At 64.9% G+C, this 57,234-nt stretch carries 49 protein-coding genes and 2 pseudogenes (2 of these 51 cut by a window edge); 33 read left to right on the top strand and 18 right to left on the bottom strand.

The genetic code is table 11. The features are described 5' to 3' along the window. The 7 genes from CCX87_RS20975 to CCX87_RS18005 form a co-directional block, all read left to right on the top strand. Positions 1–183, top strand: the 3' end of a protein-coding gene (locus CCX87_RS20975; protein ID WP_157667145.1) for a putative Ig domain-containing protein. It extends 6,453 nt beyond the left edge of the window; the window shows 183 of its 6,636 coding nt (coding positions 6,454–6,636); its start codon lies beyond the left edge, outside the window; it ends in the stop codon at positions 181–183. A gap of 73 nt (positions 184–256) precedes the next feature. After that, positions 257–952, top strand: a complete 696-nt coding sequence (locus tag CCX87_RS20970) for a hypothetical protein (protein WP_143218396.1) — start codon at positions 257–259, stop codon at positions 950–952. Between the two features lie 149 nt (positions 953–1,101). Next, entirely contained in the window at positions 1,102–2,832 is a 1,731-nt protein-coding gene (locus CCX87_RS18020; protein WP_087747939.1) for a type I secretion system permease/ATPase, read from the top strand. Between the two features lie 30 nt (positions 2,833–2,862). Continuing rightward, positions 2,863–4,437 carry a type I secretion system permease/ATPase gene (locus CCX87_RS18015; RefSeq protein ID WP_335622370.1) on the top strand — a complete coding sequence of 525 codons (1,575 nt, stop codon included), beginning with the start codon at positions 2,863–2,865 and terminating at the stop codon, positions 4,435–4,437. Beyond that, positions 4,431–4,610 (top strand): hypothetical protein, encoded by a 180-nt coding sequence (locus tag CCX87_RS21580; protein ID WP_335622369.1) that lies wholly within the window; start codon positions 4,431–4,433, stop codon positions 4,608–4,610. Before CCX87_RS18015 ends, CCX87_RS21580 begins: the two co-directional genes overlap by 7 nt. Positions 4,611–4,728: 118 nt before the next feature. Further along, entirely contained in the window at positions 4,729–6,018 is a 1,290-nt protein-coding gene (locus CCX87_RS18010; RefSeq protein WP_232476444.1) for an HlyD family type I secretion periplasmic adaptor subunit, read from the top strand. A 2-nt stretch (positions 6,019–6,020) separates the two neighbouring features. After that, entirely contained in the window at positions 6,021–7,376 is a 1,356-nt protein-coding gene (locus CCX87_RS18005) for a TolC family outer membrane protein (protein WP_087747938.1), read from the top strand. 104 nt (positions 7,377–7,480) lie between these two features. On the opposite strand, the pseudogene CCX87_RS20965 reads toward CCX87_RS18005, so the two are convergent. Continuing rightward, positions 7,481–7,654 (bottom strand): annotated as a pseudogene (locus CCX87_RS20965) (methylmalonate-semialdehyde dehydrogenase (CoA acylating)); the annotation flags it as partial. A 13-nt stretch (positions 7,655–7,667) separates the two neighbouring features. On the opposite strand from CCX87_RS20965, the gene CCX87_RS18000 reads away from it, so the two are divergent. Then, a protein-coding gene (locus CCX87_RS18000; RefSeq protein WP_232476443.1) for an IS5 family transposase occupies positions 7,668–8,644 on the top strand; the annotation gives its coding sequence in 2 pieces (ribosomal slippage) (positions 7,668–8,120 and positions 8,123–8,644; 975 coding nt in all). Positions 8,645–8,804: 160 nt separating this feature from the next. On the opposite strand, the gene CCX87_RS17995 is transcribed toward CCX87_RS18000, so the two are convergent. The 3 genes from CCX87_RS17995 to CCX87_RS17985 are packed head-to-tail and all read right to left on the bottom strand — an operon-like array spanning position 8,805 to position 12,400. After that, entirely contained in the window at positions 8,805–10,460 is a 1,656-nt protein-coding gene (locus tag CCX87_RS17995; protein WP_157667144.1) for a M48 family metalloprotease, read from the bottom strand. Positions 10,461–10,474: 14 nt separating this feature from the next. Continuing rightward, a complete protein-coding gene (locus tag CCX87_RS17990) occupies positions 10,475–10,882 on the bottom strand; it encodes a hypothetical protein (protein WP_087747936.1) in 408 nt (135 codons plus the stop codon). Further along, complete coding sequence (locus tag CCX87_RS17985) at positions 10,883–12,400, bottom strand: CHASE2 domain-containing protein (RefSeq protein WP_143218395.1); 1,518 nt, start codon at positions 12,398–12,400, stop codon at positions 10,883–10,885. Between the two features lie 210 nt (positions 12,401–12,610). Here CCX87_RS17985 and CCX87_RS17980 point away from each other — a divergent pair. After that, positions 12,611–13,378 (top strand): annotated as a pseudogene (locus CCX87_RS17980) (Fic family protein); the annotation flags it as partial. A gap of 498 nt (positions 13,379–13,876) precedes the next feature. On the opposite strand, the gene CCX87_RS17975 reads toward CCX87_RS17980, so the two are convergent. Both CCX87_RS17975 and CCX87_RS17970 read right to left on the bottom strand, forming a co-directional pair. Beyond that, positions 13,877–14,653: a tyrosine-protein phosphatase gene (locus CCX87_RS17975; RefSeq protein WP_087748467.1), complete on the bottom strand. Its 777-nt coding sequence runs from the start codon at positions 14,651–14,653 to the stop codon at positions 13,877–13,879. A 90-nt stretch (positions 14,654–14,743) separates the two neighbouring features. Next, the gene (locus CCX87_RS17970; protein ID WP_087747934.1) at positions 14,744–17,656 is read right to left on the bottom strand and encodes a DNA topoisomerase III; all 2,913 of its coding nucleotides are present in this window, start codon (positions 17,654–17,656) and stop codon (positions 14,744–14,746) included. Between the two features lie 119 nt (positions 17,657–17,775). On the opposite strand from CCX87_RS17970, the gene CCX87_RS17965 reads away from it, so the two are divergent. Genes CCX87_RS17965 through CCX87_RS17955 form a run of 3 tightly spaced genes read left to right on the top strand, consistent with a single transcriptional unit; the run spans position 17,776 to position 20,021 of the window. Beyond that, a complete protein-coding gene (locus tag CCX87_RS17965) occupies positions 17,776–18,366 on the top strand; it encodes an SET domain-containing protein (RefSeq protein WP_087747933.1) in 591 nt (196 codons plus the stop codon). Beyond that, positions 18,363–19,301, top strand: coding sequence for a biotin--[acetyl-CoA-carboxylase] ligase (locus tag CCX87_RS17960; protein WP_087747932.1), 939 nt, complete (start codon positions 18,363–18,365; stop codon positions 19,299–19,301). Before CCX87_RS17965 ends, CCX87_RS17960 begins: the two co-directional genes overlap by 4 nt. Before the next feature lie 12 nt (positions 19,302–19,313). After that, the gene (locus CCX87_RS17955) at positions 19,314–20,021 is read left to right on the top strand and encodes a sporulation protein (protein ID WP_087747931.1); all 708 of its coding nucleotides are present in this window, start codon (positions 19,314–19,316) and stop codon (positions 20,019–20,021) included. 63 nt (positions 20,022–20,084) lie between these two features. On the opposite strand, the gene CCX87_RS17950 is transcribed toward CCX87_RS17955, so the two are convergent. From CCX87_RS17950 to CCX87_RS17930, 5 genes are all read right to left on the bottom strand, one after another. Beyond that, positions 20,085–21,092, bottom strand: a complete 1,008-nt coding sequence (locus tag CCX87_RS17950) for an MBL fold metallo-hydrolase (RefSeq protein ID WP_087747930.1) — start codon at positions 21,090–21,092, stop codon at positions 20,085–20,087. Positions 21,093–21,201: 109 nt separating this feature from the next. After that, positions 21,202–22,653 (bottom strand): sensor histidine kinase, encoded by a 1,452-nt coding sequence (locus CCX87_RS17945; RefSeq protein WP_087747929.1) that lies wholly within the window; start codon positions 22,651–22,653, stop codon positions 21,202–21,204. Positions 22,654–22,858: 205 nt separating this feature from the next. Continuing rightward, complete coding sequence (locus CCX87_RS17940) at positions 22,859–23,533, bottom strand: response regulator (RefSeq protein ID WP_087747928.1); 675 nt, start codon at positions 23,531–23,533, stop codon at positions 22,859–22,861. A gap of 125 nt (positions 23,534–23,658) precedes the next feature. Next, positions 23,659–24,588, bottom strand: a complete 930-nt coding sequence (locus CCX87_RS17935) for an N-formylglutamate amidohydrolase (protein ID WP_087747927.1) — start codon at positions 24,586–24,588, stop codon at positions 23,659–23,661. A gap of 116 nt (positions 24,589–24,704) precedes the next feature. After that, entirely contained in the window at positions 24,705–25,670 is a 966-nt protein-coding gene (locus tag CCX87_RS17930) for a tripartite tricarboxylate transporter substrate binding protein BugE (RefSeq protein WP_087747926.1), read from the bottom strand. A gap of 111 nt (positions 25,671–25,781) precedes the next feature. On the opposite strand from CCX87_RS17930, the gene CCX87_RS17925 reads away from it, so the two are divergent. Further along, on the top strand, positions 25,782–26,744 hold the full coding sequence (locus tag CCX87_RS17925) for a LysR substrate-binding domain-containing protein (protein ID WP_087747925.1): 963 nt from the start codon (positions 25,782–25,784) through the stop codon (positions 26,742–26,744). Here the strand turns inward: CCX87_RS17925 and CCX87_RS17920 are convergent. Then, positions 26,720–27,238 carry a MarR family winged helix-turn-helix transcriptional regulator gene (locus CCX87_RS17920; RefSeq protein WP_087747924.1) on the bottom strand — a complete coding sequence of 173 codons (519 nt, stop codon included), beginning with the start codon at positions 27,236–27,238 and terminating at the stop codon, positions 26,720–26,722. The genes CCX87_RS17925 and CCX87_RS17920 overlap by 25 nt on opposite strands. Before the next feature lie 140 nt (positions 27,239–27,378). Between CCX87_RS17920 and recA the strand changes: the two genes are divergently transcribed. The 3 genes from recA (at position 27,379) to CCX87_RS17905 (ending at position 30,316) form a co-directional block, all read left to right on the top strand. Then, complete coding sequence (recA, locus tag CCX87_RS17915; RefSeq protein WP_087748465.1) at positions 27,379–28,476, top strand: recombinase RecA; 1,098 nt, start codon at positions 27,379–27,381, stop codon at positions 28,474–28,476. Positions 28,477–28,582: 106 nt separating this feature from the next. Then, positions 28,583–29,044: a recombination regulator RecX gene (gene recX / locus CCX87_RS17910; RefSeq protein ID WP_087747923.1), complete on the top strand. Its 462-nt coding sequence runs from the start codon at positions 28,583–28,585 to the stop codon at positions 29,042–29,044. Positions 29,045–29,230: 186 nt separating this feature from the next. Continuing rightward, a complete protein-coding gene (locus CCX87_RS17905) occupies positions 29,231–30,316 on the top strand; it encodes an IS630 family transposase (RefSeq protein WP_087748270.1) in 1,086 nt (361 codons plus the stop codon). Positions 30,317–30,438: 122 nt separating this feature from the next. On the opposite strand, the gene CCX87_RS17900 is transcribed toward CCX87_RS17905, so the two are convergent. The 3 genes from CCX87_RS17900 to CCX87_RS17890 all read right to left on the bottom strand — a co-directional run bounded on the left by CCX87_RS17900 (position 30,439) and on the right by CCX87_RS17890 (position 33,792). After that, positions 30,439–31,596, bottom strand: coding sequence for a diguanylate cyclase (locus CCX87_RS17900; RefSeq protein ID WP_087747922.1), 1,158 nt, complete (start codon positions 31,594–31,596; stop codon positions 30,439–30,441). Positions 31,597–31,789: 193 nt separating this feature from the next. Continuing rightward, positions 31,790–32,554: a 16S rRNA (uracil(1498)-N(3))-methyltransferase gene (locus CCX87_RS17895; RefSeq protein WP_087747921.1), complete on the bottom strand. Its 765-nt coding sequence runs from the start codon at positions 32,552–32,554 to the stop codon at positions 31,790–31,792. Between the two features lie 98 nt (positions 32,555–32,652). Then, positions 32,653–33,792: an aminoglycoside phosphotransferase family protein gene (locus CCX87_RS17890; protein WP_087747920.1), complete on the bottom strand. Its 1,140-nt coding sequence runs from the start codon at positions 33,790–33,792 to the stop codon at positions 32,653–32,655. Between the two features lie 125 nt (positions 33,793–33,917). Between CCX87_RS17890 and CCX87_RS17885 the strand changes: the two genes are divergently transcribed. Genes CCX87_RS17885 through rsmA form a run of 3 tightly spaced genes read left to right on the top strand, consistent with a single transcriptional unit; the run spans position 33,918 to position 38,493 of the window. Beyond that, positions 33,918–36,311, top strand: coding sequence for an LPS-assembly protein LptD (locus CCX87_RS17885; protein WP_087748463.1), 2,394 nt, complete (start codon positions 33,918–33,920; stop codon positions 36,309–36,311). 9 nt (positions 36,312–36,320) lie between these two features. After that, on the top strand, positions 36,321–37,718 hold the full coding sequence (locus tag CCX87_RS17880) for a peptidylprolyl isomerase (RefSeq protein ID WP_087747919.1): 1,398 nt from the start codon (positions 36,321–36,323) through the stop codon (positions 37,716–37,718). 13 nt (positions 37,719–37,731) lie between these two features. After that, positions 37,732–38,493: a 16S rRNA (adenine(1518)-N(6)/adenine(1519)-N(6))-dimethyltransferase RsmA gene (gene rsmA / locus CCX87_RS17875; RefSeq protein WP_087747918.1), complete on the top strand. Its 762-nt coding sequence runs from the start codon at positions 37,732–37,734 to the stop codon at positions 38,491–38,493. A gap of 40 nt (positions 38,494–38,533) precedes the next feature. Here rsmA and fur read toward each other — a convergent pair whose 3' ends face one another. Next, entirely contained in the window at positions 38,534–38,956 is a 423-nt protein-coding gene (gene fur / locus CCX87_RS17870; protein WP_087747917.1) for a ferric iron uptake transcriptional regulator, read from the bottom strand. A gap of 89 nt (positions 38,957–39,045) precedes the next feature. On the opposite strand from fur, the gene CCX87_RS17865 reads away from it, so the two are divergent. The 6 genes from CCX87_RS17865 (at position 39,046) to CCX87_RS17840 (ending at position 44,979) form a co-directional block, all read left to right on the top strand. Further along, on the top strand, positions 39,046–39,606 hold the full coding sequence (locus tag CCX87_RS17865; RefSeq protein WP_087747916.1) for an outer membrane protein assembly factor BamE: 561 nt from the start codon (positions 39,046–39,048) through the stop codon (positions 39,604–39,606). 63 nt (positions 39,607–39,669) lie between these two features. After that, entirely contained in the window at positions 39,670–40,509 is an 840-nt protein-coding gene (gene dapB, locus CCX87_RS17860; protein ID WP_087747915.1) for a 4-hydroxy-tetrahydrodipicolinate reductase, read from the top strand. Positions 40,510–40,526: 17 nt separating this feature from the next. After that, a complete protein-coding gene (locus tag CCX87_RS17855) occupies positions 40,527–41,195 on the top strand; it encodes a MotA/TolQ/ExbB proton channel family protein (protein ID WP_087747914.1) in 669 nt (222 codons plus the stop codon). A gap of 1 nt (position 41,196) precedes the next feature. Continuing rightward, positions 41,197–41,622: an ExbD/TolR family protein gene (locus CCX87_RS17850; protein WP_087747913.1), complete on the top strand. Its 426-nt coding sequence runs from the start codon at positions 41,197–41,199 to the stop codon at positions 41,620–41,622. 127 nt (positions 41,623–41,749) lie between these two features. Further along, positions 41,750–44,476: a leucine--tRNA ligase gene (gene leuS / locus CCX87_RS17845; protein ID WP_087747912.1), complete on the top strand. Its 2,727-nt coding sequence runs from the start codon at positions 41,750–41,752 to the stop codon at positions 44,474–44,476. Between the two features lie 5 nt (positions 44,477–44,481). Continuing rightward, positions 44,482–44,979: an LPS-assembly lipoprotein LptE gene (locus CCX87_RS17840; protein WP_087748461.1), complete on the top strand. Its 498-nt coding sequence runs from the start codon at positions 44,482–44,484 to the stop codon at positions 44,977–44,979. 71 nt (positions 44,980–45,050) lie between these two features. On the opposite strand, the gene rocF is transcribed toward CCX87_RS17840, so the two are convergent. After that, positions 45,051–45,983 carry an arginase gene (rocF, locus tag CCX87_RS17835; protein WP_087747911.1) on the bottom strand — a complete coding sequence of 311 codons (933 nt, stop codon included), beginning with the start codon at positions 45,981–45,983 and terminating at the stop codon, positions 45,051–45,053. A gap of 181 nt (positions 45,984–46,164) precedes the next feature. On the opposite strand from rocF, the gene holA reads away from it, so the two are divergent. Further along, positions 46,165–47,220: a DNA polymerase III subunit delta gene (holA, locus tag CCX87_RS17830; RefSeq protein WP_087747910.1), complete on the top strand. Its 1,056-nt coding sequence runs from the start codon at positions 46,165–46,167 to the stop codon at positions 47,218–47,220. 100 nt (positions 47,221–47,320) lie between these two features. Here holA and CCX87_RS17825 read toward each other — a convergent pair whose 3' ends face one another. Next, entirely contained in the window at positions 47,321–47,599 is a 279-nt protein-coding gene (locus CCX87_RS17825; RefSeq protein WP_087747909.1) for a hypothetical protein, read from the bottom strand. Between the two features lie 82 nt (positions 47,600–47,681). On the opposite strand from CCX87_RS17825, the gene CCX87_RS17820 reads away from it, so the two are divergent. The 7 genes from CCX87_RS17820 to gshB form a co-directional block, all read left to right on the top strand. Further along, positions 47,682–48,962: a glutamate-5-semialdehyde dehydrogenase gene (locus CCX87_RS17820; protein WP_087747908.1), complete on the top strand. Its 1,281-nt coding sequence runs from the start codon at positions 47,682–47,684 to the stop codon at positions 48,960–48,962. A gap of 60 nt (positions 48,963–49,022) precedes the next feature. After that, positions 49,023–50,507: a Trk system potassium transporter TrkA gene (gene trkA, locus CCX87_RS17815; RefSeq protein ID WP_087747907.1), complete on the top strand. Its 1,485-nt coding sequence runs from the start codon at positions 49,023–49,025 to the stop codon at positions 50,505–50,507. A gap of 23 nt (positions 50,508–50,530) precedes the next feature. Beyond that, on the top strand, positions 50,531–51,997 hold the full coding sequence (locus CCX87_RS17810) for a TrkH family potassium uptake protein (RefSeq protein ID WP_087747906.1): 1,467 nt from the start codon (positions 50,531–50,533) through the stop codon (positions 51,995–51,997). Positions 51,998–52,093: 96 nt separating this feature from the next. Next, on the top strand, positions 52,094–53,389 hold the full coding sequence (gene gshA / locus CCX87_RS17805; protein ID WP_087747905.1) for a glutamate--cysteine ligase: 1,296 nt from the start codon (positions 52,094–52,096) through the stop codon (positions 53,387–53,389). Between the two features lie 162 nt (positions 53,390–53,551). Further along, on the top strand, positions 53,552–55,420 hold the full coding sequence (locus CCX87_RS17800; RefSeq protein ID WP_087747904.1) for a potassium transporter Kup: 1,869 nt from the start codon (positions 53,552–53,554) through the stop codon (positions 55,418–55,420). A gap of 134 nt (positions 55,421–55,554) precedes the next feature. Further along, positions 55,555–56,742, top strand: coding sequence for a benzoate/H(+) symporter BenE family transporter (locus CCX87_RS17795; protein WP_087747903.1), 1,188 nt, complete (start codon positions 55,555–55,557; stop codon positions 56,740–56,742). A 95-nt stretch (positions 56,743–56,837) separates the two neighbouring features. Continuing rightward, positions 56,838–57,234, top strand: partial view of a glutathione synthase gene (gene gshB, locus CCX87_RS17790; RefSeq protein ID WP_087747902.1) — the beginning only. 560 nt of this gene lie beyond the right edge of the window; 397 of the gene's 957 nt are visible here — the first part of the coding sequence; its start codon is at positions 56,838–56,840; its stop codon lies off the right edge, out of view.

The following is a 57,234-nucleotide window of genomic DNA, read 5'->3' as shown; positions in this document are numbered from 1 at the left end:
GGAGGCAAGATGGTGATGGAAGGCGGGAGGCTGCGGCTGGACTTCCACATTGAGGACGGAGGGCAGTTTGATGGGGACGGCAAGGTGGACGGGATCATCACGGACCCGGGGGCGCCGGGGCATATGCCGCTGTCGATCGTGGGAATGGCTCCTGACATCGGACCCAACCCCTTCTGGTTCTGAGTGGCGCATATCGGACCTTGTTGCTACGGTATGTCCACGTAATTTGAAAACTTACTTAAATAGAGAAATATCCATGCAAATGCACCATCATTCCCTTAAGAAGCTGTCTTCGACAATGCTGTTTATTGCGCTGTCGTCTGTACTGGCCGCATGCGGCGGCGGCGGAGGAGGTGGCAGTGATAACAGCGCCACAGCCATTGATACCACCCAGCTCAAGGGGCGCTGGGTTACGGCATCGGGCATCACTCCAGCCGTGACGGCTGTGGTGGTGCCTGAGGCTTCCGGCACGGCCAACGCCTGGCTACTGGCCCAGGATGCCAGTCGGCTTGTCAAGCTGGTGGTGCGCAGCGACGGCAGCACCACTGGCAAGTCCTATGCGTTGAGCCAGGGCAACGCTACGGGCCAGGCAGTCACTGGGCAAGTCACGGCAGCGCTCACGTCAACGCCCAAGAGCATCTCGTTCACAGGCGTCAATGCAGGGGTCATTGCGTTGAGCCTGAGCGATGCACTCGCTGCACCGGCTGTCCAGGCGGATGCGGAAGGAACCTGGCGCGCCACCCTGGGTGGCAACGCCCAGACCATTCAATGGAGTGTTGCCGCTACGGGGGCGCTGTCGGGGAGCGCCACTTCCGGTTGCTCCTATACGGGGGCATTTCTGCCATCGCGAGCACAGCGGCCTACAGCGTGCAGCTCAATGAAAGCTGCCCCGATGGGACCAAGACCGCGTTTGGCGGAATTGCTACGCTCAATGCGTCCAAGAGCGGGTTGACGGTGGTGTTGGCCAGCGCGGATGAGGCCCGTGGCGCTGCGGTCTTCTTCTCAAAGTAACAACGTTTAGCATCCTGCCAAGAGCCTGGCTTTGCAAATGCAAAACCAGGCTCTTGTCTGTCTATAGTCGGCACCCTCAGATCACTCCGCATGTCCGTATCCGCCGCGCCCTCTGAACTTGAACAGGCTTTGGCAAAACTCACGCCATTTCTCTGGCGGGCCTTGTGGCTGAGCGTATTTGCAGGTCTGCTGGTTCTGGTGCCTACGGTTTACATGTTCGAGGTGTATGACCGCGTGGTCAACAGCCGTAACGCGATGACGTTGGCGATGCTGACGCTGGTGGTCTTGATGGCCATTGGTGTGATGGAGATGCTGGAGTGGGCGCGTTCAGAAACCTTGCGTGAAGCGGGCGGGTTGCTGGACCGAGCCCTGGCGCTTCGACTGTTCGACGCCATTCACGCGGACCATTTGAAGCAAGGGGCCACGATGGGCGCGCAACCCTTGGCGGATCTGCGTGTGGTGCGTGATTTTTTTCATGGACCAGCGTTGGGGGCTGCCCTGGAGACTCCCATTGCGTTCATTTTTTTGGTCCTGCTGTTTGTGATCAATCCGGTGCTCGGCTGGGTGTCGTTAGCGGCCGCGCTAATGCAGTTTGCGCTGTCGTGGTTGAACGAGCGGAGCACCAGTCCAGCGCTCTTGAACGCCAACAAGGCGGACATGGGGGCAAGGGCGAATATCGATGGAACGCTGCGCCACAGCGATGTCGTCGCATCGATGGGCATGGAGCAAGACATGCGTCGCCGCTGGCTTGCCTTGCACGAAGAGAGTCTGGGGCTGCAATCTGAGGCATCAGACCATGCGGGCGTGTTCCAGGCGCTGGGCAAGATGCTGCAAACCACGCTGTCTTCCGCGCTCCTTGGCCTGGGCGCCTGGTTGTTGATGCGCGACCAGTTGTTTGGCGGCCCCGGCATGTTGATCGTTGGGTCGGTTCTTGGTGGACGCGTTGTTGCGCCGCTGGTGCAACTGGTGTCTCAATGGCGCGCGGTGGTTCAAGTACGGGGTGCTTGGGCGCGGCTTGGGCACCTGCTCGTCAAGGTACCCCCGCAAGGGGCGGCCATGTCGCTGCCAAGGCCGCGAGGGCGCCTCGCGGTAGAAGGCCTTGTCGCGGGCCCCGCTGCGGGCGCAGCGCCTTTTGTCAAGGGCGTCTCCTTCTCCTTGCAGCCCGGCGAAGTGCTCGTCGTTCTGGGCGCTTCCGCATCCGGCAAAACCACGCTGGCGCGCATGCTTGTCGGCCTTTGGGCTCCTTTGGCAGGCTCTGTTCGCCTGGACGGGGTGGACGTCAGTGTGTGGAACAAGGCAGAGTTGGGCCCCCACGTGGGATACGTCCCCCAAGACGTCGAGTTGATGGAGGGAACTCTGGCAGAGAACATCGTCCGTTTCGGTGATGTGGACGAGCGGGCCATGCATGAGGCGGCCCAATCGGTGGGCCTGCATTCGTGGATTACATCGCTGGCCCTGGGATACAACACGCCGGTAGGCGATGCCGGTGTGATGCTGTCCGGGGGACAGCGCCAGCGTGTTGCACTGGCTCGTGCCCTTTACGCGGCGCCCGTTTTTGTGGTGTTGGATGAGCCGAATGCCAGCCTCGATGAGGTGGGAAATGCGGCTTTGGTCGAAACCCTGCGTGACTTCAAGTCCCGGGGAACGACGTTTGTTGTGATGACCCATCTGCCCAGCGTGCTGGGTGTTGCAGACAAGCTGCTCATCTTGCAAGGCGGCGTGCAGCAGGCCTTTGGACCACGTGATGAAGTGCTGGCGACGCTGCGCAGCGCGACAGCCGCAGCACAGTCCTTGGCGGCGGCTCCAGCGCGGGCTTCCTGATCGCGTTCACCATTTACACAAGGCGCTCCGATGGCCATCAGTGGTTTTTTCTCCCGCAGTGAAGTCACCCTTGCATTGCGCAGCTTGCGGCGCGAATGGATCGTGATAGCGATTTTCAGCATGGTCGCCAATGTGCTCATGTTGACGCCGACGCTTTACATGTTGCAGGTCTATGACCGCGTGCTCGTCAGTCGAAGTGAGCTGACCCTGGTTGCGGTGTCGCTCATGGTGCTCTTCCTGCTGACTGTCATGGCGTTCGCGGAATGGGCGCGTTCGCGGTTGCTTGTGCGCACGGGTGTGCGCCTGGACCGTTTGTTGGCCGAACGGGTTTTCTCCGCAGGGTTTGCACGTGGTGTGCGCCATGGCGGGGGAACCCCGGTGCAGTCGTTCAGCGATTTGACGGAGGTTCGCCAGTTTTTGACCGGGCCCAGCATCTTCGCGTTTTTCGACTTGCCATGGACGCCTGTCTACATTGGTGTGCTGTTCATGCTGCACCCCTTGTTAGGCGGCGTGGCCATTGTGTTTGCCCTGATTCAAGCCGCATTGGCCTGGCTCGGGCATCGGCGTACGCTGGCACCCTCTGAGGCGCTGGCAAAGGCCCAAACGAAGGCGAACGGATATTTGCTTGGCAAGCTGCGTAACGCGGAAGCCATCGAAGCCATGGGCATGTTGCCGAACCTGTTCCACCGCTGGCACCAGTTGTATGCAAGTTATACCGAGCTGCATGCAAAAGCCCAGGGCCTGACGCACCGAGTGACAGCGTGGAGCAAATCAGTGCGCTACGCGCAGCAGTCGCTGTCGCTGGCAGTGGGCGCGTTGCTGGTTATTGATGGTCAGTTATCAGCGGGCGCGATGATTGCTGCGAACGTGTTGATGAGCCGTGCCCTGGCGCCCATTGATCAATTGGTGAGCGCGTGGCGCAGTTTCCTGAGCGCACGTGAAGCATTTGTGCGGCTGGAACAACTCTTGACGGCGCAACCGTCCGTGCCAAAGACAGGCGATGCACTGCCCCGCCTGCAAGGCGAGGTTCAATTGCTGGACTTGCACGCCACCGCGCCCGCGCGGGATGTGCCGATTCTTCAGCACATTGATCTGCGTGCGGTCCCGGGCACACTCACGGTGGTGCTGGGACCATCGGGCTCGGGCAAGTCCACGCTGGCGCGGGTGCTGGTGGGTATATGGCCCGCGTCCCATGGCGCGCTGCTGCTTGATGGATGGCCCATCGCGGCATGGGGCCCCGACGCGCTGGGCCCTCAAATCGGTTACTTGCCCCAGGACACGGCCCTTTTCAGTGGAACCATCGCTGAAAATATTGCCCGGTTTTCCGACATGGACTCCAAGAAGGTGATCGCTGCAGCCCAATGTGCCGGATTGCATGAGATGGTCCTCAGGTTTCCCAAGGGCTATGACACACCCATCGGCGATGCGGGACGTCTGCTGTCTGGCGGACAGCGCCAGCGCATCGGCTTGGCTCGGGCGCTCTATGGAGATCCGGCCCTTCTGGTGCTTGATGAACCCAATGCGCATCTGGACGACGCGGGGACGCAGCGCTGCTTGAAACCGTGCGCCAACTCAAGGCGCGTGGAAAAACGGTCGTCATGGTGACCCATCGCCCAGGCATATTGACCCTGGCTGACCAAGTGATGGTGTTGCGCGCGGGGCAAGTGCAGTTTCTGGGGCCGCGTGACCAGGTGCTTGCACAAATGCAGGCCGCGCGCAATCTCACGCCGTCACAGGCGGCAGGCGTATCGCCACGCTCTCAGCCCATGCTGGCATGACACCACGGACTCCCCCTCTTTTTGCTGACCCCTTTCGCATTTGATCTTCATGGCAAACCCCGAACCTTCGCACACGTCCGCTTCGCTTTCTGCGCACTCGCGAGCGCAATCAATACCGATGGCTTCGTCCGATACGGGCCGCGCCGCACGCATCGGTTTGTGGGTGCTTGGATTGGGGCTGGGCGGATTTCTGCTGTGGGCTGCCATTGCTCCATTGGACGAAGGCGTACCAAGCCAGGGGGTTGTCGCGATCGACACCAAGCGCAAAGCGGTGCAGCATCTCAGCGGGGGCATCGTCAAACAGGTGTTTGTGCGTGAGGGAGACGTTGTGAAAATGGGCCAGCCGCTCATATCCCTGGATAAGGCGGTGGCAAACGCCAACTACGAGGCAGTTCGCCAGCGGTATCTGAGTCTGCGCGCGGTACAAGGCCGGTTGCTGGCAGAGCAATCAGGCGCTGCTTCGATTACTTTTCACCCGGACCTGCAGGCGGCTGCGCAAGATCCGCTGATCAGCCAGCAGATGAAGAACCAGGAGCAATTGCTGCTGTCGCGCCGTGCAGCATTGCGCGCCGATCTTCAGGGCATTGAAGAAGGCATTGAAGGCCAGAATGCTTTGATGCGGGCCTACGCCGGCATGCTGACAAGTCGGCGTGGACAGGTTGCCTTGTTGGAAGACGAGCTGCGCCACACACGCGAGCTCGTCAAGGAAGGCTACTCGCCGCGCAATCGACAGCTTGAACTAGAGCGACTGGTGGCCGAATCCAATGTGTCCATTGCCGAACTGCTGGGCAATACGTCGCGTGCACAGCGCGGCATTGGCGAGATGCGCCAAAAAGCGCTGGCACGCCAACAGGAATACCGCAAAGAGGTTGAAACCACGCTTGCAGACGTCACTCGCGACGTGCTGTCCGACGCGGAGAAATACCCGGCACTGAAAGCGGACCTGGACCGCATGGACATTCGGGCCCCCGCAGCGGGGCAGGTGGTGGGTCTGGCTGTGCAAAGTGTGGGTGCCGTGGTTCAGGCTGGACAGCACCTCATGAGCATTGTTCCCCCCGACGAACCTTTGGTGCTGGAAGCCCGTATTGCCCCCCACCTCATCGACAAGGTTCGCCCAGGCCTTGAAGCCGATGTGCGATTCACGGCGTTTTCGCACTCGCCGCAATTGGTGGTGCAGGGAGAGCTTGCATCTGTCTCTGCAGACTTGCTGACGGATGCGCAAAGTGGCGTTTCATACTACCTCGCGCGCGTCAGGGTGACGCCTGCCGGCATGAAGACGCTCGGAGTGCGCCATTTGCAGCCTGGTATGCCCGCCGAGGTAGTAATCAAGACCGGCGAGAGAACCATGCTGACCTATCTTCTGGCGCCTCTGCTCAAGCGGATGGCTGGCTCTTTGAAGGAGGAGTAGGCATGGCACGATCCCGCTATTCGGCCCGCTGCACCGGTGGGGTGATTGCGTCATTGATGACCTTGTTGGCCCAACCTGCCTGCGCCATGGATTTGATGCAGGCTTACCAAACGGCGCTCCAGCAAGACTCCACTGTGCGTGCCGCACGCGCTGCCACCGAAGTGGGTGACGAGCGTATCGAGCAGGCCAAGGCACAGAGATACCCCAATATTGCGTTCAGCGCTGCACGCAATCGCAATGATTTGAGCCGTACACAACGGAACACCTTGGGGCGTTCAACGACGGTTGACGAGAATTACGCCAGCCACAACGCCACGTTTACCTTGCGGCAGCCCATCTATCGAAAAGCGCTGTCTGTGGGAGTGGAGCAGGCTCATCAACAGCGCGTGGAAGTGGGGGCGCAACTGGACCGGGAACTACAGAACCTGGCAGTGCGCGTGACCGACGCTTATCTGCAGTTGCTGCTGGCACAAGACCAGTTGGCCTTGGCGCAGGCGCAGAAGAACACCACCATCACCCAGCTGGACGCCGCACGCAAGCTGCTGGTGGGCGGGAGCGGCACACGCACCGATATCGATGAGGCCCAGGCCCGCCTGGACATGGCCGTTGCTCAAGAACTGGAGATCCGGCAGCAACTGGACTATGCGCGGCACCAGCTGGAGGTACTGATTAATCAACCGGTGGATGAACTCGGCCCGCTGGACGAAGCCAAGTTCTCGGCCTGGACCCCCGAGCAGCACAGTGTGCAGGAATGGCTGGCCCTCGCTGAGGACAACAGCCCCGAGATCCGGCAACAGAAAGCACGCCTGGACGTGGCACGGCTGGAGATCGAAAAAGCACGCGCCGGACATCTCCCAACGCTGGATGCCGTCGCGCAATGGACGCGCAGTAGCAGCGAGAACGTGACCACCCCCAGCTCCAGCTACACCAACCGGGTGATTGGCCTGCAGCTGAATGTGCCCCTGTTTGCGGGCGGCTATGTCAACTCTACCGTGCGCCAGGCGGTGGCGGAGCAGGTGCAGGCCAGCGAGTTGCTGGAAGCCGCGCGCAGAGACCTAAGCCTGCGCATCCACACCGAGTTTCGCGGGGTCAGCGAAGGCCGCCTGCGTATCCATGCGCTGCAACAGGCCGCACGGTCGGCCACACAGCTCGTGGTGTCAAGCCGCCGCTCGTTTGAAGGCGGCTCCAGGACCCTCGTGGACATTCTGAATGCGGAGCAGCAAAAGGAATTGGCCCTGCGTGACCTGGCCCGTGCGCGCTACTTGTACTTGGTGTCCTGGGTGCGCCTGCAGGCCCTGGCTGGGGGCGACAAGGACGGGAGCATTGCCACGGTGAATGCATTGCTCAGGGCCCCCTGAGCGCACAGCCCCAGTGCAGTGCAGTGCGCTGGGGCCTCCATCAAAATGCCCCTGCCCCTTGGGGCGCAGAGGCATGGCGCCTCTGACCAGGAGGCAGCTCGAATTCAGCGGCTGCTCGGAAAGCTGAACACCGCCCCCTCGCGCACGCCAGCACTCGGCCAGCGCTGCGTGATGGTCTTGCGCTTGGTATAGAAGCGCACCGCATCCGGCCCATAGGCGTGCAGGTCGCCGAACAGGCTGCGCTTCCAGCCGCCGAACGAGTGATACGCCACGGGCAAACGTTATCCGCAGATGAAGCAGCAGACCTTGGCAATGGCCGCAGATCAAGACAGCGGATTCGAGCATTCGCGCAAACCCACCCGACGCGAAGAGTTCTTGCGGACCATGGAGACAATAGTGCCGTGGGCCGCTCTGTGCCAGGTGATAGAGCCGCACTACCCTAAGGCAGGCAACGGCCGCCCACCCATTGGCCTTGAGCGCATGCTGCGCATCCACTTCCTGCAGCACTGGTTCAACCTGGCCGATCTGGCGTGCGAAGAGGTCCTGTACGACAGTGCCAGCCTGCGCCGCTTTGTGGGCATTGACCTGGGCCGCGAGCGCGCGCCCGATGCCACCACGCTGCTGAAGTTTCGCAAGCTGCTCAATGAGCACAAACTGGGTGAAGCCCTGTTTGCCCAGGTAGGCCAGCAACTGCAGGAGCGCGGCTTCAAGGTCAACACCGGCACCATCGTGGATGCCACTATTCAATCGCAGCGCCCAGCTCCACCAAGAACGCCGACAAGGCGCGCGACCCCGATATGCACCAGACACGCAAAGGCCAGCAATGGTATTTCGGCATGAAGCTGCACATTGGCGTGGACAGCCAAAGCGGGCTGGCGCACAGCGCCGTGGTGACGGCGGCCAACGTGCACGACAAACACCCTCTGCCCAATCTGCTGCATGGCAACGAACAGCGCGTGTATGGCGACTCGGCCTATGCCAGCCAGAAGGCACTGATCCGGGGCAAGGCGCCCCAAGCCAAGGACTTCACCAACCAGCGCACCCGCAAGGGCGGGATGGTCGATGAGACACAGCGGGCCAAGAACCGCAACAAGTCACGCATCCGCGCTCGTGTAGAACATGTGTTCGGGGTGGTCAAACGGTTGTGGGGTTTTTGCAAGGTGCGCTATCGCGGCCTTCGCAAGAACGCCACACGCGCATTCACGGCCCTGGCGCTGGCCAACATCTACCTGGCCCGGGGGCGCTTGCTGGGACAGGTGCGCCCGTAGGGGCGCAAATCGGGCCTCAAGGCCCTGCGAACTGCCCAAATGGGCGGCGCGAGAGGCCTCAAAGTCCAAAAAACAGCGTCATCCAGGTTTGCGCGGCAAATTCCGACGGCTTGTTCAGCGTAGCCTTAAACACCTTGAAAGGGGTGGGTGTGAGGCCGCCTTATTTTTTGAACCACTTGTCAGTGATTGATTTTGCTTTTGCCTCTGATTGCCGGGCCGCCTCTGCCACCTCTTGCGGCGACGCAGCAGCTTTCCTGCAAAGGGTTGCCGAGCTTGGAAAGCGCTGCGCGCAGGTCTGTGCCAGCTGTTTGGCTTTGTCCCATCCCTGCGCCTGTCCCGCAAAGGCAATGGCGTCCGGCCAGGCAGCAGGGGCATTGTCGAAGTAAGCAAATCCTTCGCTCATCACGGACTTCGCCTGAGTGCTTTGGCCCGCGCCGAGCAACTTGTTGGCCCGCGTGACATAAATTCGCCAGGCACGGTCCGGTTCTGATCGGAGATTCCTGTCCAACGGATCCACATGGCGCTGAACCGCGGCGCTACGAGTCGGCGCGCGCCGTGCCGGAGCGGGTTGGGTTTCGGCGTAGATTTCGGTCAGGTCCAGCATCAGCACCGGCAGCGCATGTTGTGCCGTAGGGCCGCTGGCGGCCTCAAGCGCCAGTTTGCGTGCAGCACGAAAGTCTTGTTGTTGCAACGCAGCCTGGGCATCTGCTGCACGCTGGTAGTTGATCAGCACCGCCGCCGTGCGTGGCTGCGCCAGTGCGCGCCGCCAGGGCTGTGTGGTTGCTGCAGGTCGGGGCTTGCCAGCCATCAACGGCTGAACTTGCGCAACGAGTGACGCCAGGCGCGCTTCAACATCGGGGTGGGTTTGACCAACCTTTTTGAGCAAGTCAGCCCAACTGCCGGATATGTTGTGGCCCATTTCAATCACGCTGGCATTCAGGTTGATCTGTGCATCCTGCAAACTGATCTGAGCATCTTTGGTTGCGCTGTTTTGCTTGCGCACGTTGTCCGCCGAAGCATTTTTCAATTGCTGCAATATCGACGCGCGTTCCGCCTCGCGCCGTTTTTCATTCTCGGCGTCCCATGTCGCCATGCGTTCCAGGAAAGCCTTGTAGCCACTGGGAAACGAATAGCCCATCTGCATGCTGACGGTCGCACCGAACGCGTCAGCGTCTTCTTCATCGCTGCGCCCCCATGCAGGAGCCAGCGTATTCTTGCCCACTTCGTAGGCTGCCAGCACGCTGTCAACGGCCGTCCAGCCAGCGGCATTACCGGCCTTGCGCGCCAGAAATACCCCCACGCCGGTCCATTTTGCAAGCTCATCGCTGGTGGTGATGGTGGATTCCAGCTGGTGCGAGTCCATGTAGACATGCCCCCATTCATGGGCGAGCAGCGCAACCATTTCGTCTTCCGACTCCATGGAGCGCAACCACGGCAGCGACACGTAAATGTTGCCAGCCCCCGTGCAGTAGGCCTCAAGATCCGTGGCCGCCGTGATGTACACCGCGCCCGGCCAGGTTGGCACCCCGGCCGCTTGCTTGATCTTTTGCAGCAAGCCGTTGAGGTAGGTTTGCATTTCTGGCATTTCCACCAAACCGTAGCCACGAGCGCGTTGGTTGAGTACATCCAGCGCGGCATCTGGCCAGATACGGGCAGCCGGTGGCGGCGGCAGCTCTCCCACGCGAATGGCGGGTTTGATCCCCGTCAGTTCGCTCAACTTCTTGCCCGCCTCCGGCAGGGTTTCACAAGCAGACAGCAAAAAAACTGCGGTGCACATGGCCAGCACCGCGCCGCGACGAACGAGGGGGCGCTTCATGAAAGGCATCTCCCTCACCGAACTGCACAGGCATCTTTGCCCGCACCAGGCGTTGCGCCCACGGGCGTTGCGGCCTTGCCCGCCAACACGGTGCACTGGGCGCTCACGCTGCGTGTCGCACGCACCTGCATGCTGTCCACCCAGAAATCAGCGCCCCCCACCTTCACGCGGAAAAAATCCTGCTTTTCTTCCAGAATGGGCCATGGCATGCCATCGGGGGTCACCGTCTTGGCAGGGGTGGCATCGCCGGGCTGCGCAAAAAGCGGCAACTGCTTCACGCTGGCCGCCGTGATCTGTTTGCCTTCCGTGTTTTGGGCGGCCACTGTCGGGGACGCTGTCACAAAAACCACAGCGGCGGCCGATACGCCAGCAAAACGCAGAACGCGCGAGGCGCAAAGGGTGACAACGGACTTGAGGGACATTCATTTCTCCTGAAGTGAGGGGGTGTGGTTGCGCCACGGGAAAAAATCGAGAACGTGGGCTGTCCAACCCAGCCACTCCGCAACCAGCGCCATCAGTGCCAAATCAACGATGGGCAGCGTGCCGATGTCAAACCACTTTTGCATCCACACCACCAGCCCCATGATGACAACCGATGACACAAAAATGCGCGCCACCCGAAGCACTACCAGACCGACAAGACGGGCCAGCTTCGCCGCCATTTGGCGTAAAAACCCTGCCGAATAAGGTTTTTTAAATGGTGTTTTCGATTCAAGCTCGCTGAGCTCTGACGTGCTGAAAAAAATCTGGCGCGAATCTGGACAGCGTTCGGCAATCCTTTTCTGACATGCCAATGTGCGCTTTCTCAGAGGTTGCCAGACAGCCATGTGCAGGGCATGGGCCGTCAGCACCACCACCAGACCCATCCAGAACAGAGGCCAGGCGGGTGGCAGTTGCCATTCAAGCGCCCGCTTGTAATGGCCGTTGTAGGTCAGCAAGTTGTCCAGGGCCATGGCATGCATAAAGACACCGGGAATCGGCCCATGCACGGGCGAGGTGATCATGTCGTTGGTGCCGCTGATCGCAGCGCCCATGATCACGAACTTGCCGTTCAACAAGGCATGCAACCTGGCCTCGTCCTCTTCGGTTTGTGGCTTGAGCTCACTCACGGTCAGCGAACGGCTGTAGGGGCAGATGGGCTTGAGCACCTCCTCGCCCGCATGAAGCGCACGAAGCCCGGGAGGGATGAGTTCCTCGGCCACTGAGCCGGCAAACCGGCACCATTCGCCAAAGCGCCGAATGTCCTGGTTGTTGACACCCCATGTCAGGGCCATGGGCTCGTCAAAGCGCGGGACATCGAGCCCCGCAACGTCTTGCGCCATTGCCAGGGCGCCGCTGCGCGAATCCACCATCGCACTGCCCGCCCCCGGGTTGGCCGTCCACAGTGGGTAGCTCCAGACCAGACGGTCCACTTGGTGCGGTTGGTAATTGACACCCACCAAAGTAAAACAAGGGCGCTCACCGGCAGGGCTGTCCAGGCCCCTGCGCACCGCAAGCCGACCTGTTTGAGGGTCTGGCAACGCCGCCAGAAATACTGGGACACCCTGATCACGCAGGCGGCACAAGGCCTGAACAAGCTGGGGCAGCGTCTCGTCTTTGCGCGCCTGTGTGAACGTGATGTCAAGGAACACGGCGCGCGGCTGGTACAAGGTGCCCAAATTGGACAGCCAGCGCGCATGGGTGGCATAGGGAACCGGCCAACCCTGCTCCAGGTCAGCCAGCGCCTTGTCGTCAATCAACAAAACGGTGACGTTGTCACGTTGTTGGATGGGGTAATAGTTGCCGACGAGCGCTGCCTGGCTGCGCGCAGTCAGATGGGTCATGAGATCCGAGCTTGGCATCAGTTTGGGCATGATTGCCAGCATGAGAAACGCCACAACAATCGCCAAAAAGGCTTCTGCAGCAAGGCGCCAAAGCTTCAAAGACGAATACAGACTCAAAAGAACCTCTATGGTCGATCACGCAACAAAATGGGTTACATGATGACACAACTGGATTAATCATTGATGTCCCGATAATTGGGGTCAGATTCCAATTTGTCTGGCCATAAGCGATGGCAGCTATCAAAACCATAGCTCTTGCCCCACGCACCGGCGTTGGATCACCTCTTGCCAACCAACGCCTGATCTTGGCTGGCAACTGCGTTACCCATCGCCCCCGGTGCACTGCGCCAGCGCGACGTGCGTGTGGGCCAGCATGTGGCACCGGCGCATGCCGTTGTGCCCCTGTTTTTGCAGCGCTGGGCAGCGTTCTATGGCGGCGTGCGCCGTGGCGAGGCGGCTTTGGTAGCGTTGGCCTGCGCGCACCAGCGGCTGGGCTGGGTGCACCCCTTTGTCGATGGCAACGGCCGCGTCATGCGGCTGCACACCCACACCTGGCTCACCGCGATGGGCTACACCGGCGGGCTGTGGTCGCCCCTGCGGGGCTTTGCCCGTAGCACCGAGCGCTACTACGCGCTGCTGGCCGACGCCGACAGCCTGCGCCGGGGCGACCTGGACGGGCGCGGCAACCTGAGCGAGCAGGCCCTGATTGCATGGGCCACCTACGTGCTGGACACCTGCCTGGACCAAGTCCGCTTCATGGCCGGCCTGCTGGACTTTGAGGCCATCAAAACCCGTATCGAAGCCTGCCTGGTGTTTGAAGCCACCGTGCTCAAACAGGGCGTGCGCCAAGAGGCCCTGCGCGGCCTGCACTACCTGTTTTTGAGTGGCGAAGAAATGCCGCGCGGCGAATTCAAAGCCATGCTGGGCATGAGCGACCGGGGCGCCACCGACGCACTGGGCGCACTGGTCAAACGCGGCCTGCTCAAGTCCGACTCGCCCCAAGGCAAGGTGCGCTTTGGCTTGCCGCAGCACGCGCTGCGCTTCATGTTTCCGCAGCTGTGGCCGGAGGCAGAGGCGGATTCGGCCAATGTTTGAGGGGTAAATTGGCTGCTAGCGCTTATGGCATAAGCGCGAGCAGCTATCAAAATTGCAGAGTCAACCCCTCCCCAAACGCTTGGCTGCGCCGCAAATCCTTCGGCGAGCTGGAGCTGGAGAACGTGGGCGCATGGGCCAGGCAATGTGGCGCGGGGCACGCGCGCCCAGTCAGGCGGCAAAGGCTTTCTGGTCAGCAGCATCTGCAGGCCCTTTTGACTCTTGCCCAGGCACAGCAAGCCGAGGTAGCTCTTGAGGATGTCGCTGATGGAGATGCCACTGCGCGCCGGGAGCCGGTTGAGTCCGGTTTGTACCGATGCGCTGCCCAGGCCCGTCAGCTGACGCAGCTCGCTGAGGTGAAGCTGCGCGTGGATTGGCGGAACAGCCAGGTAAAGAGCTTGGCCTGGCGATCCGTCAAAAAGGTGGAGGCGATGGACATTGCCAAATATTGGCTTGAGTTTGCCGCATGTTGTACGCAACCGGCGACGGCCATCGACTGCATCACGCTGCCTGCAGATACCGCATCGCAAGCTCCCGTTGCGCAGCGGCATTCACCCCCAGCACGTCCACCAAATACGCCTGCAGGCCGCCGAACTCGGTGTCTACCTTGTGCAACGCGGCGTCCAGAAAGTCCTCTTGTACGCGCCACAGCACGCGCAGCACTTCCTCTGGCGCGTGGCTGCCCATGCCGGGCGGGCGCTGGTAAAGCGCGTTGGTGAGCAGGTAGTCGTGCATGACCACGTCGCGCGGCACGCCCAGGGTGAGCAGGATGAGGGCGGCGGCAAAGCCGGTGCGGTCTTTGCCGGCGGTGCAGTGGATGACGGTGGGCGCGTCGCTGGCCAGCAGCAGGCGAAACAGTTCGGCAAAGCGCGGGGCGTTGTCGTGCACAAAGCCGCGGTAGGTTTCCTGCATCAGCGCCACGGCGTCTTGCGCGGTGAGCTGGCGGCCGGTGCGTTGCAACTCGAGCGCGCGCTGCACCACGGTGGGTTCGATGGCGAGCGGGTGGTAGGCCACGCCGGGCAGGGTGTAGGCGTTGGCGGCGCTTTCGGCGCGGCCGCGAAAGTCCACCGCGCGGGCCACGCCCAGATTGGCCAGCAGGGCCTGGTCTTGCGCGGTGAGGCCCGCCAGGTGGTCGGAGCGAAAGAGCCGCCGCCATTGCACCTGCCGACCGCCATGGCCGGTGTAGCCGCCCAGGTCGCGGAAGTTGGTGACGCCGGCAAAGGGCAGGGTGCGGGACGAACCGCCGGAAGGCGTGTGATGGTGTTGCTGCAGTGGCATGGCGAGGGCGTTGGGCTGGGCAAAGCGTGTGGACACGCGATGCCCCAGCTTAGCCCATGCGGGTGACAGGCCGTGTCACGCGGGTGCCGCTCAGCCCAGGTGCTGGCCCAGGATGCCTGCCAGCTCGAACATACCCGCGCTGTCCTTGCCGAACACGGCGCGCAGCTTGTCGTCGGCGACGATGGTGCGCTTGTCCTTGGGGTCTTGCAGGTTGTGGGCCTTGATGTATTCCCACATCTTTTTCACGGCCTCGGGCCGGGCCACGGGCTCGCTGCCGATCACTGCGGCCAGGGCGGCGCTGGGGGCCTTGCCGGCGGCTGCCTTGCGCGGTGCCTTGGTGGCCGGGGCTTTCTTTGCGGCGGCGGGTTTTGTGGTCTTTTTGGCTGCAGCGTTTGTCCTGCCTGCGCTAGTAGCTATTGTTTTTGAAGCGGCGCCGGGGCGCGGCGGGAACTTGCTGGGCGCAAACTCAAAGTTGACCTTGCCCGCCTCCTTGTCCCACGCCAGGTGGGCCTTGAAGGCGCGGCGGGTGCGCATGCTGACAAACTTGTCGAGCAGATCGGTCTTGCCGGTGGCCAGCAGCTTTTGCATTTGCTCGCGTTCCACGGGCTGCTGCAGGATGATCTTGCCGCTCTTGAAGGTGCAGCTGGGCGTGGGCTGCGCGGCGGTGGGCACGGCCTTGCTGCACACGTAGTTGCTGCCGTGCTCGTGCACTTCCGAGCCGCAGATGGGGCAGGGGCCCAGCGCGGCGTCGGCAAACTCCACCAGCTCGCCGGATTCTTCGCCCTTCTTGTCGTCGCCAAAGTCGAATTCGAGCTTGTAGTTGTGCGCCTCGTCGTCGTATTTGATGACGATCTCGGACGTGAAGGGCCAGCCCGCCTTGGAGCGGAAGCCTTCCAGCGGGCCGATTTTCTTGTCGCGCAGCAGGGCGTTGGCCTCGGCGGTTTCAAAGGTGCGGCCGGCGGGCGATTTGCCAAAGCTGAAGCCGCATCCTTCGCTGCCTGCCTTGCCCACGCAGGCGAAGCGCCGGTAGTTCTCTTTCACCACACCGCCGCAGTTGGGGCAGGGCGATTCGAGCGTGGCGTAATCACCGGGGATGGTGTCGCGGTCGTATTCCTTGGCTTTTTTCACCATGCGCTCGGTCATGGCGGCGATGTCGGCCATGAAGGATTCGCGCGTGAGCAGGCCCTTTTCCATTTGCGAGAGCTTGAACTCCCACTCGCCGGTCAGGTCGGCGCGGCAGAGCTCTTCGACCTCCAGCCCGCGCAGCAGCGTCATGAGCTGGAAGGCCTTGGCCGTGGGGATGATCTCGCGGCCTTCGCGCAGCATGTATTTTTCGGTCAGCAGGCCTTCAATGATGGCCGCGCGCGTGGCCGGGGTGCCCAGGCCTTTTTCCTGCATGGCCGAGCGCAGTTCTTCGTCGTCGATCTGCTTGCCGGCGCTTTCCATGGCGCCCAGCAGCGTGGCTTCAGAGTAGCGTGCGGGCGGCTTGGTCTTGAGGCCCTTGGGGTCCACTTGCAGGGTGTTGACCATCTCGCCGGGTTGCACGGGCACCAGGTTCTGGCCCTTGTCGCCGTCCTTGCCGCCTTCTACTTCATCGGCCGCTTCCTTGCCGTAGATGGCCAGCCAGCCGGGTTTGACCAGCACCTTGCCTTCGGTCTTGAAGCTGTGCGGGGTCACTGTCGAAATGCGGGTGGTCACGGTGTATTCGGCACTCGGGAAGAACACCGCCATGAAGCGGCGCACGACCAGGTCGTACAGCTTTTGCTCGGCTTCCGATAAACCACTGGGCGCCTGCAGCGTGGGGATGATGGCGAAGTGGTCGCTCACCTTGCTGTTGTCGAAAATGCGCTTGGACGGGCGCACGTAGTTGTTGTTCAGCGCCGTGAGCGCGTGCGGCGCCAGGTGGCGCATGCCATGCGACTGGACATCGGCCAGCATCTCGAAGGTCTGCTTGGCCACTGGCAAATAGTCTTCGGGCAGCGCGCGCGAGTCGGTACGCGGGTAGGTCAGGGCCTTGTGGCGCTCGTACAGGCTTTGCGCCAGGGCCAGCGTGGTCTTGGCGCTAAAGCCGAACTTGCCGTTGGCCTCGCGCTGCAGGCTGGTCAGGTCGAACAGCAGGGGCGATGCCTGTGTGGTGGGCTTGCTCTCTTCGGTGACCGTGGCCTGCTTGCCGCGCACGGCGTTGGCAATGGCCGTGGCTTCGGCGGCGGACCACACGCGGTCGGCACGCATCTCCACATCCTCGCCTTTCTTCCACTTCGGGTCGAACCACTTGGCGGGGTATTCACCGGCCTGCGCGCCAAAGGTGGCGTGGATTTCCCAGTAGTCGCGGCTCACGAACTTGCGGATTTTTTCTTCGCGCTCCACCACCAGCGACAGCGTGGGCGTCTGCACCCGGCCCACGGTGGTCAAAAAGAAGCCGCCGTCGCGCGAGTTGAACGCCGTCATGGCGCGCGTGCCGTTGATGCCCACCAGCCAGTCGGCCTCGGAGCGGCTGCGCGCGGCGCTGGCCAGGCCGGCCATCTGCTGCTCGGTGCGCAGGGCGTCAAAGCCGTCGCGGATGGCCTGGGGCGTCATGGACTGCAGCCACAGGCGCTTGACGGGTTTGCCCAGCGGCTTGCTGCCGCCGGCGTACTGCTCGATCAGGCGAAAGATCAACTCGCCCTCGCGGCCCGCGTCACAGGCGTTGATGAGCTGCGTCACGTCCTTGCGCTTGGCCTGCTTGACCACCGCGTTCAGGCGGCTCTTGGTCTTGTCCACGGGCTTCAGGTCAAAGTACGGCGGGATCACGGGCAGGTGGGCAAAGCTCCACTTGCCGCGCTTCACGTCGAACGCTTCGGGCGCCTGGATTTCCACCAGGTGGCCGACGGCGCTGGTGACTACATAGCGCTCGTTCTCGAAGTGGTCTTCGTGCTTGTCAAACTTGCCGGCCACGGGGGTCAGTGCGCGCACGATGTCTTGCGCCACTGAAGGTTTTTCTGCAATTACCAGGGTCTTGGTCATTTTTTGGTTTCTCGCCAGTCTGGCTGTCCGGCATCCGGCCGGTCGCTTCTACAATTCGTTGCCTCACGCGTACACGCGCACGCGCATGTGTGCATATTCAAGTTAACAGAGTTTTTGCCATGCCCCGCACCGCACCGCCTGCAACCCCAACCCCCACGCAGGGCCGTCGCATTCAGACCCGGCGCTCGGGCGTGCACGGCAAGGGCGTTTTTGCCGTGCAGGATATTGCAGAGGGCGAAGTCCTTGTCGAATACACTGGCGAAGTGATTGGCTGGCAGGAGGCGCAGGACCGCCACCCGCACGACCCCCTGCAACCCAACCACACGTTCTACTTTCATGTCGATGAAGACCATGTGATTGATGCCAAGTTCGGCGGCAACTCCTCACGCTGGATCAACCACAGCTGCAACCCCAACTGCTACGCCGACGAGCGGGACGGCCGCATTTTCATCACCGCGCTGCGCAATATCAAGGCGGGCGAAGAGCTGAACTACGACTACGGCCTGATCATCGAAGAGCGCTACACCAAGAAGCTCAAGGCCGAATACCCCTGCTGGTGCGGCAGCACCAACTGCCGGGGCACGCTGCTGGCGCCCAAGCGCGGCTGGGCGCCGCCGGTGCCGTTGCCGCCGTCCAAGCCGTCTTCCTCTAAAGCTACCAAGGCCGCTGAGGCTCCTCGGAAGGCCAAGCCGCGAGGCCGCAGCCAGTGAGCGCCGCCCCCATCCGCTGGCCGGCCGAGGCCATTTGGGAGGCAGTGTCACCGCTGCTGCCGGGCTTTACCGTCGAGGTGCTGCCCACCATCGACTCCACCAACACCGAGCTGATGCGCCGTGCGCGCAACGGCCAGCACGAGCCCACCCTGTTGGTGGCCGAGCAGCAGACCGCCGGGCGCGGGCGGCTGGGGCGGGTGTGGCAAAGCGGTGTGGACGTGAGCAGCGCCGGGCCGCCCCAAGCTGCGAAGGCCCCCTTGGGGGGCCGCGCCGCAGGCGAAGCGGCAAGCGTGGGGGCCATGCCATCGCTCATGATGTCCTTGGGCCTGCCGCTGGAGCCCCAGGACTGGTCCGGTTTGTCGCTCGCCGTGGGCGTGAGCGTGGCCGAGAGCCTGCAACCCGTGTTGCCTGCCGTGGGTAGCGACCAGCCAGCCCGCATTGGCCTCAAGTGGCCCAACGACCTGTGGCTGGGCGGCGCGGGCGGCGAGCGCAAGCTGGGCGGCATCCTGGTGGAGACCGCCAGCTTTGTCACGCCCCACGCGGCTGCCACGGCCCGCACCTCCAGCGCCCGCTATGTGGTGGTGGGCATTGGCATCAATGTGCTGCCGCGCAGCGCCGAGGGCCTGAGCATGCCGCCCGGCAGCCTGCAGGACGTGGAACCCGGCCTGGACGCGCCCACGGCCCTTCTGCGCATCGCGGCGCCGCTGGTGGCCATGCTGCAGTCGTTTGAAACCTATGGCTTTGCCCCCATGCAGGCGCGCTTTGCCAGGCGCGACGTGCTGCAGGGCCGGGCCGTGGCGCTGAGCGATGGGCAAGCCGGCACGGCCCATGGCGTGGCCGAAGACGGCGCGCTGCTGGTGCACACCGCGCAGGGCATGCAGGCCATCACCAGTTCTGAAATCAGCGTGCGGCCCGCGGCCACGCGCCCCCATTGAGAGACTTGCCCGATGCTGCGCCTTGCCGTCATCGCCCTGCTGCTGGCCAATGCCGGCTATTACGCGTGGTCGCAAGGCTGGCTGCGCGCCTGGGGGCTGGCGCCGGTCGAGCAGTCCGAGCCGCACCGCCTGGCGCAGCAGATCCGCCCCGAGACGCTGCGCATCCTGCAGGCCCAGGATGCCACCCCGCCAGCGCCCGCCAGTGAGGCACCCGCAGGGCCCGCGTCCACACCTGCGTCCGCCGCATCATCGGCATCCGCGCCTGCATCCGCCACGGTGTGCTTGCAGGCCGGTCTGCTGGATGCGCCCCAGGCCAACGCCGTGCGCGCTGCCGCTGCCGCGCTGCCGCAGGGCAGCTGGAGCCTGGAATCGAGCACCATTCCCGGACGCTGGATGGTTTACATGGGGCGCTTTGCCGACGACGAGGCCCTCGCCAAAAAGCGCGCCGAGCTGCGCGCCCGCAAGCTGCCCTACGACCGCCCCAACAACCCGGCGCTGGAGCCGGGCCTGTCGCTGGGCCGTTTTGCCACCGAAGAAGCCGCCCAGCGGGCACTGGCCACGCTGGGCAACCAGGGCGTGCGCACCGCCAAGGTGGTGGTGGAGCGCGCCGAGGCCCAGGGTTTCACGCTGCACCTGCCGGCCGTGAACGACGCGCTGCGCGCCCAGCTCGATGCCCTGCGCCCCGCCTTGGCGGGCAAGCCGCTGCGCGCCTGCGACTGAGAGGCTGAGCCCGGGGCGGAAAGGCGGGCATGCCGAATTTCCGAAGGACGTGGGGGCCTGGGGTTACTCCAGCGCAATCGCCCGTGTCTCGCCATGCCGCATGAGCCAGACGCGGTCCTGTGGCAGGCTGCGCTGCGCCAGGGCAGCAGCCAGGTCGCGCGGAGGGTGGTCAAACGCCTCCTGCGTCAGCATGAATGTGCCCCAGTGCACGCCCATGGCCTGCCGGGCCTCCACATCCAGCATCAGCTGCACGGCGTCCCCGGGGTTCACATGCATGGGTTTCATGAAATCGCGTGGCAGGTAGGCTCCGATGGGCAGGGCCAGAAAATCCACCGCCCCCAGGCGCTGGCGGATGGCCTTGAAATCGTCGCTGTAGCCCGTGTCGCCCGGGAACAGAAAGCGCCAGGGGCTGCCCGCATCGGGGCGCGTCCATTCGAGCAGGTAGCCGCCCCAGAGCGAGGCGTTGGTGTCCCACGGTGTGCGGCGGCTCCAGTGCTGTGACGGTGTGAAATGCACGCGCACCCCGGGGGCGATGTCGGTGTGCTCCCACCAGTTCAGCTCGGTCACGGGGCCCATGCCCCGTTGGGTGAACCAGTCGCCCAGCCCCTGGGGCACCACAAAACGGGGCGACTGGCCCGCGTCGTGCAGGCGGCGCAAGGTGCCGTAGCACAGGTGGTCGTAGTGGTTGTGCGAGATCAGCACCACGTCAATGGGCGGCAGCTCTTCGGGCGCCAGGGGCGCGGGCACGCGGCGGGGTGCGCCAAAACGGCCCAGAGGGCCTGCAAAGCCGCACAGGGTGGGGTCCATCAGCACGTTCAGGCCCGCCACCTGCAGCAGGATGGACACATGGCCCAGCCAGGTGACCACCGGCGCCTGCGGGCGCTGCGCCAGGCGCGCGTGGTCCACGGGCATGCTCCATTGCCTGGCAAACGCCTCGTAGCCGCCAGCGGGCGCCGCGAGCGGCTTGAAGTCGCCGCGCAGCGAGCGCCAGACCATTTCATACCAGGGGAAGTTGCCAATCACCACGGCTGGGTGGGTGTTGGCAAAGCGGCGGGGCGGTGGAGTCGTCATCGTGGTGCAGCATCAGTCCAATGGGGCCGCATGATGCCGGATGCAAAGGCACTGTGGCGGGCGCGCAGGGCATTGTCCCTGTGGCGCACCCGCCTTGCAGCCACCCGCGTCAGCGGCCCGCCACCCCGTCGCGCGCCGCAAAACGCACGCTAAAGCGTGCGCCCGTCGGATGCTGGCCGGGGCGCGCATCTTCCAGCGTCACTTCGGCCCCATGCTGGCGCGCAATTTCCATCACGATGGGCAGCCCCAGGCCCGAGCCGTCGGCCTCGCTGCCCAGCGCCCGGTAAAAGGGCCGAAAGACCAGCTCGCGCTCGGCCTCGGGCACGCCGGGGCCCGAGTCTTCCACCTGCAGCATCAGCACATGGCCAAAGGTGTCGGCCAGCACGCGGGCGGTGACCACGCCGGGCTTGTCGGGCGTGGAGGGCGTGTAGTTGATGGCGTTGTCCACCAGGTTGCGCACCAGCTCCTTGAGCAAGGTGGGGTTGCCGTCCATCCACACACCGGGGGCGTCCGGCTGGGCGCCGTCGTAGCCCAGGTCGATTTGCTTGTCGAGCGCGCGCGGCACCGAGTCGCGCACCACCTCGATGGTGAGCTTGGCCAGGTCGCAGGGCTGGCGCGCAATGCCCACGCCGCTGCCTTCGGCGCGCGCCAGCGCCAGCAGCTGGTTGACGGTGTGCGTGGCGCGGATGCTGGAGCGGCCAATTTGCTGCAGCGAGCGCTTGAGCTCTTCGGTGCTGGTGCCTTCGCGCTGGGCCAGGTCGGCCTGCATGCGCAGGCCGGCCAGCGGCGTCTTGAGCTGGTGCGCCGCATCGGCCAGAAAGCGCTTTTGCGTGGCCAGCGAATCGCCCAGGCGCCTGAGCAGGTCATTCACCGACGACACCAGCGGCGCCACCTCCAGCGGCACGGTGCGGTCGTCCAGCGGCGAAAGGTCGTCGGGGCTGCGCTCGCGGATGCGCTGCTCCAGCTGGTTCAGCGGCTGGATGCCGCGCGCCAGCGCCATCCACACCAGGAGCACGGCCAGCGGCAGGATGACAAACTGCGGCAGCATCACGCCCTTGATGATTTCAGTGGCCAGCACGCTGCGCTTTTCACGCGTTTCGGCCACCTGCACCAGGGCCAGCGGCGCCTCGGGCAGCGGCAGGCGCACCCAGATGGAGGCCACGCGAATCTCCACGCCGCGCAGCTCGGCATCGCGCAGGCGCACCTCGCCCGGCGCGGGGCGCTCGTCGTCTTCGGGGGGCGGCAAATCGCGTTCGCCCGACAGGAACTTGCGCCCCGGACCCATCACCTGGTAGTACACGATGTCCGAGTCGTCGGCGCGCAGGATTTCGCTGGCGGGCTGAGGCAGGTTGAACTGCACCTTGCTGTGCTGCACCGTCACCAGCTGCGCCAGCGCATGGGCGTTGTATTCGAGCGCGCGGTCAAACGGCTTGTTGGCCAGGCCCTGCGCCACCAGCCAGGTCAGCGCCAGGCTCACGGGCCACAGCAGCAGCAGCGGGGTGAGCATCCAGTCCAGGATTTCGCCGAACAGGGAGCGCTGCTCGCGCTGGAAGATTTTCAAGTTTTCAAGCCTTTTTGGCTTCTAGCGCTTATGAATAAAGCGCTAGAAGCTATCATTTTTGCATTACCTATCCAAAGGGTACATCGGCCCCACGCGCGTAAAACTGGCGCGACCCACGCCAATGCACCCGTAGAACTGGCTTCGCCAGGCCGCCGGGTGCGTCCCCCCTTTGGGGGGAAGGCGCGAAGCGACTCAGGGGGGCCTCCTATCCAGGAATCTTCTCCAGGCAGTAACCCAGCCCGCGCACCGTGGCGATGCGGATCGGGCCCTTCTCTATCTTCTTGCGCAGGCGGTGGATGTACACCTCGATGGCGTTGTTGCTCACCTCTTCGCCCCACTCGCACAGGCGCTCGACCAGCTGCTCCTTGCTGACCAGCCGGCCGGCGCGCTGCAGCAGCACTTCCAAGAGGCCCAGCTCGCGCGCCGAGAGCTCGACCATCTTGCCGTCGATGGTGGCCACGCGGCCGGCCTGGTCGTACACCAGCGGGCCGTGCTTGATGGCGCTGCTGGTGCCGCCCATGCCGCGGCGCACCAGGGCGCGCACGCGGGCTTCGAGCTCTTGCAGGCTGAAGGGCTTGGCCATGTAGTCGTCGGCGCCAAAGTCCAGGCCCTTCACCCGCTCGTCCACGCTGTCGGCGGCGGTGAGAATGAGCACCGGCAGGGCCGAGCCCCGGCTGCGCAGTTTTTTGAGCACTTCCAGCCCGTGCATCCTGGGCAGGCCCAGGTCCAGGATGAGCAGGTCGAACTCGTTGTTGGTCATGAGCGCCGCGTCGGCCTCGCTGCCGCTGGCCACATGGTCCACCACGGCGCCCGATGCGCGCAGTGTGCGCAACAGGCCATCGGCCAGCACCTGGTCGTCTTCGGCAATGAGGATGCGCATGCGGGTGTCTCCTGGTGGGTGGCTGTGCGGTCTGGCGCCGCGCCTGTGCCACGATTTTAGGCGTCGCAGCGCCGCGGCGGGAGCCGGCCGTTCGCGGGCTTGCACCCGCCACGCCGCCGCAGCCTTCAGCGCGGGTCGGTGGCCAGCAGCTTGTGCACCAGCGCCGCGAGGTCGGCCTGCAGGCGGGCCATGCCTTGGGGGTGCTGGGCCAGCGTGGTTTCGTCCATGTAGAGCTTGCGGTTGATCTCGACCTGGATGCTGTGGCGCTGCTGCGCCGGGTTGCTGTGGCGGCGCACCAGCTCCACGCCCTTGTAGGGGTGGTTGTATTCCACGCTGTAGCCGCAGCCGCGCAGGTGTTCGCAGATCAGCGCTGACAGCGCCGGGCTGGCGGTGCTGCCATCGCGGTCGCCGACCACGAAGTCGGCATGCACCATGCCCGGAAACTCGGTGGCATGGCTGGCAGCGACGGCGGGCATCGAATGGCAGTTGATGTGGATGCTGTAGCCATGGCGCGCATGGGCCGCGTCAATGGCCTGCGCCACCGCAGCGTGGTAGGGGCGCCAGCAGCGGTCAACGCGCGCACGCACCTCGGCCACGGAGAGCAGGCGGTTGTAGATGGGCTCGCCTTCGTCGGTGAACTTCCAGATCAGGCCCTTGCCCAGGCGCACCTTGCTCAGCACCTTGGGGTCGGTCGAGATGGGGTCGGTCCACACGCCATCGAGCAGCGTGGTGTCAAGCTCGGTGGTGTCGCGGTTGGCATCGAGGTAGATGCGCGGGAAATGCGCCTCGACCCAGGCCACGCCCAGCGCGGGGGCAAAGGCGTAGATCTTTTCGACATGCGTGTCCTCGGCGCGCCGCAGTGTGGCCAGGTCGAGGGCGGCGCCAAAGTCGGCGGGGTAGTGGGTGCCGCTGTGCGGCGAGTCGAGCACCAGCGGGGTGGTGCCGGACTGGTGCGACACCATGCTGACAGAGGGCGCGGCAACGCCGGGCGTGCCGGTAACACCGGGCAGGGCTTGCTGGAAGCGGTGGTTGATCAGTTTCAAGGCTGCATGCATAGGCAAAGTGTGCGCAATTTGGGGCGGCTGGCCTAGCCGCCCGGATCCGAAAGACCTTGTGGTTATCCCTGAGTCTTTCCGGCTATGGCCGACGGGCCCGCAGGCCCGCCCTGGGTTCAATCGAGACTGACCTTGGCGAAGGCCGCCACGCCCTTCATTTTGTCGATTTCGCGGGCGATCTGGGCCGTGAATGCCTTGGGCGTCGTGCCCGAGGGGTACAAGCCCTGCCCGGCCAGCCGCTCGCGCACGGCGGGTTCCTGCAGGGCCTGGGCCACGGCCTGCTGGATGCGATCCACCGCCGCAGTCGGCGTGCCGGCAGGTGCCACCAGGCCAAACCACGACGGATCGTTGTTGGCGGCATGGCCCAGTTCGCCATAGGTGGGCACATCGGGCAGCACGTCCAGCCGCTGAGGCCACGAAACGGCCAGCGCCTTGACCTTGCCCGACTTGATGTGCGGCAGCGACGAAGCCACCTGGTCAAAGTACACCGCGACTTGTCCCGCCAGTACATCGTTGATGGCGGGGCCTGCACCACGGTAGGGGATGTGCACCATCGAGGTGCCTGTGCTGCTTTTAAACAGCTCGCCCCACATGTGGCCGATGGTGCCGTTGCCCGGCGTGGCATACGAGACCTTGCCGGGGTTGGCCTTGAGGTATTTGACCAGGTCGGCAAAGTCCTTGACGGGCAGCACCTTGGGGTTGATCACGATGACGCCCGGCGCCTTGACGATCTCCGTCACGCCCACGAAATCCTTGGTGGGGTTGTAGGGCAGCTTGCTGTACACGGCGGGGTTCACGCCGTGGGTGGACAGCGTGGCCACGCCAATGGTCAGGCCGTCTGCCGGGGCGCGGGCCACTTCAGCCATGCCGATGGAACCGCCTGCGCCGCCACGGTTTTCCAGCACCACAGGCTGTTTGAGGATGCGTGCCAAGGCGTCTTGCAACGTGCGCGCCGTGATGTCGGTAGCGCCCCCCGGCGGGAAGGGCACGATCATGCGCAATGGCTTGCCTTCTTGGGCAAAAGACATTCCAGGCGCGAAAGATACAGCAGCCAATGAGGCAAGCAGTTGACGGCGTTGCATAGAGTAGTTCTCCTGTGAGATGCACTGAGGTTATCGAAAGGAATGCCACCTACCAAGCAATGGATATGCCTGATAACATTCCAATTCGGAATGTTTTGAGTACACCCCACCATGTCGCTGCGCCGCCTGGCCCCTCCACTGCACCTGCTGCGCGCGTTCTCCACCGTGGCGCGATTCGGTGGTGTTTCACGCGCTGCCGAAGCGCTGCACCTTACGCAAAGCGCCGTGAGCAAACAGATCAAGGACCTGGAAACCTGGGTGGCGGTGCCACTGTTCGAGCGCACCCGCAAGCGCCTGGCACTCACCCCTGCCGGTGAACGCTACGAGAAGGCCGTGCAGGCCGTGCTGCTGCAGCTGGAAGCTGCCACGCTGGAGCTCATCACCAGCGACGACGGCGGCGGCGCACTGCACCTGTCGAGCCTGCCCACCTTTGGCGCCAAATGGCTCATTCCGCGGCTGCCGCAGTTTCAGCAGCAGCATCCGCAGGTCACGTTGCATTTCGTGCCGTATGTGCACAGCTACAACTTCGAGCGGCCTGAACTTGACTGCGCCATCCTCTTCGGTGACGGCCACTGGCCCGGCGCCCACGCCCACTACATCACGGGCAATGATGTGGCGCTGATCGCCCCGCGCACCAGGGTGGCCGACTGGCCTATTTACACCCCGCGCGACGTGGCGCGCCACACGCTGCTGCGCCATGTGACCGTGCCCGAGGCCTGGCTGCGCTGGAGCGAAACGCACGGCGTGCAGGGCGGCATCGACCCGTTGGCTGGCCCGCAGTTCGATCAGTTCCAGACCATGATCCGTGCCGTGATGGCGGGCATGGGCCTGGCGCTGGTGCCGCGCTGCCTGGTTCAAGACGAGATCACTGCAGGCCTGGTGCGCGAGCCCCTGGCCGATGCCCCCCAGTGCGGCGGCTACCAAAGCGATGTGGGTTACTGGTTTTGCTACCCCGAAGGGCGCACGCAGCTGCATGCGCTGCAGTGCTTTCGGCAATGGCTGCTGGTTTGCGCGGAGCCCGTGGACGTTATTGACACAGGGGCGGTGCTTCAATCGCCGGCGGCCCCGGCATAGGCCTCCAGCCCAATGGCCACCACCGTAGCCACGTCCTGCCCCACCTCTTCGCGAAACTCTGTCTCTGCCTGCTCCACCGCGTCGCGAAACGCCTGCAGCCAGGCCAGGCCCGTGGGCGTGAAGCACACGCGCCGCGCCCGCGCATCCAGCGGGTCGGCAGTGCGCGTGACCAGGCCCCAGGCCTCGCACTGGTCCACCAGGTGGGCCATGGCCTGCTTGGTCATGCCGGCGCGCTGGGCCAGGTCGGTCAGGCGGTCGCCTTGCAGCGCCAAATGGCGGGTGATGTGCACATGCGCGGCCGTCACCTGGTCGCGCGCCGCCAGGTTGGACAGCGCCAGCGGCACCTCGACATTGCGCGCCATGAGCTGCAGCACCCGGGCGTCGAAGCGCCGCAGCGCGCTGCCCATGAGGCGCCCGAGGTGGGTTTGCCGCCAGCGGTCGTCCGGCGCCGCAGGCGGGGTGAGAGTGGTTGTGATGGGGGCGGAATTAGCCATGCCAAATTGTCAGGCAAACTGACTAAAAATTGCTTTATGCGAACTGAATTGCTCGCATAAACTACTGTTCAAACATCCAGCCTGTGATTAACCGCAGAGCGATGCCTGCATCCAACCTGTTGTTTTTCAAGGAGTTTCTCATGGACGTCGCAGTCAAAGGCACCAACCCCGCATTGCCCGTGAACACCGAAAAGGCCAAGGCCCTGGCCGCCGCGCTCGCCCAGATCGAGAAGCAATTTGGCAAGGGCACCATCATGCGCCTGGGCGAAGGCGAGGTGATCGAGGACATCCAGGTCGTCTCCACTGGCTCGCTGGGCCTCGATATCGCGCTGGGTGTAGGTGGCCTGCCGCGCGGCCGTGTGGTTGAAATTTATGGCCCGGAATCCTCGGGCAAGACCACGCTCACGCTGCAGGTGATTGCCGAGATGCAAAAGCAGGGCGGCACCTGCGCGTTCGTCGATGCCGAGCACGCGCTCGATGTGCAATACGCCCAGAAGCTCGGCGTGCAGCTGTCCGATTTGCTCATCAGCCAGCCCGACACCGGCGAGCAGGCGCTCGAAATCGTGGACAGCCTGGTGCGCTCGGGCGCGGTGGACCTGATCGTCATCGACTCGGTGGCTGCCCTCACCCCCAAGGCCGAAATCGAAGGCGAAATGGGCGACAGCCTGCCCGGCCTGCAGGCCCGCCTGATGAGCCAGGCGCTGCGCAAGCTGACCTCCACCATCAAGAAGACCAACTGCATGGTCATCTTCATCAACCAGATCCGCATGAAGATCGGCGTGATGTTCGGCAGCCCTGAAACGACGACCGGCGGCAATGCGCTCAAGTTCTACGCCTCGGTGCGCCTGGATATCCGCCGCACCGGCACCATCAAGAAGGGCGACGAAGCCATCGGCAACGAAACCAAGGTCAAGGTGGTCAAGAACAAGGTGAGCCCGCCCTTCAAGACGGCCGAGTTCGACATTTTGTTTGGTGAAGGCATCAGCCGCGAGGGCGAGATCATCGACATGGGCGTGAACGCCAAGATCGTCGAGAAGGCCGGCGCCTGGTATGCCTACAACGGCGAAAAAATCGGCCAGGGCCGCGACAACGCCCGCGAGTTCCTGCGCGAAAACCCCGACCTGGCCCGCGAGATCGAAAACAAGGTGCGCGACAGCCTGGGCATCGCCCTGCTGCCCGCCGCGCTGGAAGCCGCGCCCGCCGGCAAGCCCGCCAAAGCCGAGAAGGAAGACAAGTAAGGCAGCAGCGGGCGCCGGTTGGGCTCGCTGCACTTTTTGGGTGAAATCAGCCGCTAGCGCTTATCCAATAAGCGCTAGAAGCTATCAATAACGCAGCAACATCGCCATGGGCTTTGGCACCCTCTCCCTCAAGGGCCGCGCACTGCGGCTTTTGGCCCAGCGCGAACATTCGCGCGCCGAGCTGGCCACCAAGCTGGCGCGCCATCTGCAAGAGGGCGACGACCTGAACGCCGTGCTCGACGACCTGCAGGCCAAGGATTTCATCAACGCCCACCGCGTGGCCGAATCGCTGGTGCACCGCCGCGCCGCCCGGCTGGGCACGCAGCGCCTGGTGCAAGAGCTGCGCAGCAAGGGGCTGGACGACGATCTGGTGCGCGCCACGGCCGAGCGCCTGCGCGCCACCGAGCTCGAACGCGCCCAGGCCGTCTGGCGGCAACGCTTTGGCAGCGTGGCCACCGATGTGCAAGAGCGGGCGCGGCAGATGCGCTTTCTGGCCGCGCGCGGGTTTGCGGGGGACGTGGTGCGCCGTGTGGTGCGCGACGGCAGCCCTGGTGATGCGTCCGAGTAAGGGCCCTGCGGGCAGGGGTAGGCGTCCAAGGCCTGCATCACCGATCGTTTCGAGCCAAACAGGCCCCCAGCGCTTTGCTCCATTGCGCCAGTAGCTACCAATCTAGTGTAGTGTTTGATTCTTAATGAAACTTAATTGAGCAACCACGCTCCAATGCTCTACTACGGTTTGCATTGGAGTGAAAAATTGCGAGTTGCCCCGACGATTGTGTTGACGGATGAAGAGGAAAGCGAGCTGAGCCGGCTGGCGCGCTCCAAGCGCACCAGCGTCAGATTGGCCCAGCGCGCCCAGATCGTGCTGCTGGCCGCGCAGGGGCTGCAAAACAAGGATATTGCCGAGCAGCTTGGCATTGGGCGCGTGCAGGTGGCGCGCTGGCGTGAACGCTACCTGCAATTGGGGCTGCAAGGTATCGAGCGCGACTTGCCGCGCGGCGCACCGCCGGTGAAGGTGGATGTGGCCAAGCTTGTGAAGCTAACCACACAGACCAAGCCCGAGGCGGCCACGCACTGGAGCACGCGCACGATGGCCGCTGAGTTGGGCGTCAGCGCCAGCACCGTGATGCGCCATTGGCAGGCCCACGGTCTCAAGCCTCACATCGTGCGCGGCTTCAAGGTCTCGCGCGATCCGCAGTTCGTGCAAAAGCTCGAAGACATCGTGGGGCTTTACATGTCGCCGCCCGAGCATGCGCTGGTGCTGTGCTGCGACGAAAAGAGCCAGGTGCAGGCGCTGGACCGAACGCAGCCCGGGCTGCCGCTCAAGAAGGGGCGCGCGGCCACCATGACGCACGACTACAAGCGCAACGGCACAACCACCTTGTTCGCTGCGCTCAACGTGCTCAACGGTCAGGTCATCGGCCAGTGCCAGCAGCGCCACACCCACATCGAGTGGCTGAAGTTCCTGCGTCAAATCAATCGGGAGACGCCCAAGGACAAGACGCTGCATCTGATCGCCGACAACTACGCCACGCACAAGCATCCAGCTGTGCAGGAGTGGCTGGCCAAGCACCCCAGATTCAACATGCACTTCACGCCAACCTCGGCATCGTGGCTGAACATGGTCGAGCGCTTCTTTCGCGACATCTCCGAGAACCGGCTACGCCGCGGGGTGTTCACCAGCGTGCCCGAACTCGTCTCGGCCATCGATGAGTACATCGCGCATCACAACACCAACCCCAAGCCGTTCATCTGGACCAAGAACGCTCGCGACATCCTGCAAAAGGTCATCCGCGCCAATAGCCGATTAAGTTCCAAACAGAATGCAACACTACACTAGAAGCCTAGAAACGGCAGTTGACCGCTTTGCATCCTTGGAAAAGCCGCATGCAATCGACGTTGGATGGCTTCGAGGGCGTTCGCCTGGTGGGTGAGTGCGCTATGCGCTTGCCAGCACCGCGCTCAAGCCCGTGCGCTCACCCCGGTTGCCGCCGTGCGGTGCGCAGCGGGCGCCACCACCACGCGGTTGCGGCCCAGGGTCTTGGCATGGTACAGCGCCTGGTCGGCGCGTTCCAGCGTTTGCGCCACCGTGTCGCCCGGCAGGTGCTGCGCCAGGCCAATGGACACCGTCATGTGCAGCGTGCCGGTGCTGTGGGCAATTTCCAGTGCCTGCACCGCCTGGCGGATGCGTTCGAGCAACTCGCGCGCATGCTCTGTCGAGGTGTCGGAGAGGATCAGCACAAATTCCTCGCCGCCCCAGCGGGCCAGTACATCGGTGTCGCGAAGGCTGGCGCGCACCGTGCCTGCAAACGCCTGCAAGGCGCGGTCGCCGGTGGCGTGGCCATGCTGGTCGTTGATGGGCTTGAAGTGGTCGATGTCCAGCTGTGCCAGTAGCAGCGGGCGGCCGCTGCGCAGGCTGCGGTGGTGCTCCAGCGCCATCAGCTCCAGCATGGCGCGGCGGTTGACGAGGCCTGTCAGCTCGTCGCGTGTGGCCAGTTCGCGGTTGACTTCGAGCGCCTGGGCCAGGGCTTCGCGCTGTTGCTGCACCTTGGCGCGGATGCGCTGGATGCGCAGGTTCAGCGCAATGCAACCACTGAGCACGATGAGCACCATCAGCGCGTAGGCAGTGTCGAGGTAACCCGAGGCATTGGCACTGAAGTGTGAGCTGACACCGATGGCACTGGCAAACGCCAGCAGCGCATACACGCCGATGCCAATCACCTCGGCCACCGTGAGGCCGAAGGTGCCAAAGAACAGGATCATGGCCAGCACGCTGGGCACCACACCGCGCGCATCGCCCGCCAGCACATAGGCCACGGCACCGCTGGTAATCGTCCAGACCATCTGCGGGATGGTGAGCGAAGGGTCGCGCAGGTGGGCGGTTTTGCCTGAGCGGATGAAGGCCGTCATCACCACCAGGCCGCCCACCGACAGGGCGGCCCACCAATGCACGGCGGTCTGGTTCACGGCGGTGCTGGAATGCGCCACCAGCAGCATCACCCCGGCGCTGCTGGCCATCAGTGTGATCGCCAGCAAGGCCATGCCTACCAGCGTGCGCCGCCGAGGGGCGGTGGAGAGGATCACGTCCTTGAGGCGCTGCCAGCGGGCGGGTGGGCGCAAGGTGGGGGGCTCCGGCCAGAAAGGAGGGAGGGCCGCGCGGCGCGCGGGCGAAGGGGCACGAAAACCCTGCTGTACTGGGTTACCGGCCAGACGGCAATTTTACGGTGAGGTCATGCTGTGCGTACAGCCTTCAGAGTCGGGCTGGGCGTGCGGCCCGCGTGGGCCCAGCCAGCTACCGGGCAGGGTGGCCGCGCTACAGCGTGAGCGCCGCCAGGGCGGCCAGCGGGGCCGTCTCGGCACGCAGCACGCGCGGGCCCAGCGTGACCGCGGCAAAGCCATGCTGCAGCGCCAGGTCTTCCTCGGCAGGGCTCAGGCCGCCCTCGGGGCCCGAGAGGAACAGCACCGGGCGCTGTCCCCCCTCGCCGCCGGTGGCTTCGCGCAGCGGCACGGTTCCGGGCCGCAGCGACAGCAGCAGGCGCCGGGGTGTGTCCTGCGTATCTGGGGATGTCAGGCCCTGCCCTTGTGTGCGCAGCCAGCCTGCCAGGTCGATGGCCGGGTTCACCAGGGGCACGCGGTTGCGGCCGCATTGCTCGCAGGCCGCCACGGCCACGGCCTGCCAGTGGGCGATCTTCTTGTCGGCCCGCTCGCCCTTGAGCTTGAGCACGCTGCGCTCGGCCACCAGCGGGGTGATGCTGGCCACGCCGAGTTCGGTGGCTTTTTCGATCAGCCAGTCCATGCGCTCGTTGGCGGTGATGCCCGCCAGCAGGTGCACGGCGCGGGGCGCCTCGCGGTCGATGGCGTGGTGCGCACCCACCAGCACGCGCACATCGCTGCGGCCCATCTTGAGCACAGTGGCATCGAACTCGCCGCCCGGGTCGCCCGCGCCCTGCCCGCCGTGAAACAGGGTAATGCTGTCGCCGGGCTGCAGGCGCAGCACCTGCACATGGCGCGCAGCGCCGGGGGGCAGGTCCAGCTCGGCGCCGGTGGCCAGTGGGGCCGGGCAATGGAAACGGGGCATATGCTATCTTTGTAATAGCTACTGGCGCTTTATTTGTAAGCGCTTGAGCCGGTTTTTGCTTGATTTTTCGGTTGCACCGTGCGTGCAGGCGGCTGCGGCTACATGCGGCCGTAGGCAAAGCCCACAATGGGTTCCGTGCCTTCGATCTGGTCCAGCATCTTGAGCAGCGGCCCCAGCTGCCGGTAGCGGTGGGCCGTGGCGCGGATATAGCCCATGAAACGCGGCGCATCGGCCAGGTATTTGGGCTTGCCGTCGCGCAAGGTCAGGCGCGCAAAGATGCCAGCCACCTTGAGGTGGCGCTGCAGGCCCATCCATTCCACCGCGCGGTAGAACTCGCCAAAGTCATCGCCCCAGCCGCTGGCGCTGCGCGCGCCCAGCAGGCCGGCCTTGCGGGCCTTTTCCCAGTAACGCACGGTCACGTCGAGGATGAATTCTTCTTCCCAGCTGATGAAGGCATCGCGCAGCAGGCTGGCGATGTCGTAGGTGATGGGGCCGTAGACGGCGTCCTGGAAGTCCAGCACGCCCAGGCGCGCGCCCTGTTCGGCGGGCGCCATCAGGTTCCGTGTCATGAAGTCGCGGTGCACATAAACCTGGGGGGCTGCCAGGTTGTGGGCGACGATGGCATCAAAGGCGCCTTGCAGCGTGGCCTGCTGCTTGTCGTCCAGCGTGATGCCGCGGTGCTGGGCCAGGTACCAGTCGGGAAACAGTGCCAGCTCGCGGCGCAGCAGGGCCTCGTCGTAGGCGGGCAGCACGCCGGGCTGCGAGGCCATTTGCCAGTCGAGCAGTACATCGGTGGCCTGCAGATACCAGCCGAGCGCGGCCTGGGGGGCTTCGGGCCGCAGCAATTCGATCAGCGTGGTGCTGCCCAGATCGCTCAGCAGCATGAAGCCGCCGGGTTCGTCCCAGGCCAGGATCTGCGGCACATTCAGGCCGGCGGCAGCCATCAGGCTCTGCACCTGCACGAAGGGGCGGCAGTTTTCCTTGTCCGGGGGCGCATCCATCACGATGCAGCTGGCGCCCGATGCGCTGTCGATGCGCAGGTAGCGGCGAAAGCTGGCGTCGGCCGAGGCGGCGCGCAGGCTGGCGGGCAGCAGCTGGTGGCTTTGCACCAGTGGCGCGAGCCAGCGCTCGAACGCTGCCTGCCGGGCTGCATCGGGCCAGCTGACGGGGCTGGTGGTGTTGGCGGAGGCGGGCGATGCCGCGGCAAGGGGCGTTGGGGGGGAAGAGGGGTGGCTCATGGATAATCCCATTTTACAAACCCGCCCTGCCTGGCGCGGGCCGTTTCTCCAGCCCTGTCCATATTTCCGACGTGCCCCGCCGCCAGCCCTCTTTCGTGCAGAAAACCCAACCCCTTTCCCGGCCGGTGCGGCAAGCCGCTGCGCGGGCCCCACGGCTGGGGCTGCACCCCCTGGCCTGCGCGGTGGCGCTGGCCTGGTGCGGCGTGCCGCTGGCCGCGCTGGCGCAGACCGATGCGCCCAGCGCCTGGGATGCCCCGCCGGCGCTGCGCCGCAGCCCGCTATTGCAGGAGACCCTGCCGGCCGAGCTGCGGCCCCAGTTGCCGGTGTTTGTGTCGGGCGACCGCATCACGGGCCAGCCTGATGTGAAGGCCGTCATCGACGGCCATGCCGAGCTGCGCCGCGGCGATACAGTGATCCGCGCCGACCGGCTGGACTACACCGTGCCGGACGACCTGGCCCAGGCGCAGGGGAATGTCCGCATCAACAAGGCGGGCAACACCTATGACGGCTCGGCGCTGTCACTGCATGTGGACGCTTTCGAGGGCTTTTTCAGCGACGCGCAGTATCGTTTCATCAGCACGGGCGCCCATGGCGTATCAACGCGCGTGGATTTCCTGGACCGCGACCGTTCGGTGGTGCATAACGCCACCTACACCACCTGCCAGAAAGACGATTCCGCCAGCTGGGAGCCCGACTGGGTGCTGCGTGCCAAGACCATTCGCCTGGACCAGGCCGAAGAGGTAGGCACCGCCGAGGGCGGGGTGCTGGAATTCAAGGGAATGCCTGTACTGCCCATCCCCAGCATCAGCTTTCCGCTGTCGGACAAGCGCAAGTCCGGCTTCCTGCCGCCCACGGTGGGCCTGGACAGCCGCAACGGCCTTGAATACCTGCAGCCCTACTACTGGAACATTGCCCCTAACCGTGACGCCACGCTGCGTGGCGGAATCATGGCCAAGCGCGGCGTCGAAATCGGCGGCGAGTTTCGCTACCTTGAAAGCGACTACCAGGGCCAGGTGGATGCCTCCGTGATGCCCTCGGACAGCCAGCGCAACCGCATGCGCTGGGGCTATTCGGCGCAGCACCAAGGGCAGATCAGCACACCCGTGGGGGGCCTGGGCCTGAACCTCAACCTCAACCGGGTGAGCGATGACGACTACTGGCGCGATTTCGCGCGGACCCCGTTGCCACTGCGCCAGCGGCTGCTGCCCAGCGACGCGACCTTGTCGTGGGCGGCAGGCGACATGTCGGCCCAGGTGCGTACGCTCAAGTGGCAAGCCCTGCAGGATGTGGCCTCGCCCATCGTCCCGCCCTACAACCTCATGCCCCAGTTGCTGTGGCGCTACACGCCCCAGGATCTGGGCCGGGGCCTGGATTTCAGCATGGTGGCCGACACCACGCGTTTCGAGGCGGACCGGGCGCTGGCCAACCCGGCCGACGGCCAGCGCAGCTTCGTGCAGGCGCAGCTGAGCCGCCCCTTTCTGGCGCCGGGCGGTTTTCTCATCCCCAAATTGCAGTTGCACGCCACGCAATACCAGTTTGACAACCCATTGCCCACCGGGGAGCGCTCGGCCAGCCGCACCCTGCCCACCTTCAGCCTGGACGGTGGGCTGGTGTTCGAGCGCGATGCGCGCCTGCTGGGGCGCGCCTTCACCCAAACGCTGGAGCCCCGCGCGTTCTATACCTACACGCCTTTTCGCGACCAGAGCCGCCTGCCGCTGTATGACACGGCGGCCACCGACTTCAACTTTGGCACCATCTACACCGAAAACGCTTACGGCGGCAATGACCGCCTGGCCGACAACAACCTGCTCACCCTGGGCGTGACCACGCGCTTTCTCGACCCCGACACCGGCGCCGAGGCGGTGCGCCTGGGCGTTGCCCAGCGCCTGCGGTTCTCCGACCAGGATGTGACCCTGCCCGGTGTCGCGCCCGTCAGCGAGCGCCTGTCCGATGTGCTGCTGGGGGCCGGCATCAACTGGACACCGCAGTGGGGCTTTGATTCCACCGTGCAATACAACCCCAAGACGGGGCGTTCCATCCGCTCCACCATCGGGGCGCGCTACAGTCCCGGCAACTTCCGCACCGTGAACGCGGTCTACCGGCTGCAGCGCGGCTCCAGCGAGCAGATTGACGTGGGCTGGCAGTGGCCGCTGGCAGCCTTGTGGGGCGGCCAGGGTGCAAGCAACGGCCCGGAGCGCGCCAAAGGCCAGGGCCAGGGCGGCGGCCGTTGGTACACCGTGGGCCGCCTGAACTACAGCCTGCAAGACCGCAAGCTCGTCGATACGGTGGTGGGCTTTGAATACGACAGCTGCTGCTGGATTGGCCGCGTGGTGCTTGAACGTCTGCAAAGCAGCGTGACCACCTCCAACACCCGGCTGCTGTTCCAGATCGAATTCGTGGGTTTTTCGCGCCTGAGTCTGGGCTCCAACCCACTTGATACCCTGAAACGGAACGTGCCGCGTTACCAATCCCTGCGCGAGCAGGTCAGCACGCCCAGCCGCTTCAGCAACTATGACTAACCTGACACCATGAACCACCGTGCAATTGCTTTGGGCCTGGCGTGCCTGGCCTCTTTCGTGACCTTCGGCGCTGCGGCGCAGGGCTTGCGCCCCGCGGGGGCTGCGGGAGCGGGCCTTCGCACGGCGCCCGCGGCGCCTTCCTTCACCCTGCCCGCGCCGGGTGCAGGCGCCGCACTGCGGCAAGCCGATTTCATCGTGGCGGTGGTCAACTCGGAACCCGTCACCAACAACGAGGTGCGGGCCCGGGCGACCCGCATCGCACAGCAAATGGCCCAGCAGGGCCTTGCCTTGCCGTCCGGTGACCTGCTGGCCCGCGAGGTGCTGGAGCGACTGATCGTGGAAAAGATCCAGCTGCAACTGGCCCGCGAAGCCGGTATGCGCGTGGACGACTTTGCCGTGGGTCAGGCCGAGGAGGGCGTGGCCAAGCAAAACAGCATCAGCGTGGCAGAAATGCACCGCCGGCTGGCCGCTGACGGCATCAGCAAGGAACGCTTTCGCGAAGACTTGCGCAACCAGATGCTGCTGCAGCGCTTGCGCGAGCGCGATGTGCAGTCCCGGGTGCGCGTGAGCGATCTGGATGTGGACCTGTACCTGCGCGAACAGCAGTCGGGGGCCGACGCCGCCAAGCAGGAGATCAACCTGGGCCACATTCTGGTGGCGGTGCCCGAAAACGCCAGCCCTGCCCAGGTGGCCGAGCGCCAGGCCCGCGCCCAGCGCGCCGCCGACAAGGTGCGCGCCGGCGAGGATTTCGCGGCTGTCGCCAGCGAGTTCTCCGACGCTGCCGAGGCCAAGACGGCGGGCGGGCTGCTGGGCATGCGCCCGGCCGATCGTTACCCCGAGCTGTTTGTCAGCGCCACCGCGCAGCTGCCCGTGGGCGGCATTGCCGGGCCTGTGCGTTCTGCGGCGGGCTTTCATGTGCTCAAGGTGGCGGACAAGACCACCGCCGGTGTGCCCACCCTGGTCACCCAGAGCCATGCGCGGCACATTTTGTTGCGCACGGGCCCCCAGCTGACCGAGAGCGCTGCGGCAGCGCGGCTGGCCGACTACCGGCGCCGCATCATGGCGGGCCAGGCAGACTTTGCCGAGCTGGCGCGCGAACATTCGCAGGATGGCAGCGCCAAGCAGGGCGGTGATCTGGGCTGGGCCAACCCGGGCCGCTATGTGCCCGAGTTCGAGCAGGCCATGAATGCGCTCAAGCCCGGCGAGGTCAGCGAACCCCTGGCGTCGCGTTTTGGTGTGCACCTGATCCAGCTGGTGGAGCGCCGGGAGGCCAAGCTCACCCAGCGCGAGCAGCGGGACATGGCGCGCGACACGGTGCGTGAAAAGAAGGTTGAGGAAGCCTTTGCCACCTGGGTGCAGGAGTTGCGCGGCCGCGCCTACGTCGAATACCGCGACGTGCCGCAGTGAAGCGGGCCGCTGCATGAAACACATTCCCCGCAAGCGCTTCGGCCAGCATTTTCTGTCGGACGGCGGCATCATCGAAGCCATCGTCAGCGCCATTGCGCCCCAGCCGGGCCAGCCCATGGTGGAGATCGGCCCCGGCCTGGCGGCGCTGACCCAGCCACTGGTGGAGCGCCTGGGGCGCCTGACGGTGATCGAGCTCGACCGCGACCTGGCCTTGCGGCTGCGGCTGCACGGCCAGCTCGATGTCATCGAGTCGGACGTGCTGAAAGTCGATTTCACGCAACTGGCGCACACGCTGCAGACTCCCAAGATCCGGGTGGTCGGCAACCTGCCCTACAACATCTCCACGCCCATCCTGTTTCACCTGCTCGCGCATGTGTCGGTGATCGAAGACCAGCATTTCATGCTGCAAAAAGAGGTGATAGACCGCATGGTGGCGTCGCCCGCCACCTCCGACTATGGGCGCCTGTCGGTGATGCTGCAGTGGCGCTATGCGATGGAGAACGTGCTGTTCGTGCCGCCCGAAAGCTTCGATCCGCCGCCGCGCGTGGACAGCGCGGTGGTGCGCATGGTGCCGCATGGCGCGCCGGCAGCTTTGTCGGTGCCTCTGCTGGAAGAACTGGTGCAGGTGGCCTTCAGCCAGCGCCGCAAGCTGCTGCGCCACACCCTGGGCCGCTGGCTAGAGGCGCGCCAGTTTGCGGGCCACTTCGACACCCAGCGCCGCGCCGAGGAAGTGCCCGTGGCCGAATACGTGGCCCTGGCACAAGCGTGCTCTTGAATTGATAGCTGTAAGCGCTTGACGCGAAAGCGCCAGGGGGTTAATTGTTCTTCGCGGCGCACTGGGCGCATTGGCCATACAGGGCCATCGTGTGGTCTTGCACTACCCAGCCCTTGGCCTTGGCAACGATCTGCTGGCGCTTTTCGATCTCGGGGTCGTAGAACTCTTCCACCTTGCCGCAGGAGGTGCACACGAAATGGTCATGGTGCTGGCCTTCATTGAGTTCGTAGACCGCCTTGCCACTTTCGAAGTTGCTGCGGATCAGGATGCCTGCCTGCTCGAATTGCGTGAGCACGCGATAGACCGTGGCCAGTCCGATGTCCGAGCGTTCCTCCAGCAGGACGCGAAAGACATCTTCGGCCGTCATGTGGCGCTGTGCGCCCTTCTGAAAAATCTCCATGATTTTCAGGCGCGGCAGGGTGGCCTTCAGGCCAGTGCTTTTGAGTTCGTCGATATTCGTCATGGCGCAGTCTTTCGTGTGTCGGCGGGCTCGACCAGGCCCTCAGGGCCAGCCGCTACAATGGGTCGATCATAGCTTTACGCCCCTTTCCCATGCCCGTCAAAGCCCATCGCAGCGCCCGTCTGGGTGTGACCTTGTTCATCGGTGTCTGCCTGACTGCCGTGGCCGGTTGCAGCAGCCTGGACAGTGCCAGCCATCGCCTGGCCAGCGTCGTGACGCCTTACAAGGTGAATGTGGTGCAGGGCAATTTTGTTTCGCGCGAGCAGATGGAGGCGCTTGCCCCGGGCATGAGCCGGCAGCAGGTGCGCGACATTCTCGGCACGCCCCTGGTGACCAGCCTGTTCCATGCCGAGCGCTGGGAATACGTGTTCACCATCAAACGCCCTGGTGAAGATATCCAGACGCGCAAGCTCACCTTGTTTTTCCAGGGCGATCTCCTGCAGCGATTCGACGGCGACACCATGCCCTCCGAAGCCGAGTTTGTCGCGTCCCTGGGGTCGCGGTCCGCCACGGGCAAGGTGCCCGTGCTGGAGGCCACCGACGCCCAGCTGGCACGTTTCCCGGCCCCCGAGCGCACGGCCAGCGTGCCGGCGGCCGCACCGGCCGAACCGGTTTCCACCTCTTACCCCCCGCTCGAAGCGCCCGCGCGCTGAAGGCTGCGGCTTGGGGCGCCGGCAGCCGGCATGGCCCACCGCGTTCACCGATACAGGAATGACATGACTGGCAACTCTTTGCCCACCCAACCCACTGCCAAAGCCCTGCGTGTCGCGGTGGCCGGTGCGTCCGGCCGCATGGGCCGCATGCTGATCGAAGCCCTGCGCGCCAGCGACGACATGGTGCTGGCCGGCGCCCTGGATGTGGCGGCCAGCCCTGCCATCGGCTCGGATGCCACGGCTTTTCTGGGCTACGCGAGTGGCGTGGCCATCACGGCAGACTTGCGCGCGGGCCTGAAGAATGCCGATGTGTTGATCGACTTCACCCGCCCCGAAGGCACGCTGGCCCACCTGGCCGTTTGCAGCGAGCTGGGCGTGAAGGCCGTCATCGGCACCACGGGTTTCACGGACGCACAAAAAGCCGAGATCGCGGCCTGTGCCCAGCGCACCGCCATCGTGATGGCGCCCAACATGAGTGTGGGCGTGAACGTCACGCTCAAGTTGCTGCAGATGGCGGCCAAGGCCATGGCAACGGGCTATGACATCGAAATCATCGAAGCCCACCACCGCCACAAGGTCGATGCCCCCTCGGGCACGGCCCTCAAGATGGGCGAAGTGATTGCCGATGCCCTGGGGCGCGACCTCAAGGAATGCGCCGTGTATGCGCGCGAAGGCGTGACCGGCGAGCGCGATCCGTCGAGCATCGGCTTTGCCACCATCCGGGGTGGCGACATCGTGGGCGACCACACCGTGCTGTTTGCCGGCATTGGCGAGCGCATCGAAATCACCCACAAATCGTCCAGCCGCGCCACCTACGCCCAGGGCAGCCTGCGTGCCGTGCGCTTTCTCGCAGACCGCAAGACCGGCATGTTCGACATGTTCGACGTGCTGGGCCTGAACTAGCCCGAAAGGGAGCCGGCATGGACGCACTGCACTGGTGGCGCCAAGGCGATGTTGTGACGCAGGGCACGGCCCTGCTGCTGCTGGCCATGTCGGTAGCCAGCTGGGTGGTGATCTTCTGGAAGGCGCGCCTCATGCACCGGGCCTCGGCCGATGTGGCGCGGTGCACCGCGGCTTTCTGGCAGGCGCCATCGCTGGACGTGGCAGCGCAGCGTTTGCAGTCTTTTGACCGGGAAGCGCTGGTGCTGCCTTTGGTGGTTGCGGCAAATTCCATCGCCAGTCCTGCGCACACCGGTGTGCCGGCCACATTGGCCACATCCGGCAGCCTGTCGCAACAGATCACCCGCGTGCTGCGCGATGCGCTGCATGGTGTCCTCGGGCGGCTGCAGTGGGGGCAGGTGTTGCTGGCCACGGTGGGCTCCACGGCGCCTTTCGTCGGCTTGCTCGGCACGGTCTGGGGCATCTACCATGCCCTCAGCGCGATGGCGGGCGCCGGTCAGATCACCATCGACCGCGTGGCCGGCCCCGTGGGCGAGGCCCTGGTGATGACGGCGGCCGGCCTGGCGGTGGCGATTCCGGCGGTGCTGGCCTACAACGTGTTCGGCCGCTTTATTGGCCGCATCGAGGCCGACCTGGAAGGTTTTGCGCGCGACCTGCGCGAGTTGCTGGCGCAGCACCCGGAGTCCTGACATGGCATTTGGCCGCCTCGAACGCACCCACGGCCCGCAACCCATGAGCGACATCAATATGACGCCCCTGGTGGACGTGATGCTGGTGCTGGTGGTCATCTTCATCCTCACGGCGCCCTTGCTGGCCAGTTCCATCCGGCTCGATCTGCCCCGCACAGAAGGTGCCACCCCCGGCGCCGCGCCCCAGTTCGTGACCCTGGTGGTGGACCGCACCGGCCAGGCCTATCTGGACGACCAGCCCCTGTCGCAGGCTGCCCTGGCCGAGCGGCTTCAGCGCATCGGTGCGGCCCGGCCTGACACGGAAGTGCAGTTGCGGGCCGATGCCGCCGTGCCGTATGGCCGCGTGGTCGAAGTCATGGGCGCGGCCCACAGCGCCGGGCTGCAGCGCATCGGGTTCGTTGCCGAACAGCCGGTGGCGGCGCCCTGAGCCCCTGGCGGCAAGGCCAGAGCCCGCACCGGGTGCGGCGCACCGCCAGGCGCCACCCCCGCGACCGCCTAAAATCGGCCAAAGCAGCAGCCCAGCGGCTGCATCCCTCTCATCCAGCAGAGCCCCCATGCAAGAAAAATACTCTCCCCAAGACGTCGAGCGCGCCGCGCACGACCACTGGACCGCCACCGACGCCTACCGTGTGACGGAAGACGCGAACAAGAAGAAGTTCTACGCCTGCTCGATGCTGCCCTACCCCAGCGGCAAGCTGCACATGGGCCATGTGCGCAACTACACCATCAACGACATGCTCACGCGCTACCTGCGCATGAACGGCCACAACGTGCTCATGCCCATGGGCTGGGACGCCTTCGGCCTGCCGGCCGAGAACGCCGCGCTGAAAAACGGCGTGCCACCGGCCCAATGGACGTACGACAACATCGCGTACATGAAAAAGCAGATGCAGGCCATGGGCCTGGCCATCGACTGGAGCCGCGAAGTCGCCACCTGCGACCCCACCTATTACCAATGGAACCAGTGGCTGTTTTTGAAAATGCTGGAGAAAGGCATCGCCTACCGCAAGACCCAGGTGGTGAACTGGGACCCGGTGGACCAGACCGTGCTGGCGAACGAGCAGGTGATTGACGGCAAGGGCTGGCGCACTGGCGCCACCGTGGAAAAGCGCGAAATCCCCGGCTATTACCTCAAGATCACCGACTACGCCGAAGAGTTGCTCGACTTTGTGACCGGCGACAAGCTGCCCGGCTGGCCCGAGCGCGTGAAGCTGATGCAGGAAAACTGGATCGGCAAGAGCGAAGGCGTGCGCTTTGCGTTCACGCATGACATCGCAGGTGACGATGGTGCGCTGATCGGCGACGGCAAGATGTATGTCTTCACCACGCGCGCCGACACCATCATGGGCGTGACGTTTTGCGCCGTGGCGCCCGAGCACCCGCTGGCCGCCCACGCTGCCAAAACCAACCCCCAGCTTGCAGCCTTCATCGAAGAGTGCAAGAGCGGCGGCACGACCGAGGCCGAGCTGGCCACCCAAGAGAAAAAGGGCGTGCCCACGGGCCTGTACGTCACGCACCCGCTGACCGGCGAAAAGGTGCAGGTGTGGGTCGGCAACTATGTGCTGATGGGCTATGGCGACGGCGCCGTGATGGGCGTGCCTGCGCACGACGAGCGCGACTTCGCGTTCGCCCTCAAGTACGGCATCGAGATCAAGCAGGTCGTGCTGGTCGATGGCGAGCACTTTGACTACCGCCAGTGGCACGACTGGTATGGCGACAAACAGCGCGGTGTGACCATCAACTCCGACAGTTTCAGCGGCCTGTCCTACAAGGAAGCCGTGAACGCCGTGGCCCACGCGCTGCAGCAAAAGGACCTGGGCGAAAAGAAGACCACCTGGCGCCTGCGCGACTGGGGCGTGAGCCGCCAGCGCTACTGGGGCACGCCGATTCCCATCATCCATTGCGAAGAACACGGCGCCGTGCCGGTGCCCGAAAAAGACCTGCCGGTGGTGTTGCCCACCGACTGCGTGCCCGACGGCTCGGGCAACCCGCTGCACAAGCACGAGGGCTTTCACGCCGGCGTGACCTGCCCCGTGTGCGGCAAGCCCGCACGGCGCGAGACCGACACCATGGACACCTTCGTGGACAGCTCGTGGTACTTCATGCGCTACTGCGACCCGAAGAACGCTGAAAAAATGGTCGCGGAGGGCGCCGATTATTGGATGCCGATGGACCAGTACATCGGCGGCATCGAGCACGCCATCCTGCACCTGCTGTACGCGCGTTTCTGGACCAAGGTCATGCGCGATATCCGGGTGAAGGGCCCCGGAGATTCCGAGGCCGTGGGCCTCGTCAAAGTCGATGAGCCCTTCACCAAGCTGCTCACGCAGGGCATGGTGCTCAACCACATCTACAGCCGCCGCACCGCCAAGGGCGGCAAGGACTACTTCTGGCCGCACGACGTGGAACATGTGCTCGACGAGGGCGGCAAGATCATTGGCGCCAAGCTGAAGAACGAAGCCACCAGTGGCGACGGCCTGCTGCCCGTGGGCACGCCGATTGACTACGAGGGCGTGGGCACCATGTCCAAGTCCAAGAACAACGGTGTCGATCCGCAGGACCTGATCGAAAAGTACGGCGCCGACACCGCCCGTCTGTACACCATGTTCACCGCGCCGCCCGAAGCCACGCTGGAGTGGAACGACGCCGCCGTGGAAGGCAGCTACCGCTTTCTGCGCCGCGTGTGGAACTTCGGTGTGAAGCTGTCTGCTATGAATATGGAAGCTGCTTGCGCAAGCGTGGCAAGCGCTAGCAGCCTAAAAGACGTTGAATTCGGCAAAGAGGCCAAGGCCCTGCGCCTGGAGATCCACACCGTGCTCAAGCAGGTGGACTACGACTACCAGCGCATGCAGTACAACACCGTGGTCTCGGGCGCGATGAAGATGATCAACGCCCTGGAAGACTTCAAGGCCCTGGACTGCGCCGGTGCCCAGGTCGCGCTGATCGAAGGCTTTGGCATCCTGCTGCGCTGCCTGTACCCGGCCACGCCGCATGTGGCGCACAGCCTGTGGTCGCAACTGGGCTACGCCGGGCAGCTGGGTGATTTGCTCGATGCCCCCTGGCCGCAGGTCGATGCCAACGCGCTGGTGCAGGACGAGATCGAGCTCATGCTGCAGGTCAACGGCAAGCTGCGCGGCTCCATCCAGGTGCCCGCCCAGGCCGACAAGGCCGAGATTGAGCGCATTGCGCTGGCCAGCGAGGCCTTTGCGGCCCAGGCGGCCGGTGCGCATCCGAAGCGTGTGATCGTGGTGCCGGGCCGTCTGGTGAACGTGGTGGTGTGAGCATGATGAACAAGCGCGCACTGCTCTCCCTCGCCCCAGTGGCCCTGCTGACCGCCTGCGGTTTTCGCCTGCGCGGGGTGCCAGAGTTTTCGTTCGCATCGCTCTATGTGGCGGCACCGCAGGGCTCGTCGCTGGCGCGGGAGCTGGTGCGCACGCTGGCAGGGTCGGGCAGCACGCTGCGGGTGCTGCGCGATGCCGCCGACCTGCCAACCGCCGAGGCCGTGCTCGATCTGCTGTCGGAGCAGCACGAACGTGTGGTGGTGGGCCAGAACGCCTCGGGCCAGGTGCGCGAGCTGGAGTTGCGCCTGCGTGTGCGCTTTCGACTGCGCACCCCGGCAGGCGATGAGCTGATTCCCAGCACCGAGCTGCTGCAGCAGCGCGAGGTCAGCTACAACGAAGCCATTGCCCTGGCCAAGGAGGCCGAAGAGGCTCTGCTGTTTCGCAACATGCAGACCGACATCGTGCAGCAGCTGTTGCGCCGGCTGGCGGCGGTCAGGCGCTAAATACCGCACGCGCCTGGGCCGGCTTCATGCGCCGCCGGGTTGGTTCCGTGACGCGATCGACGGCCCGCGCATCAACCGCGCATCAGCGTGCTCTTGCCAAACAGCGACTCGACCAGGTCCACCGCCAGCATGGCCGTGCGGTTGCGCACATCGAGCGCGGGGTTGAGCTCCACAATGTCCAGCGACGCGAGCCGCCCGCTGTCGGCGATCATCTCCATGCACAGTTGCGCCTCGCGGTAGGTGGGGCCGCCGGGCACCGTGGTGCCCACGCCGGGCGCGATGTCCGGGTCGAGAAAATCCACATCGAAGCTCACATGCAGGTGCGTGTCGGCATCCAGCCCGTCCAGCGCCTGCAGCATGGTCTGGCGCATGCCCACCTCGTCGATGAAGCGCATGTCGAAGACTTCCAGCCCCTGCTCGTGCACAAATCGTTTTTCGCCCGCGTCCACGCTGCGGATGCCGATCTGGCGGATTTGCGATGGCTGCAGCGCCGGGCCGCCGCCAGGCATCTGCGCCAGTTGGGTCAGTTCTGCGGGGCCAAAGCCGCACAGGCAGGCCACCGGCATGCCGTGCACATTGCCGCTGGGCGTGAGCGCGCTGGTGTTGAAGTCGGCATGGGCATCCAGCCACAGCACGCGCAGTTTCTTGCCCGCCTCGGCGCAATGGCGCGCCACGGCACTGATGCTGCCCAGGCCCAGGCAGTGGTCGCCGCCCAGCAAGATGGGCAGGTGGCCCTGTCGGAGTTCGTCCAGCACGGCGTTGAATACGGTCTGGTTCCATTGCACCACCTGGGGCAGGTGGCGGTAGCCATCCACGGGCGGCAGCCAGGGGTTGGCGGGGCCGGCCAGGTTGCCCCGGTCCGCCACCTGCAGGCCGCGGCCTTCCAGGGCCGCCTGCAAGCCGGCCACCCGCAAGGCCTCGGGGCCCATGGAGGCGCCGCGTGCGCCCGCGCCGATGTCGGTGGGGGCGCCGATCAGGCAGATGGAAGGTGAGGTGATGGACATGGGAAAAGGCTTTCTGGGAAGGCGGTGGGTACGGTGTTGCGAGCGCAGGCGCTATTTTCGGGGCTTTGGGCGCCCGTGAACAGGAAAAAGGCGGGTCAGCCCGTGGCAGTCATGGCGCTATCTGCTGTGGTGCGTCCGCAGTTTCCGGGGTCTGCGCCGCCAGGGCGATAAACTTTGCCGCATGCAAGTCGCCCTGGCCCAACTCTCTCAGCATCTTCAACGGGGCCTGTCGCCGCTTTATGTGTTGCACGGCGACGAGCCGCTGCTGCAGCAGGAGGCGGCCGACGCCATTCGCGCCACCGCCCGTGCCCAGGGCTACACCGAGCGCAGCAGCTACACCGTGGCCGGTGCGCACTTTGACTGGAGCGCGGTGCTGGCGGCGGGCGGGTCACTCAGCCTGTTTGCCGACAAGCAGATCGTCGAGATCCGCATTCCCTCGGGCAAACCTGGCAAGGACGGCAGCGTGGCCCTGCAGCAGATTGCTGAATCCGCCCGGGGCAACGACAGCACCCTCACGCTGGTGATGCTGCCGCGCCTCGATAAAGCCACCAAGACCGGCGCCTGGTTTGCCGCGCTGGAGGGCAACGGCGTCTCCATCCAGATCGACCCCATCGAGCGTGGCATGCTGCCCCAGTGGATCGCCCAGCGCCTCGCCGCGCAGGGCCAGCGTGTGGTGGCGGGCGAGGAAGGCCAGCGCACGCTGCAGTTCTTTGCCGACCGTGTCGAGGGCAACCTGCTGGCCGCGCACCAGGAAATCCAGAAGCTGGCCCTGCTGCACCCGGCAGGTGAGTTGACCCAGGCGCAGGTCGAAGCCGCCGTGCTCAACGTGGCGCGCTACGACGTGTTCAAACTGTCTGAATCGGTGCTGGCCGGGCACACCGCCCGTGTGCAGCGCATGCTGGACGGCCTGCAGGCCGAGGGCGAGGCCGAGGTGCTGGTGCACTGGGCCCTGGCCGAAGACATCCGCGCCTTAAAACGCGTGAAAGACGCCATGAACGCCGGCCGCCCCTTGCCCATGGCCCTGCGCGAGAACCGCATCTGGGGCCCCAAGGAGCGGTTGTTCGAGCGCATCCTGCCCAAGGCCAGCGACGCGGCGCTGGCGCGCCTGCTGCAGTCGGCCCACACGGTGGATGGCATCGTCAAAGGCCTCAAGCAGCCCGACTGGCCTGCGGACGGCTGGCAAGCGCTGCATCGGCTGGCGTTTCAGCTGTGCCGGTTGACGCAGGCGGCGCGCTGAGGGGGTGCCAGACTTTGGGTGTTTTTGGCCTCTAGCGCTTATCTATACAGCGCAAGCAGCTATAAAATATGTAGTGAGTGGCTGCGTCGTTCCGGGTGGTTTACGCCTGCGCCAGCACACCGCGCGCCTTGTCCACCCACATCTGCAGGCTGTCCACCAGGTCTTTCTGGCTGAACGAACAGCTTTCTTCCGAGAACAGTGCGCTGGATTCGAGCCGGTCCAGCAGGCCATGCAGCACCTCGGCATAGCGCGGCGGCAGGGCAGTGAGCAGATCGGCCTGCGCGCGGGCGGTGTGGCTGAGGGCCGACGCAGAAATGGTGCCCTGGGTGAAGGCGTTCAGCGCGTCTTGCACCGGGGTGACGAGGTGGGATCGGGTCATGGGGGGTGAGCAGGGAAGCCGGGCTGCAAGGGTAACCGCAGTAAAGCCCCCGGTGCCAGGGCATCTGCGGCAAAATCGCCGGATGAATGCTCTCAACGTCGCCGAATACACGCACACCCTGGGTTTGCAGGCAAAAACGGCCTCCGCGCTGATGGCCAAAGCGCCTGCAGCTATCAAAAACAAAGCACTCAAGGCCCTGGCCCGCCTGCTGCGCGAGAACGTGGACGCGCTGCAAATCGACAATGCCAAAGACCTGGAGCGTGCCGTGGCCAATGGCCTGGCGGCCCCGATGGTGGACCGCCTGAAGCTCAGCCCCCAGGTGCTGGAAACCTGCGCCCAGGGCTGCGAGCAGCTGGCCGCCATGCCCGACATCATTGGCGAGATCATGGGCATGAAGCAGCAGCCCAGCGGCATCCGCGTGGGCCAGATGCGCGTGCCCATTGGTGTGTTCGGCATGATTTACGAGAGCCGCCCCAACGTGACCATCGAGGCCGCCAGCCTCAGCATCAAGAGCGGCAATGCCTGCATTTTGCGCGGTGGCTCCGAGGCGATCGATTCGAACAAGGCGCTGGCAAAACTGGTGCAGCAGGCGCTGGCGGAAGCCGGCCTGCCGCAGGACGCCGTGCAACTGGTGCAGACCACCGACCGCGAGGCCGTGGGCCAGCTCATCGCCCTGCCCGAGTTCGTGGACGTGATCATCCCGCGCGGCGGCAAGGGCCTGATCGAGCGCATCAGCCGCGACGCCAAGGTGCCCGTCATCAAGCACCTGGATGGCAACTGCCACACCTATGTGGACGACCCCTGCGACATCGCCATGGCGGTGAAGGTGGCCGACAACGCCAAGACCAGCAAATACAGCCCTTGCAATGCCAGCGAAGGCCTGTTGGTGGCGCGCGGCGTGGCGGCCGAGTTTTTGCCCAAGATCGGCGCGGTGTATGCCGCCAAGGGCGTGGAGATGCGCGGTTGCCCCGAATCGCTGGCGCTGCTGGCCGCCGTGCCCGGCGCGCAACTGGTGCCCGCCACCGAGCAGGACTGGAGCGAGGAATACCTCGCGCCCATCATCAGCGTGAAGGTGGTGGCGGGTGTGGACGAGGCCATTGCGCACATCAACCGCTATTCGAGCCACCACACCGACGCCATCCTGACGCGCGACCACTTGCACGCCCAGCGCTTTTTGCGCGAGGTGGATTCGGCCAGCGTGATGGTGAACACCAGCACCCGTTTTGCCGATGGCTTCGAGTTTGGCCTGGGGGCGGAAATCGGCATCAGCACCGACAAGTTCCACGCGCGCGGGCCCGTGGGGCTGGAAGGGCTCACCTCGCTCAAGTACGTGGTGCTGGGTGAGGGTGAGGTGCGGAACTGATTTGCTCCTTATTTCATAGCTGGTAGCGCTTGACAGTATTGCGCTGAAGGCCAATACCACATGAAAATCATCATCCTCGGAGCGGGCCGCGTGGGCCAGAGCGTGGCCGACAGCCTGGTGTCGGAGCGCAACGACATCACCGTCATCGACACCGATGCCGCGCGCCTGCGTGATTTGGAGTCGCGCTTTGACCTGCGCGGCGTGGTGGGTGACGGCATCGACCCGGCCGTGCTGGCCGAGGCGGGCGCCAAGGACACCGACCTGTTGATCGCCTGCGCTGCGCAGGACGAGACCAACCTGGTGTGCTGCAAGGTGGCGCAGCTGCTGTTCAACATCCCCAAGCGCATCGCGCGCGTGCGCTCGATGGGTTTTCAGGCCGATCCGCTGCTCATGGGCCCCGAGGGCTTTGCGGTGGATCGCATCATCTGCCCCGAGGAATCCCTCACGCGCTACATCGGCAAGCTCATCGATTACCCCGAGGCCATGCAGGTGCGCGAGTTTGCAGGCGGGCGGGCCTGCCTGGTGTCGGTGCGGGCGCGCGCTGGCGCGCCCATGGTGGGCCACACCGTGGCCGAGATGCGCAACAGCACCCCCGAGGTGGCCGTGCGCCTGGTGGCCATTTACCGCCGCTTTCCCGAAGAGCCAGACCGCTTCGTGGCCTGCGCCGGCGAGACCCGCATCGAGCCCGGTGACGAGGTGTTTGTGCTGGCCGCGCGCGAGCACATCGCCCATGTGCTGGCCACTTTGCACCGCCGGGACGCCACGCCGGTGCGGCCGGTGCGCCGCATCATGATTGCCGGGGGTGGCCGCGTGGGCCTGCACCTGGCGCTGGAACTGGGCAAGGAGGCAGGGCGTTATCTGGTGAAGATCATCGAGGACGACAACGCGCGCTGCATCGCGCTGGCCTCGCGCCTGCCGTCCGACGTGCTGGTGCTGCAGGGCGACGCCACGGATGAAAACCTGCTCGGGGATGAGGGCATCGACGAGATCGATCTCTTTCTGGCCCTCACCGACGACGACGAGGACAACATCATGTCCAGCCTGCTGGCCAAGCGCATGGGCGCGCGCCGCGTGCTGGCGCTCATCAACCGCCGCAGCTATGCCGATCTGATGCACGGCACGCAGATCGACATTGCCCTGTCGCCCGCGCAGGCCATGCTGGGCGAGCTGCTGGCTTATGTGCGCCAGGGCGATGTGCAGGCCGTGCACAGCCTGCGCCGGGGCGTGGCCGAGGCGCTGGAGATCGTGGTGCGCGGCGACCGCAAGACCTCGCGCGTGGTCGGCCGCAAGGTCAGCGAGCTGGCCCTGCCGCGCGACGTGCACATCGGGCTGATCGTGCGCGGCCTGCCGGATTCGGATGGTGCGCACGATGCGTCCGAGGTGGCGTCCGAGGTTGCGCCCGATGCCCTGCGCGCGCCGCAGGTGATCATCCCGCGCAGCGCCACGGTGCTGGAGAGCAACGACCATGTGGTGTTCTTCCTGCCGCACAAGCGGCTGGTGCGCGACGTGGAAAAGCTCTTCCGCGTGAGCGCCACGTTTTTCTGAACCAGGCAGGCGGGCAAGAAACCATGGTGGACATGTTTCCCGTGCTGCGGGTGCTGGGCATTCTGGTCATGATCTTTTCGCTGTCCATGGGGCTGCCGCTGGCGGTGTCATTGTGGACCGATGACGGGGTGTGGCAGGTGTACCCGCTGGCCATGGCGGCCACGCTGCTGGCGGGCGCCTGGCTGTGGTGGCGGCTGCGCCTGTTCCGGCAAGAGCTGCAGCCGCGCCACGGCGTGATGCTGGTCTCGCTGGTGTGGCTGTTGCTGCCGCTGTCCGCCGCCGTGCCGCTGATGCTGGCGGGGCATTACATCGGGCGGCCGATGTCGTTCACGCATGCGTACTTCGAGGCGGTGTCGGGCCTGACGACCACCGGCTCGACGGTGCTGGCCGGCCTGGACAGCTTGCCCGTCTCGGTGAACGTGTGGCGCACCTTTTTGCAGTGGATGGGTGGCATGGGCATTCTGATTCTTGCGGTGGCCGTGCTGCCACTGCTCGGGGTGGGCGGCAGCCAGCTGTTCAAGGCCGAGGCGGCCGGGCCACTGAAGGACACCAAGCTCACGCCGCGCATGACCGGCACCGCCAAAGGGCTGTGGGGCGTGTATGCCCTGTTCTCCACGTTGTGTGGCGTGGCCTACTGGGCGGGGGGGATGGCGCCGCTCGATGCGCTGATGCACATGTTCTCTACGGTCAGTCTGGGCGGGCTGTCGTCGCACGACCAGAGCTTCGGGTATTTCCAGTCGCCCTTGCTGGAGGCCATCTGCATCGTCTTCATGCTGGTGGCCAGCTGCAACTTCGCGCTGTATTTCGTGGCGATTCGCAAGGGCCATTGGCACGGCTTCTGGCACGACCCGGAGCTGCGCGCCACCTTGTTCACGCTGGTGGGCGGGGGGCTGCTGGTGGCCGGATTGCTGTGGGTGAAGGGCGTGTATGCGCCACTGGATGCGCTGCGCCATGGCATGTTCAACCTGGTGTCGCTGGCCTCCACCACCGGCTATGCCACGGTGGACTATTTGGGCTGGCCGGTGTTTGCGCCCGTGTTCATGCTGCTGCTGTCGGGCGTGGCCACCAGTGCCGGCTCGACGGGCTGCGGCATCAAGATGGTGCGCATGCTGATCTTGCTCAAGCAGGCGCGCCGGGAGATGAACCGCCTGGTGCACCCGCGCGCCGTGCAGCCGGTGCGGCTGGGCGATGCCGTGGTGGACAACCGGGTGATCTTTTCAGTGCTGGCGTTCATGCTGGTGTATGGCGCCACCATCTTCGGGCTGAGCATGGTGTTGCTGCTGACCGATTTGGATCCGGTGACAGCGTTCTCGGCGGTGCTGGCCAGTGTCAACTGCGCGGGGCCGGGCCTGGGTGCCGTGGGCCCCGCCTCCAACTATGCGGTGCTGACCGATTTTCAGCTGTGGGTGTGCACCCTGGCGATGCTGCTGGGGCGGCTGGAGATCCTGAGCTTCATGGCCTTGCTGACCCCGGCGTTCTGGCGCCGTTAGGGCGGCGGCTGTCTGCCCTGCGCGGCGGTGGCTTGCGAAACCCTGGCCCGGCCCCAAATCCCTACAATTCAACGCAATCGCTTCCCGAGGGCATCTATGGTTCCGCATCTCATCACGGCCCTCACGGGGCCGATCAACGAACTCGAACAGCGCATTCTCGACTCGATGCCCGCCATCGAACGCTGGTTCCGGCTGGAGTGGATGGAGCACACGCCGCCGTTCTACACCTCGGTCGATATCCGCAATGCCGGCTTCAAGCTCGCGCCGGTGGACACCAACCTGTTCCCCGGGGGCTGGAACAACCTCACCAAGGAGATGCTGCCCCTGGCCGTGCAGGCCGCCATGGCCGCCATCGAGAAGATCTGCCCCGAGGCGCGCAACCTGCTGATCATTCCCGAGAACCACACGCGCAACACCTTTTACCTGGCCAACGTGGTGCAGCTGCAGCGCATCTTCAACATGGCGGGCCTGAATGTGCGGGTGGGCTCCATCAGCCCCGAGATCAAGAAATCCACGCTGATCGAACTGCCCAATGGCGACTCGGTGATGCTCGAGCCCGTGATCCGCACCAAGGGGCGGCTGGGGCTCAAGGATTTCGACCCCTGCACCATCCTGCTCAACAACGACCTGTCTGCCGGTGCGCCCGGCATTCTGGAAGACCTCCACGAGCAATACCTGCTGCCACCGCTGCACGCGGGCTGGAGCGTGCGCCGCAAGAGCACGCATTTCAAGAACTATGAAGAGGTGGCCAAGCGCTTTGGCAAGATGCTGGGCATCGACCCGTGGCTGATCAACCCCATGTTCAGCCAGTGCGGCGATGTGGACTTTGCCGAGGGCACGGGCATGGACGCGCTGCAAAGCGGCGTGGATGCACTGCTGGCCAAGGTGCGGCGCAAGTACAAGGAATACGGCATCCACGAAAAGCCGTTCGTGATCGTCAAGGCCAACCACGGCACCTATGGCATGGGCATCATGACGGTGCGCGATGCCAAGGAGCTGGACGACCTGAACCGCAAGACCAAGAACAAGATGGCCGTCATCAAGGACGGCCAGCCGGTCAGCGATGTGATCATCCAGGAAGGGGTGCTCACACAGGAGCGGGTGCATGAGGCCGTGGCCGAGCCCGTGGTCTACATGATGGACCGCTATGTGGTGGGCGGCTTTTACCGCATGCATGCCGAGCGCGGCGTGGACGAGAACCTCAACGCCCCGGGCGCCAGCTTCGTGCCGCTGGCCTTCGAGCACAGCACCCACATGCCTCAGCCGGGTGTGCGCCCTGGCGTGAGCGCGCCCAACCGCTTTTACATGTATGGCGTGGTGGCGCGCCTGGCCATGCTGGCCGCCAGCTATGAGCTGGAAGCCACCAACCCGGACGCCGAGATTTACGACTGACCCGGGTGATTCTCCTGCCATGTCCTGGGCGCAGGGGCCAGAGGGTAGTTGCTGCACTGCAACAGGACGGGCAGGGCTAACACGAGAAGCCGGAGGCGGGGGCACAATAGCGTTCCCAAAAGTTACGGAACCCTGTCTTGCCCAGTGCAGCGGGGGGTGTCAGTGCAAAGCTCCAAATCATCGCTCGCAGCGCTCACGCTGGGCGCCATCGGTGTTGTCTATGGCGATATCGGCACCAGCGTGCTGTACGCGGTCAAGGAGGTCTTCGGCTCGGGCCATGTGCCCTTCACGCCGGACAACATCTACGGCATCCTGTCCATCTTCTTCTGGACCCTGACGGTCATCGTCTCCCTCAAATACGTGGTGCTGGTGCTGCGCGCCGACAACAACGGTGAGGGCGGGCTCATTGCCATGCTGGCGCTGGCCTCGCAGGCGGTGAAAGACAAGCCCCGGCTGCGCAAGGTGCTGCTGGCGGTGGGTATCTTTGGCACCTCGCTGTTTTATGGCGATGGCGTTATCACCCCGGCGATCTCGGTGCTTTCTGCGGTGGAGGGGCTGGAGGTGGTCTCGCCCCACTTCAAGCAGTATGTGATTCCGCTCACGCTGGTGGTGCTGTTTTGCCTGTTTGCGGTGCAAAAGCGGGGCACCAGCGGCATCGGCAAGTTCTTTGGCCCCGTCACGCTCCTCTGGTTCTTGACGATTGCCGTGCTGGGCGTGTCGCACATCGTCACGCACCCTGAAATCCTCTGGGCCATGAGCCCGCATCACGCGCTGGGGTTCATGTGGGCCCATCCGGGCATCAGCTTCATCATTTTGGGCGCCGTTGTGCTGTGCGTGACCGGGGCCGAGGCGCTGTATGCCGACCTGGGGCATTTCGGCAAGCACCCCATCCGGCTGGCCTGGTTTGGCGTGGCCATGCCGGCGCTCACGCTCAATTATTTCGGCCAGGGCGCATTGTTGCTGGCCGAACCCGAGGCGGTGAAAAACCCGTTTTTCATGATGGCGCCCGATTGGGCGCTGGTGCCGCTGGTGGTCATGGCCACGCTGGCCACGGTCATTGCCTCGCAGGCGCTCATCACGGGCGCCTTCAGCGTCACCAAGCAGGTCATCCAACTCGGTTATCTGCCGCGCCTGAACATCCTGCACACCAGCGTGCGCGATACGGGGCAGATCTACATACCGCTGGTCAACTGGGGCCTGTTCGTGGCCATTGTGCTGGCGGTGGTGATGTTCCGCTCGTCCAGCAACCTGGCTGCGGCCTATGGCATCGCCGTCACGCTGGACATGCTGATCACCACCATCCTGACGTTCTTTGTCATCCGCTATGGCTGGGGCTATCCGCTGGCGCTGTGCATCGCGGCCACCGGCTGCTTCTTTGTGGTGGATCTGGCTTTCTTCACCTCCAATCTGCTCAAGCTGTTCCAGGGCGGTTGGTTCCCGCTCATGATCGGTGGTGGCGTGTTCGTGCTGATGATGACCTGGAAGGAAGGACGCCGCCTGCTCAACGACACGCTGCGCGCCGATGCCATCGACCTCAAGGGGTTTCTCGAGTCGGTTTTCCTGAGTCCGCCCACGCGCGTGGATGGCACGGCGGTGTTCCTGACCGCCGAGCCGGGGGCCGTGCCCAACGCCATGCTGCACAACCTCAAGCACAACAAGGTGCTGCACAGCCAGAACCTGTTTGTCACCGTCCGCAACCACGAAGTGCCCTGGATCGGGTTGGACAAGCGCCTGCAGGTGGAGCCGCTGGGGCATGATTGCTGGCAGGTGGTGGTGCACTATGGGTTCAAGAACGACCCCGACATTCCCAGCGCCCTGCACCAGTTGCGGGGGCGTGGTTGTGCGCTGGACCCCATGACGACCAGCTACTTCCTCTCGCGTGACACCATCATCCCCACCATCGGCAGCGGCATGGCGCCCTGGCGCGAGAAGCTGTTTGCCCAGATGCACCACAACGCTAGCGGCGCCGCCGATTTCCTGCATCTGCCCAACAACGCAGTGGTCGAGCTCGGCTCCAAGATTGAAATCTAGCTGGTTTTCAGTGTTTTTGGCCTCTAGCGCTTATCTGTAAAGCGCTGGCAGCTATTAAATATATAGCTTTATGGGTGGCGCGCCGAGGGGTCCACACGGCTGGGCCCGGCCGCGTGCAGTGCCAGAATGTATCCATGCAATTCTTCAAAGACTTGAGTCTGTCGGCCTTCACGGCCGGCTTTGTCGCGGTGCTGGTGGGGTTCACGAGTTCGGTGGCTATCGTGTTCCAGGCGGCGCAAGCCTTCCAGGCCACGCCCGCGCAAATCGCTTCGTGGATGTGGGCGCTGGGGCTGGGCATGGGGCTGTGCTCCCTGGTGCCGTCGCTGCTGCTGCGCAAGCCGGTCATGGTGGCCTGGTCCACGCCGGGCGCGGCCGTGCTGGCCACCGCCGGGCTGGCCGGGGGCTTCAGCATGGCAGAGGCGGTGGGTGCCTTCATGGTGTGCGCCGCGCTGATCACGGTGGCGGGCGTCACGCGCTGGTTTGAGCGCGTCATGAACCGTATTCCCATGGAGATCGCCGCCGCGTTGCTGGCCGGCGTGCTGGCGCGCTTTGGCTTGCAGGCCTTTGCTGCGGCGCAGACGGCATTGCCGCTCGTCCTGCTGATGCTGGCGTCCTATCTGGTGGCGCGCCGGTGGTTGCCACGTTATGCCGTGGTCGTCACGCTGGCGCTGGCCATCGGCTTTGTCGCGCTGCGCGGCGAGATGTCCTGGTCGGCCATCCGTTTCGAGCTGGCCGTGCCTGTGTTCACGGCGCCGCAGTTCACCCTGTCTGCAGCCATCAGCCTGGCTTTGCCCCTGTTTGTCGTCACCATGGCGTCGCAAAACCTGCCGGGTGTGGCGGTGATCCGCGCCACCGGCTATGACCTGCCCGTGTCGCGCCTCATCACCATGACGGGGCTGGCGACCCTGGTGCTGGCGCCATTTGGCGGCTATGCGCTCAATTTCAGCGCCATCACAGCCGCCATCTGCATGGGGCCGGAAGCCCATCCGGACCGCGACAAGCGCTACACGGCGGCGGTGTCCTGCGGCTTGCTGTATGTGGCGATTGGCATTTTTGGCGCCGTTGTCACGGGGTTGCTGACGGCGTTTCCCAAAGAGCTGGTGGTGGCCATCGCCGGCCTGGCACTGCTGGGCACCATCGGCAATGGCCTGGCTGCCGCGCTGCGCGATGAGCCCCACCGCGAGGCGGCATTGATCACATTCCTGGTCACCCTCAGCGGCGTGGTGGTGGCGGGCGTGGGGTCTGCCTTCTGGGGCGTGGTGGCCGGCAGCCTGGCGCTATTTGTGCAACAGTACGGGCGTTCCTCCACGGGGAGTGTCTGACGCGGTCAGATGCAGTGTGCGGCAATGTCTTTCGGGGCGGCCGCGTGTTTTGCCATGCCAGCCTTCTGGCCCGGGCGCCTTTTTTCTGAGAGACCATGAAACTCCTGTTCATCGCTGATCCGCTGGAAAGCTTCAAGATCTACAAAGACACCACCTTTGCCATGATGCGCGAGGCACAGCGGCGCGGTCACCAGCTGGCGGTTTGCCTGCCGCAGGATCTGGTCTGGCAGCGCGGCAGCCAGGTGACTGCACGGGTGCGGGATATTGTCCTCACCGGCGATTCCACCCACTGGTTTCAGGCGCAGCCCCTGCGCAGTGCAGCGCTTACGGCGTTCGACGCCGTGCTCATGCGCAAAGACCCTCCTTTCGACAGCGAATATTTCTATGCCACCCACCTGCTTGAACAGGCCGAGCGGGAGGGGGCCCGGGTATTCAACAAGCCGCGCGCCCTGCGCGACCACCCGGAAAAGCTGGCGATCATGGAGTTTCCGC

The sequence above is a fragment of the Acidovorax sp. T1 genome (genome assembly GCF_002176815.1).
Taxonomy (GTDB): Bacteria; Pseudomonadota; Gammaproteobacteria; order Burkholderiales; family Burkholderiaceae_C; genus Acidovorax.
The sequence above is the reverse complement of the archived record's forward strand: the minus strand, read 5'-3'. Positions and strand labels throughout refer to the sequence as shown.

Bases quoted from the DNA above. Each gene is read 5' to 3' on its own strand.
- CCX87_RS17940 (WP_087747928.1), bottom strand. From the start codon at position 23,533: ATGCGCATCCTCATTGCCGAAGACGACCAGGTGCTGGCCGATGGCCTG.
- CCX87_RS17865 (WP_087747916.1), top strand. From the start codon at position 39,046: ATGCCCGTCAAAGCCCATCGCAGCGCCCGTCTGGGTGTGACCTTGTTC.
- CCX87_RS17850 (WP_087747913.1), top strand. From the start codon at position 41,197: ATGGCATTTGGCCGCCTCGAACGCACCCACGGCCCGCAACCCATGAGC.
- CCX87_RS18020 (WP_087747939.1), top strand. From the start codon at position 1,102: ATGTCCGTATCCGCCGCGCCCTCTGAACTTGAACAGGCTTTGGCAAAA.
- recA (WP_087748465.1), top strand. From the start codon at position 27,379: ATGGACGTCGCAGTCAAAGGCACCAACCCCGCATTGCCCGTGAACACC.
- trkA (WP_087747907.1), top strand. From the start codon at position 49,023: ATGAAAATCATCATCCTCGGAGCGGGCCGCGTGGGCCAGAGCGTGGCC.
- rocF (WP_087747911.1), bottom strand. From the start codon at position 45,983: ATGTCCATCACCTCACCTTCCATCTGCCTGATCGGCGCCCCCACCGAC.
- CCX87_RS17930 (WP_087747926.1), bottom strand. From the start codon at position 25,670: ATGCAACGCCGTCAACTGCTTGCCTCATTGGCTGCTGTATCTTTCGCG.
- CCX87_RS17965 (WP_087747933.1), top strand. From the start codon at position 17,776: ATGCCCCGCACCGCACCGCCTGCAACCCCAACCCCCACGCAGGGCCGT.
- CCX87_RS17795 (WP_087747903.1), top strand. From the start codon at position 55,555: ATGCAATTCTTCAAAGACTTGAGTCTGTCGGCCTTCACGGCCGGCTTT.
- CCX87_RS17855 (WP_087747914.1), top strand. From the start codon at position 40,527: ATGGACGCACTGCACTGGTGGCGCCAAGGCGATGTTGTGACGCAGGGC.
- CCX87_RS17975 (WP_087748467.1), bottom strand. From the start codon at position 14,653: ATGCCACTGCAGCAACACCATCACACGCCTTCCGGCGGTTCGTCCCGC.
- CCX87_RS17995 (WP_157667144.1), bottom strand. From the start codon at position 10,460: ATGAAGCGCCCCCTCGTTCGTCGCGGCGCGGTGCTGGCCATGTGCACC.
- CCX87_RS17890 (WP_087747920.1), bottom strand. From the start codon at position 33,792: ATGAGCCACCCCTCTTCCCCCCCAACGCCCCTTGCCGCGGCATCGCCC.
- dapB (WP_087747915.1), top strand. From the start codon at position 39,670: ATGACTGGCAACTCTTTGCCCACCCAACCCACTGCCAAAGCCCTGCGT.
- rsmA (WP_087747918.1), top strand. From the start codon at position 37,732: ATGAAACACATTCCCCGCAAGCGCTTCGGCCAGCATTTTCTGTCGGAC.
- CCX87_RS17925 (WP_087747925.1), top strand. From the start codon at position 25,782: ATGTCGCTGCGCCGCCTGGCCCCTCCACTGCACCTGCTGCGCGCGTTC.
- CCX87_RS17950 (WP_087747930.1), bottom strand. From the start codon at position 21,092: ATGACGACTCCACCGCCCCGCCGCTTTGCCAACACCCACCCAGCCGTG.
- CCX87_RS17895 (WP_087747921.1), bottom strand. From the start codon at position 32,554: ATGCCCCGTTTCCATTGCCCGGCCCCACTGGCCACCGGCGCCGAGCTG.
- CCX87_RS17990 (WP_087747936.1), bottom strand. From the start codon at position 10,882: ATGTCCCTCAAGTCCGTTGTCACCCTTTGCGCCTCGCGCGTTCTGCGT.
- holA (WP_087747910.1), top strand. From the start codon at position 46,165: ATGCAAGTCGCCCTGGCCCAACTCTCTCAGCATCTTCAACGGGGCCTG.
- CCX87_RS17810 (WP_087747906.1), top strand. From the start codon at position 50,531: ATGGTGGACATGTTTCCCGTGCTGCGGGTGCTGGGCATTCTGGTCATG.
- CCX87_RS17955 (WP_087747931.1), top strand. From the start codon at position 19,314: ATGCTGCGCCTTGCCGTCATCGCCCTGCTGCTGGCCAATGCCGGCTAT.
- CCX87_RS21580 (WP_335622369.1), top strand. From the start codon at position 4,431: ATGGTGACCCATCGCCCAGGCATATTGACCCTGGCTGACCAAGTGATG.
- CCX87_RS17825 (WP_087747909.1), bottom strand. From the start codon at position 47,599: ATGACCCGATCCCACCTCGTCACCCCGGTGCAAGACGCGCTGAACGCC.
- CCX87_RS17880 (WP_087747919.1), top strand. From the start codon at position 36,321: ATGAACCACCGTGCAATTGCTTTGGGCCTGGCGTGCCTGGCCTCTTTC.
- CCX87_RS18015 (WP_335622370.1), top strand. From the start codon at position 2,863: ATGGCCATCAGTGGTTTTTTCTCCCGCAGTGAAGTCACCCTTGCATTG.
- CCX87_RS17970 (WP_087747934.1), bottom strand. From the start codon at position 17,656: ATGACCAAGACCCTGGTAATTGCAGAAAAACCTTCAGTGGCGCAAGAC.
- CCX87_RS17920 (WP_087747924.1), bottom strand. From the start codon at position 27,238: ATGGCTAATTCCGCCCCCATCACAACCACTCTCACCCCGCCTGCGGCG.
- gshA (WP_087747905.1), top strand. From the start codon at position 52,094: ATGGTTCCGCATCTCATCACGGCCCTCACGGGGCCGATCAACGAACTC.
- CCX87_RS17935 (WP_087747927.1), bottom strand. From the start codon at position 24,588: ATGCATGCAGCCTTGAAACTGATCAACCACCGCTTCCAGCAAGCCCTG.
- recX (WP_087747923.1), top strand. From the start codon at position 28,583: ATGGGCTTTGGCACCCTCTCCCTCAAGGGCCGCGCACTGCGGCTTTTG.
- fur (WP_087747917.1), bottom strand. From the start codon at position 38,956: ATGACGAATATCGACGAACTCAAAAGCACTGGCCTGAAGGCCACCCTG.
- CCX87_RS17820 (WP_087747908.1), top strand. From the start codon at position 47,682: ATGAATGCTCTCAACGTCGCCGAATACACGCACACCCTGGGTTTGCAG.
- CCX87_RS18010 (WP_232476444.1), top strand. From the start codon at position 4,729: ATGGCTTCGTCCGATACGGGCCGCGCCGCACGCATCGGTTTGTGGGTG.
- leuS (WP_087747912.1), top strand. From the start codon at position 41,750: ATGCAAGAAAAATACTCTCCCCAAGACGTCGAGCGCGCCGCGCACGAC.
- CCX87_RS17840 (WP_087748461.1), top strand. From the start codon at position 44,482: ATGAACAAGCGCGCACTGCTCTCCCTCGCCCCAGTGGCCCTGCTGACC.
- CCX87_RS18005 (WP_087747938.1), top strand. From the start codon at position 6,021: ATGGCACGATCCCGCTATTCGGCCCGCTGCACCGGTGGGGTGATTGCG.
- CCX87_RS20970 (WP_143218396.1), top strand. From the start codon at position 257: ATGCAAATGCACCATCATTCCCTTAAGAAGCTGTCTTCGACAATGCTG.